This is a genomic window from Dactylosporangium sp. NPDC049525 (genome assembly GCF_040676755.1).
In the GTDB taxonomy this organism is placed as follows: domain Bacteria; phylum Actinomycetota; class Actinomycetes; order Mycobacteriales; family Micromonosporaceae; genus Dactylosporangium.
In genome coordinates this window covers 1-56878 of sequence record NZ_JBFAPO010000059.1, presented here as the reverse complement: position 1 = coordinate 56878, position 56878 = coordinate 1, and the positions used below count along the sequence as shown (strand labels likewise).

General features: G+C 72.7%; 52 protein-coding genes and 1 pseudogene (1 of these 53 cut by a window edge). 22 read left to right on the top strand and 31 right to left on the bottom strand.

Annotated features, from left to right (window positions below; translation table 11 throughout):
- From dnaE to AB0K00_RS47050, 8 genes and pseudogenes are all read right to left on the bottom strand, one after another.
- A protein-coding gene (gene dnaE / locus AB0K00_RS47085) for a DNA polymerase III subunit alpha (RefSeq protein WP_363536081.1) crosses the window boundary here: on the bottom strand, positions 1-212 show its start. The gene continues 3319 nt to the left of window position 1, outside the view; only the first 212 of its 3531 coding nucleotides appear in the window; its start codon is at positions 210-212; its stop codon lies beyond the left edge, outside the window.
- A gap of 241 nt (positions 213-453) precedes the next feature.
- Positions 454-2451: a hypothetical protein gene (locus tag AB0K00_RS47080; RefSeq protein ID WP_363536078.1), complete on the bottom strand. Its 1998-nt coding sequence runs from the start codon at positions 2449-2451 to the stop codon at positions 454-456.
- Positions 2448-3626 (bottom strand): VWA domain-containing protein, encoded by a 1179-nt coding sequence (locus tag AB0K00_RS47075; RefSeq protein WP_363536075.1) that lies wholly within the window; start codon positions 3624-3626, stop codon positions 2448-2450. The genes AB0K00_RS47080 and AB0K00_RS47075 overlap by 4 nt, the downstream gene beginning before the upstream one ends.
- Positions 3623-4069 carry a DUF5682 family protein gene (locus AB0K00_RS47070; RefSeq protein ID WP_363536135.1) on the bottom strand — a complete coding sequence of 149 codons (447 nt, stop codon included), beginning with the start codon at positions 4067-4069 and terminating at the stop codon, positions 3623-3625. The genes AB0K00_RS47075 and AB0K00_RS47070 overlap by 4 nt, the downstream gene beginning before the upstream one ends.
- Before the next feature lie 429 nt (positions 4070-4498).
- Positions 4499-6370 (bottom strand): annotated as a pseudogene (locus AB0K00_RS47065) (DUF5682 family protein); the annotation flags it as partial.
- A 10-nt stretch (positions 6371-6380) separates the two neighbouring features.
- Positions 6381-7508 carry an AAA family ATPase gene (locus AB0K00_RS47060; RefSeq protein ID WP_363536132.1) on the bottom strand — a complete coding sequence of 376 codons (1128 nt, stop codon included), beginning with the start codon at positions 7506-7508 and terminating at the stop codon, positions 6381-6383.
- 95 nt (positions 7509-7603) lie between these two features.
- Positions 7604-8293 carry a hypothetical protein gene (locus tag AB0K00_RS47055; RefSeq protein ID WP_363536072.1) on the bottom strand — a complete coding sequence of 230 codons (690 nt, stop codon included), beginning with the start codon at positions 8291-8293 and terminating at the stop codon, positions 7604-7606.
- Positions 8290-11616: a DUF4132 domain-containing protein gene (locus tag AB0K00_RS47050; RefSeq protein WP_363536070.1), complete on the bottom strand. Its 3327-nt coding sequence runs from the start codon at positions 11614-11616 to the stop codon at positions 8290-8292. The genes AB0K00_RS47055 and AB0K00_RS47050 overlap by 4 nt, the downstream gene beginning before the upstream one ends.
- A gap of 170 nt (positions 11617-11786) precedes the next feature.
- Between AB0K00_RS47050 and AB0K00_RS47045 the strand changes: the two genes are divergently transcribed.
- Entirely contained in the window at positions 11787-12152 is a 366-nt protein-coding gene (locus tag AB0K00_RS47045) for an MmcQ/YjbR family DNA-binding protein (protein ID WP_363536067.1), read from the top strand.
- 71 nt (positions 12153-12223) lie between these two features.
- Here the strand turns inward: AB0K00_RS47045 and AB0K00_RS47040 are convergent, their stop codons facing one another.
- Positions 12224-12346: a hypothetical protein gene (locus tag AB0K00_RS47040; RefSeq protein ID WP_363536065.1), complete on the bottom strand. Its 123-nt coding sequence runs from the start codon at positions 12344-12346 to the stop codon at positions 12224-12226.
- A gap of 106 nt (positions 12347-12452) precedes the next feature.
- On the opposite strand from AB0K00_RS47040, the gene AB0K00_RS47035 reads away from it, so the two are divergent.
- From AB0K00_RS47035 to AB0K00_RS47010, 6 genes are all read left to right on the top strand, one after another.
- Complete coding sequence (locus AB0K00_RS47035) at positions 12453-14207, top strand: BTAD domain-containing putative transcriptional regulator (protein ID WP_363536062.1); 1755 nt, start codon at positions 12453-12455, stop codon at positions 14205-14207.
- Between the two features lie 198 nt (positions 14208-14405).
- On the top strand, positions 14406-15152 hold the full coding sequence (locus AB0K00_RS47030; protein WP_363536059.1) for an NUDIX domain-containing protein: 747 nt from the start codon (positions 14406-14408) through the stop codon (positions 15150-15152).
- The gene (locus tag AB0K00_RS47025; RefSeq protein ID WP_363536056.1) at positions 15149-16096 is read left to right on the top strand and encodes a serine/threonine protein kinase; all 948 of its coding nucleotides are present in this window, start codon (positions 15149-15151) and stop codon (positions 16094-16096) included. Before AB0K00_RS47030 ends, AB0K00_RS47025 begins: the two co-directional genes overlap by 4 nt.
- Before the next feature lie 14 nt (positions 16097-16110).
- Positions 16111-17073, top strand: coding sequence for a hypothetical protein (locus AB0K00_RS47020; RefSeq protein ID WP_363536053.1), 963 nt, complete (start codon positions 16111-16113; stop codon positions 17071-17073).
- Between the two features lie 2 nt (positions 17074-17075).
- Positions 17076-18293 carry an adenylosuccinate synthetase gene (locus AB0K00_RS47015; protein WP_363536050.1) on the top strand — a complete coding sequence of 406 codons (1218 nt, stop codon included), beginning with the start codon at positions 17076-17078 and terminating at the stop codon, positions 18291-18293.
- Between the two features lie 87 nt (positions 18294-18380).
- Positions 18381-18779: a hypothetical protein gene (locus AB0K00_RS47010; protein ID WP_363536047.1), complete on the top strand. Its 399-nt coding sequence runs from the start codon at positions 18381-18383 to the stop codon at positions 18777-18779.
- Positions 18780-19332: 553 nt separating this feature from the next.
- Here the strand turns inward: AB0K00_RS47010 and AB0K00_RS47005 are convergent.
- Entirely contained in the window at positions 19333-21093 is a 1761-nt protein-coding gene (locus AB0K00_RS47005) for a DEAD/DEAH box helicase (RefSeq protein WP_363536043.1), read from the bottom strand.
- Positions 21094-21235: 142 nt separating this feature from the next.
- On the opposite strand from AB0K00_RS47005, the gene AB0K00_RS47000 reads away from it, so the two are divergent.
- Positions 21236-21655, top strand: coding sequence for a hypothetical protein (locus AB0K00_RS47000; protein WP_363536040.1), 420 nt, complete (start codon positions 21236-21238; stop codon positions 21653-21655).
- On the opposite strand, the gene AB0K00_RS46995 is transcribed toward AB0K00_RS47000, so the two are convergent.
- From AB0K00_RS46995 to AB0K00_RS46985, 3 genes are read right to left on the bottom strand one after another with little or no spacing between them, the layout of a single operon-like run.
- The gene (locus AB0K00_RS46995) at positions 21608-22165 is read right to left on the bottom strand and encodes an RNA 2'-phosphotransferase (protein WP_363536037.1); all 558 of its coding nucleotides are present in this window, start codon (positions 22163-22165) and stop codon (positions 21608-21610) included. The genes AB0K00_RS47000 and AB0K00_RS46995 overlap by 48 nt on opposite strands.
- Positions 22166-22173: 8 nt before the next feature.
- Entirely contained in the window at positions 22174-23556 is a 1383-nt protein-coding gene (locus AB0K00_RS46990) for a bifunctional 3-(3-hydroxy-phenyl)propionate/3-hydroxycinnamic acid hydroxylase (RefSeq protein ID WP_363536034.1), read from the bottom strand.
- A gap of 14 nt (positions 23557-23570) precedes the next feature.
- Positions 23571-24971, bottom strand: a complete 1401-nt coding sequence (locus tag AB0K00_RS46985; protein WP_363536031.1) for a cellulase family glycosylhydrolase — start codon at positions 24969-24971, stop codon at positions 23571-23573.
- A 163-nt stretch (positions 24972-25134) separates the two neighbouring features.
- On the opposite strand from AB0K00_RS46985, the gene AB0K00_RS46980 reads away from it, so the two are divergent.
- Entirely contained in the window at positions 25135-25629 is a 495-nt protein-coding gene (locus tag AB0K00_RS46980; protein ID WP_363536029.1) for a DUF892 family protein, read from the top strand.
- A 56-nt stretch (positions 25630-25685) separates the two neighbouring features.
- Here the strand turns inward: AB0K00_RS46980 and AB0K00_RS46975 are convergent, their stop codons facing one another.
- Complete coding sequence (locus tag AB0K00_RS46975) at positions 25686-26420, bottom strand: serine protease (RefSeq protein ID WP_363536026.1); 735 nt, start codon at positions 26418-26420, stop codon at positions 25686-25688.
- An 82-nt stretch (positions 26421-26502) separates the two neighbouring features.
- On the bottom strand, positions 26503-27276 hold the full coding sequence (locus AB0K00_RS46970) for a putative protein N(5)-glutamine methyltransferase (RefSeq protein WP_363536023.1): 774 nt from the start codon (positions 27274-27276) through the stop codon (positions 26503-26505).
- 30 nt (positions 27277-27306) lie between these two features.
- Between AB0K00_RS46970 and AB0K00_RS46965 the strand changes: the two genes are divergently transcribed.
- The 3 genes from AB0K00_RS46965 to AB0K00_RS46955 are packed head-to-tail and all read left to right on the top strand — an operon-like array spanning position 27307 to position 29641.
- Complete coding sequence (locus AB0K00_RS46965; RefSeq protein WP_363536020.1) at positions 27307-28275, top strand: zinc-binding dehydrogenase; 969 nt, start codon at positions 27307-27309, stop codon at positions 28273-28275.
- Positions 28272-28997, top strand: coding sequence for a methyltransferase (locus tag AB0K00_RS46960; RefSeq protein WP_363536017.1), 726 nt, complete (start codon positions 28272-28274; stop codon positions 28995-28997). Before AB0K00_RS46965 ends, AB0K00_RS46960 begins: the two co-directional genes overlap by 4 nt.
- Before the next feature lie 2 nt (positions 28998-28999).
- The gene (locus AB0K00_RS46955; protein ID WP_363536014.1) at positions 29000-29641 is read left to right on the top strand and encodes a hypothetical protein; all 642 of its coding nucleotides are present in this window, start codon (positions 29000-29002) and stop codon (positions 29639-29641) included.
- A gap of 52 nt (positions 29642-29693) precedes the next feature.
- Here the strand turns inward: AB0K00_RS46955 and AB0K00_RS46950 are convergent, their stop codons facing one another.
- Positions 29694-30308: a pyridoxamine 5'-phosphate oxidase family protein gene (locus AB0K00_RS46950; RefSeq protein WP_363536012.1), complete on the bottom strand. Its 615-nt coding sequence runs from the start codon at positions 30306-30308 to the stop codon at positions 29694-29696.
- Between the two features lie 79 nt (positions 30309-30387).
- Here AB0K00_RS46950 and AB0K00_RS46945 point away from each other — a divergent pair, with 79 nt between their 5' ends.
- Together AB0K00_RS46945 and AB0K00_RS46940 are read left to right on the top strand one after the other, a co-directional pair.
- Entirely contained in the window at positions 30388-31734 is a 1347-nt protein-coding gene (locus AB0K00_RS46945) for an aspartate aminotransferase family protein (RefSeq protein WP_363536009.1), read from the top strand.
- Between the two features lie 22 nt (positions 31735-31756).
- Complete coding sequence (locus tag AB0K00_RS46940) at positions 31757-33001, top strand: MFS transporter (protein WP_363536007.1); 1245 nt, start codon at positions 31757-31759, stop codon at positions 32999-33001.
- On the opposite strand, the gene AB0K00_RS46935 is transcribed toward AB0K00_RS46940, so the two are convergent.
- From AB0K00_RS46935 to AB0K00_RS46920, 4 genes are all read right to left on the bottom strand, one after another.
- On the bottom strand, positions 32946-33671 hold the full coding sequence (locus AB0K00_RS46935; protein WP_363536004.1) for a hypothetical protein: 726 nt from the start codon (positions 33669-33671) through the stop codon (positions 32946-32948). The two genes, AB0K00_RS46940 and AB0K00_RS46935, sit on opposite strands and share 56 nt — an antisense overlap.
- On the bottom strand, positions 33626-34459 hold the full coding sequence (locus tag AB0K00_RS46930) for a hypothetical protein (RefSeq protein WP_363536001.1): 834 nt from the start codon (positions 34457-34459) through the stop codon (positions 33626-33628). Before AB0K00_RS46930 ends, AB0K00_RS46935 begins: the two co-directional genes overlap by 46 nt.
- Positions 34460-34532: 73 nt before the next feature.
- A complete protein-coding gene (locus tag AB0K00_RS46925) occupies positions 34533-35108 on the bottom strand; it encodes a DUF4240 domain-containing protein (RefSeq protein WP_363535998.1) in 576 nt (191 codons plus the stop codon).
- Positions 35109-35118: 10 nt separating this feature from the next.
- A complete protein-coding gene (locus tag AB0K00_RS46920) occupies positions 35119-37002 on the bottom strand; it encodes a M48 family metallopeptidase (RefSeq protein WP_363535995.1) in 1884 nt (627 codons plus the stop codon).
- Positions 37003-37101: 99 nt separating this feature from the next.
- Here AB0K00_RS46920 and AB0K00_RS46915 point away from each other — a divergent pair, with 99 nt between their 5' ends.
- From AB0K00_RS46915 to AB0K00_RS46905, 3 genes are read left to right on the top strand one after another with little or no spacing between them, the layout of a single operon-like run.
- On the top strand, positions 37102-38085 hold the full coding sequence (locus AB0K00_RS46915; RefSeq protein WP_363535992.1) for a hypothetical protein: 984 nt from the start codon (positions 37102-37104) through the stop codon (positions 38083-38085).
- 46 nt (positions 38086-38131) lie between these two features.
- Complete coding sequence (locus AB0K00_RS46910) at positions 38132-39421, top strand: sensor domain-containing protein (RefSeq protein ID WP_363535989.1); 1290 nt, start codon at positions 38132-38134, stop codon at positions 39419-39421.
- Positions 39373-40008, top strand: coding sequence for a response regulator transcription factor (locus tag AB0K00_RS46905; RefSeq protein ID WP_363535986.1), 636 nt, complete (start codon positions 39373-39375; stop codon positions 40006-40008). Before AB0K00_RS46910 ends, AB0K00_RS46905 begins: the two co-directional genes overlap by 49 nt.
- On the opposite strand, the gene AB0K00_RS46900 is transcribed toward AB0K00_RS46905, so the two are convergent.
- A complete protein-coding gene (locus AB0K00_RS46900; protein WP_363535984.1) occupies positions 39998-40417 on the bottom strand; it encodes a hypothetical protein in 420 nt (139 codons plus the stop codon). The genes AB0K00_RS46905 and AB0K00_RS46900 overlap by 11 nt on opposite strands.
- A gap of 75 nt (positions 40418-40492) precedes the next feature.
- Here AB0K00_RS46900 and AB0K00_RS46895 point away from each other — a divergent pair, with 75 nt between their 5' ends.
- Both AB0K00_RS46895 and AB0K00_RS46890 read left to right on the top strand, forming a co-directional pair.
- The gene (locus tag AB0K00_RS46895) at positions 40493-40981 is read left to right on the top strand and encodes a SigE family RNA polymerase sigma factor (RefSeq protein ID WP_363535982.1); all 489 of its coding nucleotides are present in this window, start codon (positions 40493-40495) and stop codon (positions 40979-40981) included.
- Positions 40978-42243 carry a hypothetical protein gene (locus AB0K00_RS46890; RefSeq protein WP_363535979.1) on the top strand — a complete coding sequence of 422 codons (1266 nt, stop codon included), beginning with the start codon at positions 40978-40980 and terminating at the stop codon, positions 42241-42243. Before AB0K00_RS46895 ends, AB0K00_RS46890 begins: the two co-directional genes overlap by 4 nt.
- A gap of 32 nt (positions 42244-42275) precedes the next feature.
- Here the strand turns inward: AB0K00_RS46890 and AB0K00_RS46885 are convergent, their stop codons facing one another.
- From AB0K00_RS46885 to AB0K00_RS46850, 8 genes are all read right to left on the bottom strand, one after another.
- Positions 42276-43409 (bottom strand): ABC transporter substrate-binding protein, encoded by a 1134-nt coding sequence (locus tag AB0K00_RS46885; RefSeq protein WP_363535976.1) that lies wholly within the window; start codon positions 43407-43409, stop codon positions 42276-42278.
- Between the two features lie 17 nt (positions 43410-43426).
- A complete protein-coding gene (locus AB0K00_RS46880; RefSeq protein ID WP_363535973.1) occupies positions 43427-44185 on the bottom strand; it encodes an ABC transporter permease in 759 nt (252 codons plus the stop codon).
- A gap of 76 nt (positions 44186-44261) precedes the next feature.
- Positions 44262-45020, bottom strand: a complete 759-nt coding sequence (locus tag AB0K00_RS46875) for an ABC transporter ATP-binding protein (protein ID WP_363535970.1) — start codon at positions 45018-45020, stop codon at positions 44262-44264.
- The gene (locus tag AB0K00_RS46870; protein ID WP_363535967.1) at positions 45017-45877 is read right to left on the bottom strand and encodes an ABC transporter permease subunit; all 861 of its coding nucleotides are present in this window, start codon (positions 45875-45877) and stop codon (positions 45017-45019) included. The genes AB0K00_RS46875 and AB0K00_RS46870 overlap by 4 nt, the downstream gene beginning before the upstream one ends.
- Entirely contained in the window at positions 45874-46884 is a 1011-nt protein-coding gene (locus AB0K00_RS46865) for a TIGR03842 family LLM class F420-dependent oxidoreductase (protein WP_363535965.1), read from the bottom strand. Before AB0K00_RS46865 ends, AB0K00_RS46870 begins: the two co-directional genes overlap by 4 nt.
- Positions 46885-46888: 4 nt before the next feature.
- Complete coding sequence (locus AB0K00_RS46860) at positions 46889-48370, bottom strand: CoA-acylating methylmalonate-semialdehyde dehydrogenase (RefSeq protein ID WP_363535962.1); 1482 nt, start codon at positions 48368-48370, stop codon at positions 46889-46891.
- 17 nt (positions 48371-48387) lie between these two features.
- Entirely contained in the window at positions 48388-49791 is a 1404-nt protein-coding gene (hydA, locus tag AB0K00_RS46855) for a dihydropyrimidinase (protein ID WP_363535959.1), read from the bottom strand.
- Positions 49788-50627, bottom strand: coding sequence for a nitrilase-related carbon-nitrogen hydrolase (locus tag AB0K00_RS46850; RefSeq protein ID WP_363535956.1), 840 nt, complete (start codon positions 50625-50627; stop codon positions 49788-49790). The genes hydA and AB0K00_RS46850 overlap by 4 nt, the downstream gene beginning before the upstream one ends.
- A gap of 154 nt (positions 50628-50781) precedes the next feature.
- On the opposite strand from AB0K00_RS46850, the gene AB0K00_RS46845 reads away from it, so the two are divergent.
- A complete protein-coding gene (locus AB0K00_RS46845) occupies positions 50782-52170 on the top strand; it encodes an aminotransferase class I/II-fold pyridoxal phosphate-dependent enzyme (protein ID WP_363535953.1) in 1389 nt (462 codons plus the stop codon).
- Positions 52171-52305: 135 nt separating this feature from the next.
- On the opposite strand, the gene AB0K00_RS46840 is transcribed toward AB0K00_RS46845, so the two are convergent.
- A complete protein-coding gene (locus tag AB0K00_RS46840; protein WP_363535950.1) occupies positions 52306-53445 on the bottom strand; it encodes an acetate kinase in 1140 nt (379 codons plus the stop codon).
- Positions 53446-53463: 18 nt separating this feature from the next.
- Between AB0K00_RS46840 and pta the strand changes: the two genes are divergently transcribed.
- Positions 53464-55536, top strand: a complete 2073-nt coding sequence (gene pta / locus AB0K00_RS46835; RefSeq protein ID WP_363535947.1) for a phosphate acetyltransferase — start codon at positions 53464-53466, stop codon at positions 55534-55536.
- A complete protein-coding gene (locus tag AB0K00_RS46830) occupies positions 55533-55883 on the top strand; it encodes a VOC family protein (protein ID WP_363535944.1) in 351 nt (116 codons plus the stop codon). Before pta ends, AB0K00_RS46830 begins: the two co-directional genes overlap by 4 nt.
- 7 nt (positions 55884-55890) lie before the next feature.
- On the opposite strand, the gene AB0K00_RS46825 is transcribed toward AB0K00_RS46830, so the two are convergent.
- Positions 55891-56640, bottom strand: coding sequence for a M23 family metallopeptidase (locus AB0K00_RS46825; protein ID WP_363535941.1), 750 nt, complete (start codon positions 56638-56640; stop codon positions 55891-55893).
- Between the last annotated feature and the right edge of the window lie 238 nt (positions 56641-56878).

Below are 56878 nucleotides of genomic sequence, written 5' to 3'. Positions count from 1 at the left end.
ACATACGCCTCGACCCCGAGGATCGGCGTGACGCCGGCGGCCTTCGCCTGCTTGTAGAAGTCATACGCGCCATGCATGTTGCCGTGGTCGGTGATCGCGACGGCGGGCATGCCGAGACGGTTCGCCTCCTTGAACATGTCCTTGAGCCGCGCCGCTCCGTCGAGCATGGAGTACTCGGTGTGCACATGGAGATGCACGAACGAGTCAGCCATGCTGCGCCCCCTATTTTTCTGTCCCCTACGGTTCCGGCGAGCAGCCTAGCCACGGATCAAGATCGACACGCCGTCGAGCGGATGTGATCCCTCTTCCGTCGGTCACAGACCCGGGCAAAACGACGCCCGTCCCGGTGCTACCTGTCGCCCTGTCCCGACAAGTTTCCGCTGCTCATCGACGGTGCGTGACGGCCCCTTCACTGCGCCGCGGCGCGCTGTTCGCCGCGGCGCCGCTCGCCGTTCACTGCAGTTCGAGGGTCACCATCAACCGTAGGTGAGCGTCGACCCACAGCCCGGCGGTCGCGGCGTCCGGGTCCGGTCCGAGCCCGGAACGCAGCGCGCCGAGACCGGCCGCGGCGCGGTGCAGCCCGGCGCGGGTCAGGGTCTCCCCCGCGTCGCGCAGCCGGTCGCCGAACGTCGGCGGCAGCATCCGCAGCCCGCGGTGCGGCACCTCGGCCAGCAGCGCCACCGCCGCGTCGACCGCGAGCCGGAGCGGGTCGGCATCGACGATCACGCCGCCGTCGACCCGGAACCCACCCGCCGGCGCCAGGTCCGGCACCACGACCTCGTCGGCGCCGGTCGCGAGCCCGAGCGGTTCGATGAGGATCTCGCCACGCGTTCGGCCGACGGTACCGGCCACCGCCCGCACCGGCCCCGACAGCGCTGCCGCGATCGCGTCCAGGGCGCCGGGCGCCGCCGCCGAGTGGGTCGCGGTGACGGTCGCGACCCCACCGGCCGGGTCTGCGACGACCGCGTCGAGGCGTTGCGCGCCCGGCGTGTACCGCACCGACCGGACCTCCGCGACCTGCACTACCCGCACCAGTTCGGCCTCGACCCTGGGCCGCACGACCCGCGGCGGCAGCCGGTCGAGCTCGGCGGCGAGGGCCCGCAGGTCCCGCACGACGAGCGCGTCCGGCAGCGATGTCCACATCCCCTGCGACGGCGTGACGGTCGTCTTCGCGATCCGGCTGGTCGCGAGCCGGACGGTGCGGCTGGCGCTGCGGATCGCGGACTCGGTCACGACGTTGCCGGCCGCGAGCTGCGCGACCGTCGCCCCGCCGACGCGCCGCGTCTTCAGCGTTTCGGCGGCGTCGCTGAACGTCCGCCGCAGGACCAGGACCGTAGCGCTGTCCGCGTGCGCGAAGTAGATCTCGACCTGCCGGTCGGTGTCGCCGACGGCGCGGACCCGGCAGCCGAGCCCGTCGAGGCGGGCCCGCCGCATCGGCGTCTCGGCCGCCTCCTGCGTGCCGAGGACCCTGGCCCGCAGGCTCGCCCCCTGGTTGGCGACCGCCCGGTGCCTGGCGTGCAGCTCCGCGATGACTCCGGCGAGCTGCTCGTGGCTGTAGGAGGCGGCCCGCTGCTCGTACGCGCTGAGCTGCTCCGCCAGGTCGCCGACGGCGAGCAGCGGCCACCGCAGCCCGGCCCGGTCCAGCCGCTGCCGCACCTCCGCGACCGCGCCGGCGAGCCCGGGACCGACGTGCGTCGCGCCGGTCAGCAGGACCTCGTCGGCGAGCCGCAGCGCCGCTTCCAGCGACCCGTCGCCGCCCGCCCCGCCGGCCGTTTCCGGCCCTCCGACGTCGACCTGCACGTCCGGGTCGTCCGGAGCCTTCGCGTCGGCGACGCGGAACGCCCACACGGCGAGGGCGAGGACGTCGTCACGGGCCCCGGCGACGGCGTCGGTGTGCACGAACCCGAGATCGTCCGGAACCAGGAACCGCACCGTCGCCGACCCGAGCTCCACCCGCGGCGCCGGGTCACTCGCGGCCGGGCGGTGGACGCGAGCGACGTACCCGGCCCGGTGCGCCCGCCGCGCGGCCGCCAGCTGCCGGGCCCCGATCCGCGCCTCGAGCTGCTCGTCGGTGAAGTTCCCCGGCGACCACAGCACCACGGTCGCGCCGTCCTCGGCCTCGTCCCCGCCCGCCGGGGCGCTGCCGCTCTGGTACGCGACGACGAGCCCCACCACGTGCCGGCAGACGCCGGTGGCGCCGCAGGTGCAGGTCCCGCCCTCGAGACCGCCCGGCGGCAGCGCCGTGCGCGGCCCGTCCTGGTACACGCCGCGCACCGTCCCGTCCGGATCCGTCGTGACGGTCGGCGGCGCCGCCTCCACCTCACGCGTCGCCCGTTTCACCAGGCCACGGTTGGACAGCGCGGCGAGCCCGTCCGGGGTCAGCGCCAGAAGGTCCGCTCTCACCGGCCCGCCCGTCCCGCCGCCCACGGGCCTGCCCGCTCCGCCGCTCATCGGCCGACCTGCTCGGCTACGAACGCTGCCAGTTGCCCTGGGGTCATCGCGCCGACCGCCGCGCCGGCGTCGGCGAGGCGGCGGCCCATGTCCCGGTCGAACGCCGGGTCCGCGTCCTCGTCCAGCGCCGCCAGGCACAGCACCTTCGTGCCCTGCTCGGCGATGTCCCGCACCAACCGGACCAGCCGATGCTCGCTGCCACCCTCGTACAGGTCGCTGATCAGCACCAGAATCGTGCGCCGCGGCTGCTCGATCAGCCCCGCACCGTAGGCGACCGCCTTGGCGATGTCGGTGCCGCCGCCGAGCTGGACCTTCATCAGCAGCTCGACCGGGTCGTCGACGTCCGCGGTCAAATCCACCACCGCCGTGTCGAACGCGACCAGGTGCGTCTTCACACCGGGCAGCCCCCACAGGCACGCCGCGGTGACAGCTGAATGGATGACGCTGCCCGTCATCGACCCCGACTGGTCGACCAGCAGGATCACCTGCCACTGGTCCAGATGCCGTCTGGTACGCGAGACGAAGTACGCCGTCTCCACGTACACCTTGCGCTCCTCCGGCCGGTACCGGCCCAGGTTCGCCCGCAGGGTGCGCCGGATGTCGAAGTTCCTGGCAACCTTGAACCGGCTCGCCGTGCGCGACCGCGCGCCCGAGAACGCGTGCCGCACCTCCGTCGCCAGCTTCTCCACCAACTGCCGCACCACCGCTTCGACGATCCTGCGGGCCAGCAGCAGCACGTCGGGGTTCATCAGGTGCTTGGTGCGTAGCACCGCCTTGAGCAGCGTCGGGTTCGGCTCGATCCGCGCGAGGACCGCCGGATCGGTGACGACATCATGGATCTCGTACCGTTCAACGGCGTCCCGCTGCAGCCGCTCGATCGTCTCCTTCGGGAACAGCGTCGTGATGTCGTCGAGCCAGTCGACGGTCGTCACCACCGACGGCCCGTCACCACCGTGCCGCGGCTGCCGGACGCCGCGGCGTTCGAGGTCCTCGTCCCGCCCGTACAGCCAGTCGAGCGCCGCGTCCCGCCCTGCGCCGGCCTCGCTGAGCTGCCCGCCGGCCAGGACCGACTGCCCGGGCTCACCCAGCACCAGCCGCCACCGCTCCAGCGCCGCCCGCTGCTCCTCAGGCGTCCCAGCCAGCGCCCCGGCGGCGTCGTCCTCAGGTGCGGTCATGCCAGCAGCCCTTCACGGATGAGCACGGCATCGACACGCGCCTCCAGCGCAGCCGCCGCGGCGGCGAGCACCGGGTCACCACTCGGAACGCGCAGCAGCGACCGCCCCGTCCCACCAAGCCCCCGGCGGGCAAGCAGATGCCCGGCGACGGTCTCCCGCTCCCGCGGCGGGAAGTACGTGAACGCCTGCCGCAACGCCGGCAACGCAATCAGGAACTCAGCCTCACCCATGCCACTGACGAGATCGTCGAGCACGTCGAGCACCCGAGGCGCATGCAGCACCTCCTCCCGCGCAACAGCGAACAACCCAGCCAACCAGTCACCGACCGTCCCAGGCGCGCCCGCACCCCGCACCGCCCGGACCGGGTCCTCCACACCGCCCTCACCCACCACGCCTCCGCCACCCGCAGCGCCTCCACCACTTGCCACATCCCCGGCCCTCATCACATGCCCGGCCCCACCACCCGCAGTGCCTCCACCACTTGCCGCATCCCCAGCACTCACCACATCCCCGGCCTCACCACCCGCCGCGCCTCCACCATTCGCCGCGGCCCCAGCACTTGCCACGCCCCCGGGCCCGCCACTTGCCGCTGCCCCGCCAGTTGCAGCGCCTCCACTCACCGTGCCCGCGCCACTTGCCGTGCCCGCCCCACTTGCCGTGCCCGCCCCACCTGCCGTAGGCCCGCTACTTGCCGCACCGCCAGCACCCGCCGCGCCCCCGGCACCCGTCACATCCCCGCCACCTGCGGCGTCCCCGGTACCCGCCCGGTCCGTCCCGTCCGCGGCAACCACGGTGTCCGCCGATTTACCAGCGCCCGTCTGGTCCGTCCCGGCTGCGGCGCTCGTCGTGACTGTCGCCGTGCCGGTGCTGGCGGACCAGCCGAAGCCGAACGCGGCGCCGCGCAGGTCGGGCGGTGCGTCGCGGTCCATGGCGATGCGGTGCATCACCTCGAGCGCGACCTGCGGGTCCAGCCCGAGCCGCCGCCCGGCGTGCACCATCGTGTCCCGCACGGCGACGATCGCGTCGATGCGGGCCGGCTCCGCCGGGGCGGTGCTGCCGCGGACCCCTTCGGCGAGCCACAGCACCCGCTGGTGCGCGGCGCCGATCACGGTCCCGAGGGGCGCGCTGCCGGCGGTGCCGAGCAGGCGGTCGTGCCGCCACAGCGTCAGCACGACCGCGAGCAGCCGGCCGAGGGCGCCGAGGTCCGCGGCGGTGCCGACGGCGGCGTCGAGGTCGTGCAGGACCTGGTCCGACAGCTGGACGGTGCCGCACAACGCGGCGTCGAACAGCGCGCCGGCGAGCCCTGCGACGTCCGCGTCGCGGATCCGTTCGGCGAGCGCGGCGGCGGCCGCTTCTTCGAGGGTCGCGCCGTACGCACCTGCCTCGATCAACGCGACCAGCCGATGCTCGTGGGTGGTGACGTCCCACTGCTCGTCCAGCACAGGGTCGACCCCGGTCCGCGGCCCGCGCTGCCGGGTGAACCCCGGAATCCCGAGCACCCGCAGCCGGTGCAGCAGCCGGCTGCGGCGCAGCCCGTCGTCCGTGGTCAGGGCGAGCGTGACGGTGCGGGTCCCGGTGAGCTCTTCCCGTTCGAGGTCGGCGTCGGCGGCGTGGACGAGCGGCGGCAGCGGGGTCGACGGGTGCAGCCGGCCGACCCTCGACCCGCTGAGCGCGGCGACCATCTCCACGACGACCGGGTGGGTGCCGGCCCGCAGCCGCCCCCGGGTCGCCCACGGCAGCGGCTCGTCGAGTGCGTCGTGGACGAGCGCCCCGGCGAGCCCGTCCAGGATGTCGGTCCGGCCCGGGTGCCGGTGTCCGCGCACCAGCGCCAGCCCCGCGGCGGACGCGGCGGCGGCGATGAGGTCCGACGTCGACGCCTGCTGCTTCCGGTCGCGGAGCCGGCCGACGACGGCGGTCATGAGCTGGTCGGCGGCGTGCTTCGGACCGCCCTCCCACAGCTGCTGGTAGTACTCCGGCGACGGCATTCCCGACTGGTACCCGTCGAAGGCGTCCAGCCGCCGGAACGAGTACGGCACCAGGTAACTGCCGCCCACCGCGCCCTCGGGCAGCGCGGGCAGGTCGGGCCAGGCCACTTCCTTGGCGGGGCCGCTCGTGAGGCGGATCAGGGCCGGGCGGTGGAAGCCGCCGGTGACCACGACGACGGGCCGCTCCCCCGCGTCAGCTGCCGCCGCACGGATCCAGCGGGCCATGTACGCCTCCCGGCTGACGTCGCCCTCGCTCACCGGGGTTTCGCCGCGCAGCAGGTCGAAGTAGGCGGCGAGGCGTTCGGCGAGGCCGTCCTGGGATGGGATCTCGAACAGGTGGTCCCACAGGGCGTCGACGTTGTCGACGGCGAAGGCGGTGCAGAGCCGGTCGACGACGTCGGCGTAGCGCTGCTCGGCGTCGGCGTACCGGTTCTCCCGCTCGGCGAGGGCCGGGTCCCACGACGGCAGGTCGATGAAGCGCACCCTGGCGCCGGCGCGGTGGCCCTCCTGCAGGGCGACCCACTCCGGCGAGTACGCGCAGAACGGTGCCCACGAGCCCGACTGCCGCTCGTCGTCGCGGTAGCTGCTGAACACCGCGACCGGCAGGTCGTGCCCGAGGAGCAGCTCGCCGACGCGGTCGTTCATGTCGGCGGGGCCTTCGACGAGCACGTGCGCCGGCCGCAGCGCCGCGATCGTGTCGGCGACGAGCCTGGCGCAGGCGGGACTGTGGTGCCGCACGCCGATGAACGTCGTGGTCATCGCAGTGGTCCTAGCCGGGCAGCTGGTGGCGGGCGGCGTGCAAGGCCTTCCACTGTGCGCCGCGCCGCCAGGTCAGCTGCTGCTCCAGGTACCGGCGCAGCTTTGCAAGGTCTTCGCTGTTGTCCTTGGCGGCGGTTCCGGCGAGGCAGGACACCAGGTCCTCGGCGGTGCCGGCCTCGCGCCGCAGGAACCAGCCGCGCAACCCGACGGCGTGCGCGACCGACACCGCCTCGGCGGTGCTCATCACCGCGGACAGCCGCTCCATCGTGTCGCCACGCGCCGACTGCCCGGTCCGCAGCTCCCGGAACGTGGTGACGAGCACCTCCAGGACGTCACGGCGGGGCGCGGCGCTCACCCCGGAGCGGCGCAGCAGCGCGCCGGCCTCCGCCTCGACGAGCGCGAGCTCGGTGTCGAAGTCGGCGATCGGGAAGACGGTCTCGAAGTTGAACCGGCGTTTCAGCGCGGCGCTCATCTCGTTGACACCGCGGTCGCGGGTGTTCGCGGTCGCAATGACGTTGAACCCGTCGCGGGCGAACACCATCGCGTCGGGCCCGGTCAGCTCGGGGATCGTGAGGACCCGGTCGGACAGCGGCGAGAGCATGCAGTCCTGGACCTCGAGGGGGCAGCGGGTGATCTCCTCGAACCGCACGACCTTGCCCTCGGCCATTCCCCGCAGCAGCGGCGCGCGAACGAGCGAGCGCTGGTTGGGCCCTTCGGCGACGAGGAGTGCGTAGTTCCACGAGTACTTGATCTGGTCCTCGGTCGTCGCCGCGCCCCCTTGCACGGTCAGCGTCGAGTCGCCGCTGACGGCCGCGGCGAGCAGCTCCGACAGCAGCGACTTGGCGGTGCCGGGCTCACCGACCAGCATCAGCCCGCGGCTGGTGGCGAGCGACACGAGGGCCCGGTCGATGAGCGACGGGTCGCCGACGAACTTGCGGCTGACGCCCGCCGATGGGTCACCGACGATGAACCGCCGCGCGGCGGTGAGGCTCAGCGCCCAGCCGGGTGGCCGCTCACCGGTGTCGGTGTCGCGGAGCCTGGCCAACTCGTCGGCATACCGGACCTCGGCCGGCGGCCGCTGCACGGTGGCACCGTCCAGGGACGGCCGCACGGCGGCACCGTCCGGCGACGGCTGCACGACGGGACCGTCCAGGGACGGCTGCACGGTGGTGCCGTCGCGCAGCGGCTCGCCCGCCGGGTCCGCACTCGCGGCGCTCGCGGCATTCGCAGGACTCACTGCATGACCTCCCGCAGGTCTCTGATGATCTCGGACACGGTAACCGGGTCGAGCTCGCCGAACGTGTGCGGCCTGTCCCGGGTCCACCTGGTCTCGCCGGCACCGACGATCCACACTTCGAGGAACGCCTGCTCCGACAGCATCGTCACGTCGCCGACGGCATGCGCGGAGCTGACCGCACCGGACCAGTGCTCGGACGACCCGACCGCGGTCACGGTGACAGCGGCCGCGCCGAGCGGGATCACGCCAGCGCCGGGCCGGTTCGCGCCGGCGTCGCGGCACGCCAGACCGGCGTCGCTGAGGCCGGCCCGGGTCGACGGATGGTTCGCGCCGGCGTCGAGGCAGGCCAGACCGGCATCGCAGAGGCCGGCCCGGGTTGACGGATGGGTCGCGCCGGCGTCGAGGCAGGCCAGACCGGCATCGCGGAGGTCGGCCCGGATCGGCGGGCGGGTCAGCGCGCCCCGCAGATCGACGGCGCCGGACAGGCTCGCCACGGCCGTCTCCTTCCCGCCCGCCACCGGCCGGTGCGCGACCGACAGCCCGCCGCGCCGGGGCGCGACCGACAGCCCGCCGCGCCGGGGCGCGACCGACGGCCCGCCGCGCCGCGCCGCGACCGGCAGCCCGCCGCGGCGCGGCAGGATGCTGTGCCGCCGCGGCTCCGGGGTGGTGCAGGTGTCCTCGGTCATGCGGTCGCTTCCTCCAGGTCGCGGACGAGCTCGAAGGCGCCGATCGGGTCGAGGCCAGAGAGCGGCACCCGCTGCCGGCCCCGCCCGCCGGTGTGCCCGGTCTCGACCCGCACGGCGGTGACCGTCTGGACCGGGTCGACGGACACGTCGCCGTAGTGCAGGCCGGGGTCGAGCTCGACGACGGCAATCCGGCCGCCGGGGAGGTCCCGCTCGATCCCGCCCCAGTCGCCGTGGAGGCCGTCGGTGCGTCGCCACGCACCTCGGGTCAGCCCGGCGAACCGCCCGCTGGGCGCCTTCGCCCCGACGAACCTGGCCAGCGTGTCGCGGTCGCGCTCCTGCGCGGTGAGCCCGTGGGTGCCCCGTCCGAGCTGTGGAAACGGCTGGAGGATCGCGTAGTCGGCGAACAGCTCCGCCCACCGGCCGAGCGTGTCGCCGAGGTGCACCGGGTGCGCGACGCCGATCAGCGCGTCGTCAGCCACCGGCACCGGCGTGTCGTCAACGCCGGCGAGGGTCATGTCCTCCGCCAGCCGCATCGTGCGGAGCGGCGCGCCGGTGGTGTCGAAGGTCGCCCAGACGAGCCGCCGCGCGACGTGCCGGACGAGGGGGTGCCCGGCGATCAGCCGGTGGAAGTCGGCGCCGCTCCAGCGCCGCCCCAGGACCATTGCCCGCTCGAACCGGGGGATCTGCTCGGCCGCGACGATCCGCACGTCCTTCTTCAGCAGGGTGAAGCGTTTCGCGGCGGCGGGTGCCAGGGCCGGGTCGTCGCGGCCGCCCGGCTTCGGCAGGTCCTTGCGCCGGGCGCCGGTCTCGTCGGCGACGAACGGTTTGAGCCGCTCGTCGAAGCCGACCGTGAACCGGCGCGGCCCGAAGTCCAGCACCAGCGTGCCGGCGGTGTCGAGGCCGAGGTCGGGCACGAGCCGGTCGGCGAGCCGCTCCGGGGACAGCTCCAGGGACTCGGCGACCTCGGCGAGCCGCTGCTCGGCGCGGGCGCGCACCGACGGGGTGCGGACCTTCGTGGTGAGGCGGTGCAGGTGGGTGAGCGCCCCCTCGGTGCCGATCCTCGCGAGCACGTCGACGGCCGCGGTGGCCCTGGCGAGGGCGCCCTCGGCCGGCCAGGAGCGGATGTGCCCGGCGAGCCGCCGAGCGGTCTCGTCGTCGCCGAGGACCGCCTGTGCCTCGAGGACCCAGCCGGCGCGGGGTGGGGCGCCGGCCTCGATCCAGCGTTCCAGCAGCGACACCGCGAACCCGGCGAGCGACGCCGCCGTGCACGCCTCGCGGACGACGGCCAGGCCGGCATACGGCTCGGCCGGCTGGGACATGGCGAGCATCGTCAGCACGTGCCGGGCGGCGTCGACCGGCAGCGTCCCGGCGCCGCCGCGCAGTTCGACCGGGGCCAGCGCGGCGGGGTCGGCCCAGTCCGGCAGCGTCGGCGGCCGGGCCGGGAGCGTGTCGAGCGGGTCGGCGTCGAGCAGGTCCGTCACCGCGGCGGCGGCCTCGGCGCCACAGGCGCGGGCGGCGGCCTCGACCGCGTCGCGGCGGCCCAGCCCGGCGACGGCGCGCAGCGCCTGCCCGGCGACGCGGCGGGCGGATCCCGCCGGCCCGACCGCGGCAGGCACCAGGGCACGGGAGGCGGCGTCGGGGTGCCGGCGCAGCCAGGCGAGCGCGTGGTCGCGCGATCCGCGGGCGCCGAGGCGTTTGGCGGCGACGGCGGCGACCTCGGGCCCGGTGAACGGCAGCAGCAGCGGCATCCCGGCCGGACCGCGCTCGGCGAGCGACAGCATCAACGGCAGGACGAGGACCCCGAACCTGGCGATGAGCGCGGGCGACCAGCGCTCCTCGTCCCAGGTCCGGTTGGGACGCCAGCGGGCGGCGACCGGCCCGGCGAGGTCGATCGGGGCGTGCATGAAGAATCCGAAGGTGTCGAACCAGGAGCAGGCGCCCGCGTCGATGTCCCGGGCGAGCGCGGGCCAGTCGGAGCGCAGCCGCCCCCATTGACCGGCGCCACCCGCCCGGTCGAGCCACTCGGCCTGCTCCCCGGGCTCCCAGGTCACGGCGGGCTCGTCGGTGCAGCGCAGCCCTGGGACGACGGCGGGCTTGCGGGCGGACTGCCGCGCGGTGGTCCACGGTGGCGTGACGAGCAGCGGCGGCAGCGCCTCCGGCGGAGCGACGGTGCGGGCGTCGAGCGCGTCGAGCGCGGCGGCGACCCGGGTGGCGGCGGCTCCGCTCAACGCCGGCAGCACCTCGGCGGCGGCTCCGCTCAACGCCGGCAGGACCTCGGCGGCGACGTCGCGGTGCGCGGCGACGTGGGTGCGCAGCCGCTCGGCGACGCTGCGCCGGGAGGCGGACTCCGCCAGCAGCCGCACCGCCCGCCGCGGGAACCGTCCGCTCGCCTCGGTCAGCGCGGCCGGGACGTGGCGGTCGTCCAGGCGGTCCACCAGGGCCTGGAACGCCTCGTCGGTCGGCATCGCGGCGATGATCGACAGCAGGGACCGCCGGGCGTCGGCGGACGGCGCGAACCGGTCCAGCCACCGCACGAACAGCGGCGCGGCGGCGACGCCGAGCCCGTCGGCGATCGTGTGCAGCAGCCCGGCGTCGGTGAGCAAGCCCCACGGCGGGTGCGCGCCCACGAGCGTCTCGGCGTCCGCGACGGTGGTCACGGACGCGAGCATCAACAGGATGCGCCAGTCGTCGCCGCCGAGGTGGCCGCGCACCTCCTCGTCGACCCAGGCGGCCTCGGTCGGCGCGAGGAACGCCGCCACGACCCGGTGCGTCGCCGATCGCTCCCGCCACTGCCGGAGCAGCTCGACGAGCGGCCGATACTCCTCCTCGGGCGCCGCGGCGAGCGCGGCCCGCACCCTGGTCAGGACGGCGTCGGCCCCGTCAGACCCGCGCACGCGGCGCACCACGGGCTCTCCGGCCAACGACGACGGCCCCCAGTCGGCACCGTAGCCCAGGCCCTGCAGCTCCATGGCAGCCTCGACCGCGAACCGCAGCCCGTGCCGGGCGATCCATCCGTCGGCGAACACCGCGGCCGCAGCGCGGCTGGACGCGTCGGGCGGCCCGGTGTAGGCGGCGACGACGGCGGCCGCCCCGAGCGGGGTGCCGTCGCCGTCGAGGTGCGCCAGGCCAGCGTCGCGGACGTCGGCGGGGGTCCGGGAATCGGTGAGCGAGGTGCGCACGCTGGGGCGCCTGGCGATCAGGGTGGCGATGTCGGCGGGCCACGTCTCGGCCGGGCTGAACCCGGCGGGTGCCCCGCCGCGCCGCGGCCTGATGGCGCGCAGCCAGGAGGACGGCATGACGAACGTGTCCTCGACCGTGCCCATCCGCCGCCTCCCCGTGATCCAGATCGGATGGGCGCCACCATAACGACGCCCACCGACAATTTCGGTGGGACGGTCGCACGCTGCAAGAACGCATTTGATCATGAAAATGAGCAAATGGGGAAAATCGGATCCTCGGAAAAGTGTCGGACCCTCCTGTTACACCTACAGACATGGGATTGCGAACCAGCCGCGGGGTGAGCGTCGACGAGGCGCTCCGGATGGTCCTCACGCTGCCCGAGGTGGAGCAGCGCGTGCACGGCAACCATCTCGGCTTCCGGGTGCGCGACCGCGGGTTCGCCTATCTGTGCGAGGACGACTGGACCATGCTGGTCAAGACGTCCCGCGAGGAGCAGGCGGCCCTCGTCGAGGACGACCCGCGGGCCTACAAGAAGGCACACGCCTCCGGCCGGGTCGGCTGGGTGCAGGTGCGCCTGCGCAAGGCGCACGAGGACGAGCTCTGCGACCTCATCACCGAGGCATGGCGGATGACCGCACCACGGCCGATCGTGGCACGCCTGGATCTCGCCCTGCGCTGACGAAGGACGCGCTGACGAACGCTGCGCTGACGAAGGACGCGCCGACGAAGGATGCGCCGACGAAGGATGCGCTATCGCAGCGCGGACACCACCATGGTCACCAGACCCGCACTGAGCGCGGCAACGAAGCAGGCCGCGAGCACGATGCGCGAGGAGAGACGGGCCGCCGGGACGACACTGGCCAAGATCTTCATGCGGCGCAGGAAACCACGCCGGCCTGAAGCCGGCCTGTGGTCCGTCTGAAGGGAACCGCTCAACCCGCGCGGGACCCTGCCGATTGCGGCGGCTGTGGACGTGCGCGTGCTCGGACAGATCGAGATCATCGACGGTGACGGCCGGCGGATGACCGGCGACGACCTACCCCGGCGGGCCCGGCAGGTACTGGGGGTGCTCGCCGCCCGGCATGACCGGGTCCAGTCCAAGGACGCCCTGGCCGACGCGGTCTGGGGCGCGGACCTGCCCGGCAACGCCACGGCGGCGCTGGAGCACTACGTGTCGGTGCTGCGGCGGGCCTTGCAGCCGGGTGTGCCCACGGCCAGGTCGTTCATCGTGACCAGAGCCGGTGGGTACGTGTTCGCCACCGACCGGGCCCGTCTCGACCTCGCCGACCTGCGGGCCGCGGCGAAGGTCGCGGAGCGCCGCCCGGGGCAGCTCGACGTGCGGGAGCGGATCGTGGAGCTCGCGCCGGAGCTGCCGTTCACGGAGGACGAGTACGCCGACTGGGCCGCACCCGCCCGAGCCGAGGTCAAGGCGGTCCTCGTCGCGGCGCTGCTCGACCTCGCCGAGCCGGCCGCCGCCGCGGATCCGGCCCGGGCGTTGCGCCTGGCACGCGAGGCGACGGAGCTGGAGCCGTTCACCGAGCGCGGGTACCGCCTGGCGATGGTGGCCGGGGCGGCCCTCGGGCGGGCCGACGAGGTGGTCCGCTGGTTCGACCTGTGCCGGCGCGCCCTCGCCGACGACCTGGGCATCACCCCGTCCGCCGACACGACGTCGCTGCGCGACCGGCTCCTGGCCGAACTGCACACGCCCGGCACCCGGGCGAACACGAGCCCCACGACCCACGAGAGCACCGGCGACGAGGGCGACGGCGGACGCGCGGACGGTGACCGCCGCACGGCGGACCGCCGTAAAGCCGACCGCCGCAGGAACACCACCCGGTCCACGGACACGGCAGCGGACGACCCGCCGTTCGTCGGCCGCGCGGCCGAACTGGCGGCGCTCGCCGGCGGCCCCGGCGTCATCCACGTCGTCGGTCCCGCCGGCGCCGGGAAGTCGGCGCTGCTGGGCCGGCTGCGCGAGGAGGCGCCGGGCCGCGTCGGGCTGGGACGGGGGCCGGGGCCGGGCGGCGCGTTGCGGCTGGGGTGGCTGCGCACGGTGTTGCACCAGCTGGACCGGGCCGCGGACCGTACCCTCGACGCGGCGATGGGCGAGCGGCGCACGCTGCACCCCGGCGAGCTCGATGCGATCGCCGCCGACCTGCGCGGCTGTGTCATCGCCGTCGACGACGCGGAGCATCTCGACGCGGACTCCGTCAGTGAGCTGCGCTGGCTGCGGGAGCGCGGCCCGCGGGTCGTGGTCTCCTACCGCTACCCGTCGGCGATCGCCGACCGGCCGCTGCACGCGCTCGACGCGGACCTGGTGTTGCGGCTCGACCCGCTCGACGAGCGCGACCTGCCGGTCGACGCCCTCACCGCCAGCGGCGGCATCCCGGCGCTCGTGCGGCCCGGCGCCGGCACCGGCGATCCGGCGCTCGGCGAGGCGGTCGCGATGCACCTGGCCCGGCAGCGGACCCGGTGGATGGCGCCGGCGGCGTGGGAGGTCCTGCGGCTTACGGCGGCGCTCGGCCCGCTGCGGGTCGAGCAGCTCGCCGCGATCGGCGGCCTCGACCTCGACGAGGTCCTCGCGGCGGTCGACGGGCTGGTCCACGCCCATCTGCTCGTGGAGGGCCCCGACGGCAAAGTGCGGCACCGCAGCGAGCTGGTCCGCTCGGCGGTTGCCGCACAGATGTCCGCCGCGCACGGCCACCACCTACGCAGCCGCCTCGCCAGCGCCTGACAGAGGACCGGGCCCGCCTGACAGAGGGCCGGGCCCGCCTGACAGAGGGCCGGGCCCGCCTGACAGAGGGCCGGGCCCGCCTGACAGAGGGCCGGGCCCGCCTGACGGAGGACCGACAGAAAACGTCGTTGCGCCGCGGACACCCCGGACGTATGTTGTTCTCAGATCGAGAAATACTCTATCTGAGAAGGACTCCAGGTGGACGACGCCGACTTCCTCGCCAGCTACGACCCGCGTGCCTACCCGCCGGTGGCGGTGACCGTGGACATCGTGGCGTTCACGATCCGCAACGGCGCACTCAACGTGCTGCTGGTGCGCCGCGCCTGCCCGCCGAGCGAGGGCATGTGGGCCCTGCCCGGCGGCTTCGTCGGCCAGTGGGAGGACCTGCCGACCGCGGCCGCGCGGGAGCTCGCCGAGGAGACCGGCGTCGCCACCGCACACCGGCGGCTGCACCTGGAGCAGCTCGGCACCTACGGCGCGCCCGACCGGGACCCCCGCATGCGGGTGTTCTCGGTGGCCTACGTGGCGTTCGCGCCGGACCTGCCCGACCCCGTCTCCGGCACCGACGCCCGCGAGGCCGCCTGGGTGCCGATGGACGAGCGCCCCGCCGACCTCGCCTTCGACCACAGCACGATCGTCGCCGACGGCCTCGAACGGGCCAGGTCGAAGCTCGAGTACACGCCGCTGGCGACCCGGTTCGTCGGCGAGGAGTTCACGATCGCCGAGCTGCGCGCCGTCTACGAGACGGTGTGGGGCGAGCCGCTGCACGCCGGCAACTTCCACCGCAAGGTGCTGTCGGTCCCCGGGTTCGTCGAGAGCACCAACACGACCACCGAGCGCGGCGGCGCGCGGGGCGGTCCCCGGGCCAAGCTCTACCGCGCCGGCGACGCCCGGCTGCTGCACCCAGCCCTGCTCATGCCCAGTAGGGAGGAGACGGTCCGATGACCACCACTGCCGAGGCGATCGCGCTGATCGAGTCCGCGGGTACGGACCTGTTCGACGGCGACGACCCGGCCGGCACCTACCGGCGGCTGGCCCGCCTCACCCACCCCGACACCGCCGGCCCGCAGGGCGCCGCGGCGTTCGCCCGGCTCACCGACCTGTGGCGCAACCGCGGCACGATCCGCAGCGCCAAGGGCGTCTACTCCACCGCGACCCTCGCCTTCGAGGGCGACCTCGCCAACCTGTACACCGTGCCGGAGGGGCACCTGAAGCTCGTCCGGGACCCGGCGTGCAACGACCTCATGGCCCGGGAGGCGACGGCGTTGCGGCAGGTCGCCGAGCGCGGCGACCCGCGATACCTGCCCTACGTGCCGCGCCTGGTGGACTCGTTCCGCCACAAGGACGGCACCACCACGCGGCGCGGCAACGTGCTCGCGACGACGGCGAAGGGGCTGCACAGCCTCGCCGAGGTCGCCGAGCGCCGCCCGACGGGGCTCGACCCGCGCGACGCGGCGTGGATGTGGCGGCGGCTGCTCGTCGCCCTCGGCCTCGCGCACCGCGCCGGGGTCGTGCACGGCGCGGTCCTGCCCGAGCACGTCCTCATCGAACCCGGCGACCACGGCGTGGTGCTCGTCGACTGGTGCTACAGCACCACCGAGCCCGGCGATCGGATCCCCGCGATCGTGCCGCACCGCCGCGACCACTACCCGGCCGAGGTCCTCGCTCGCGAGGCCCCCGGCCCCTACACCGACCTGGCCATGGCCGCCCGGCTCATGGCCGACCTGATGGGCGAGCGCACACCGCAGGCCCTGCGGCGCTTCGCCGACGGCTGCCTGCTCGCGTCGCCGCGGCAGCGGCCCGACGACGCCTGGAAGCTGCTGGGCGAGCTCGACGACCTGCTGCACCGCCTGTACGGCCCCCGCAAGTTCCGACCGTTCACCCTGTAGAAAGGGGCAATCCCGTGGGAAGTGGAATCTGGTCGACCGACGTCTACGACGCCGCCGACCGCTACCGTCGTGCCACCGGCGCCAGCGCGTTCGCCTACAGCGACTCCGGCGCCCGCACCGTCCACAGTGCACTCGACCCGAAGGACGTCGGCAAGCGGGAGAGCCGCGACTCCGACGAGCACCCCGACTCGGTCGCCATCGCCGTCATGTTCGACGTCACCGGCTCGATGGGTTCCGTGCCGAGAGTCCTGCAGCAGAAGCTGCCACAGTTGCTGGGATTGCTGCTGCGCAAGGGGTACGTCAAAGACCCGCAGATCCTCTTCGGTGCGATCGGCGACGCGACGTGCGACCGGGTGCCGCTGCAGGTCGGGCAGTTCGAGTCCGACAACCGCCTCGACGACGACCTCGGCCGCTTCGTGCTCGAAGGTGGCGGCGGCGGGCAGATGACCGAGTCCTACGAGCTCGCCATGTACTTCATGGCCCGCCACACCAGCATCGACTGCTACGAGAAGCGCGGCAAGCGCGGCTACCTGTTCATCATCGGCGACGAGCAGGCCTACGGGCGGGTCAAGCCCGGCGAGGTCCGCGACGTCATCGGCGACAAGCTCGGCGAGCCGATCGCGCTGCGGGCGATCGTCGACGAGGTGCGCCGCATGTACGACACCTACTACATCCTGCCGGCCGGCTCCTCGTACGCGGGGAACACCACCATCCTCGACTTCTGGAAGGACCTGCTCGGGCAGAACGTCATCGCCCTGGACGACCTCGACGCGGTCTGCGAGACGATCGCGCTGACCGTCGGCCTCGGCGAGGACACCATCGACCTGGACGAGGGCCTCGAGGACCTGCGCGAGGTCGGCTCGGCGGCGACCGCGACCGTGGGCAAGGCGCTGGCCCGCATCGGCGGCGACCGGGCCCCGCTCGCCTCCGGCTCGGCGCCTGCGATGACCGGCACCACCGCCGTGGAACGGTTGTAGCCATGGGGCACGTCATCGTCGTGGACCTGGGATACGGGGACTGCGGCAAGGGGACCGTCGTCGACCACCTCTGCGCCACGCGTGACGTGCACACCGTGGTCCGCTTCAACGGCGGCGCCCAGGCCGCGCACACCGTCGTGCTCGGCGACGGCCGCAAGCACACGTTCGCACAGTTCGGGTCGGGCACGTTCCGGCCCGGCGTGCGGACCCACCTGTCCCGGTTCATGGTCGTCGACCCCCTCGCCCTGGCCGCCGAGGCCGACCACCTGGTGGGTCTCGGCGTCCACGACGTCTGGCAGCGGCTCACCGTCGACCGTGCCGCGCTGCTGTCCACCCCGTACCACCGGGAGGCCAACCGGGCACGCGAGCTGGCCCGCGGCGCCGACCGGCACGGCTCCTGCGGGATGGGCGTCGGCGAGGCCATGGCGTACGCACTGTCGCATGTGGACGACGCGCCCCGGGTCGGCGACTGTCTCTCCCCGGCCGTGCTGCGGGCGAAGCTGCGCCGACTGCGGGCGGTGCTCAATGTGGACGGACCGCCGGTGGACGCCTGTGTGGAGGCCTACACCGCGTTCGCCGCCACCGTGTCCATCGTGGACGGTCTGCGGATCGAGGGCCCGTGCGTGTTCGAGGGCGCGCAGGGGGTGCTGCTCGACGAGTGGCACGGCTTCCACCCGTACACCACCTGGAGCACGACCACGTTCGCCAACGCCGAGGCGCTCCTGGGCGGCGAACCCGCCTACCGCCTCGGCGTGCTGCGGACCTTCACCACCCGCCACGGCGCCGGGCCGCTGGTCACCGAGGACCCCTCGCTGCCGATCACCGATCCCAACAACCCCACGAACCCGTGGCAGGGCGGGTTCCGGGTCGGCCACTTCGACGCCGTCGCGCACCGCTACGCCCTCGACGTCTGCGGCGGCGTCGACGGCCTGGCCCTCACCCACCTCGACACCGCTGCCGCCAACCCGCAGCTGCAGCTGTGCGTCGACTACGACGGCACCGTCCCCACTCGCGGCGTCACCGGCGACCTCGACCGGCAGGAGCGGCTGACCCGCGCCCTGCTGGACAGCCGGCCGCGCCTCGCCCCGGTCCGCGACTGGACCACCGCGGTCTCCGAGGCGCTGGCGACGCCGGTGGTGTTGGAGTCGCGGGGTCCGCGCTCGGAGGACAAGACATCCACCGATTCGGCCGCGATGACCACCGGTCAGCTGACATGCTGAAGCCCGCACCTCAGTCGCACCACAGTTGAACCTCAGACCGCCGTGTGACGCTGCAACCGCACAAGGCGGCAACGAGGGGGACACGGCATGGGATTCGATCGCGGCGCGCTCAACGCGGTCCTGCTCGCCACCACGGCGGGCCTCGCGATCGGCGGCGCGATCGGGGTCGTCTCCCCCACGTTCGCGGAGGCCGGCCCGTCGGCGCCGCGCTCCCGCCCGCCGGCGACCGTGGTCACGGACGTGGACGTGCTCGACAGCGACCACATGGCCATCACGGTCCGCTTCAGCAACACGGGTCGCGCGCTCCGGCACGTCGCCGCCGCGGATGTCAGCGTGTCGGCGGGGTCTGTGGTCCTTCTCCCGCGTACGTCCAACGCCGTCGACGTGCGTCCTGGCGCGACGGTGGTCACCACGTTCGAGTTCGACGCGCCGCCGCTCGGGGCCGCGTTGGCTCTTCGGCTCCCTGGCGAGAGCCTGTCGCTCTGATTCGCTGGTTGCCTTGCGGTTGAGGTTCGCGTGGGGGTAATCCGCTTGGACTGATTCCTGGTGCAGGTCCGCGTAGGTCGGTGGTTCCGCACAGCCTCCGGCCGCGCGATGGGGTAGCGCGGTCACCGTCCGTGCCGTAGTCGCGGTGATGCCAAGCCAGGTCCGAACTCACATGATCCAGCACCGTCGAGCGCATCATTCGGTGCTACAACACCGCCGTTGGTCAAAAGACAAAAACCATCGATCATCGGTCGAACAACCCGAAAGATCTGCGGGGCCCTGACCCCTCGGATCGTTCGGGTTGTTCGTTTTTCGAAACTGGCGACGGTGTGGCACCACCGAATGACGACCTCGACGGCGCTGGACCATGCGAGTGCGGACCTGGCTTGGCATCACCTCGACACGGCACACACCGCAACCACGCCACCCATACGTGCGGCCGGAGGCTGCGCGGAACCACCGACCTACGAGGACCTACACCAGGAACCACTCCAAGCGGCGTACCCCCACGCGAACCTCAACAGAAAGACGACCACACGATCTTGGGGGACGATCAGGGCTGGAAACGCTCACGCCGAACAACCGGCCGGCGGCCCTTCAACGTCGTGCGCCGCAAGGTGTCGATGACCTCGTCAACAGCACCCTCCGGCACCTCCACCAGCGAGAACCGGTCCGTGATCTCGATCGCACCGATGTCGCGCCCACTCAGGCTCGACTCGCCCGTGATCGCGCCGACCAGGTCCTGCGGTCGGATCCCAGCGGCCCGGCCGGCACCGACGAAGAGCCTGGTCATGCCACCCGCCGGGACGCGCCGGCCACCAGCCTCGCGGCCACGGCCGCGGCCCTCGGCGTCACGGACGGCGACGCGGCGGCCCGGGCCGGAGCGGTCGCCGGAGCGGTCGCCGGCGCCGGGACGCTCCCGGTCCCCGAAGGCACCCTCGCGGGGGGCGCGGAGGGTGATCTCGGGGATCTCCTCCTGATCGCCGTCGCCGATGCTGGTCGCGTCGTGGGCGATCTTGACCGCGGCGATGGCGATCTCCATCAGGTCGAACTCGTCGCTGAGGGTCTCCACGACGACGCGGAACTGCGACAGGGCGGCGTCGTCGGCGACGAGGCTCTCGTGCAGGGCGGCGCGGGTCAGCTCGAGGCGGCGGGCGCGCAGGTCCGCGACGGTCGGGACCTTCTCGATGAGGATGCGCTGCTTGGTGACGCGCTCGATGGTCTTGAGCATGCGGTGCTCGCGGGGCTCGGCGAGGGTGATCGCCACGCCCTCGCGGCCGGCCCGGCCGACACGGCCGATGCGGTGCACGTAGGACTCGGGGGCCGACGGCACGTCGTAGTTGACGACGTGGGTGAGGTGCTCGACGTCCAGGCCGCGGGCAGCGACGTCGGTGGCGACGAGCAGGTCGGCGGTGCCGTTGCGCAGCCGGGCCATGACCCGGTCGCGCTGCTCCTGGCCCATACCGCCGTGCAGCGCCTCGGCCCGGTAGCCGCGGCCGTTGAGGGTCTCGGTGAGCTGGTCGACCTCGTCACGGGTGCGGCAGAAGACGAGGGCGGCGCCAGGGGCCTCGACGTCCAGGACGCGGCCGAGGGCGGCCGGCTTGTGCGCGCGGGTGACGACATAGGCGACCTGGCGCACCAGCGGCGACTCGCCGGCGGCGGTGGGCTCGCGGCCGATCTGGATGCGGACCGGGTCGTTGAGGTGGCTGCGGGCCAGGCCGTCGATGCGGGGCGGCATCGTGGCGGAGAACAGCACCGTCTGGCGGTCCTCCGGGGTCTCCTGCAGGATCGCCTCGATGTCCTCGGCGAAGCCCATGTCGAGCATCTCGTCGGCCTCGTCGAGGACGACGACACGCAGGTCGTGCAGGTGCAGCGTGCCACGGCTGATGTGATCGAGGGCGCGGCCCGGGGTGGCGACGACGACGTCGACGCCCTGTTCGAGGGCGCGCAGCTGGCGGCCGATCGGCTGGCCGCCGTAGATCGGCAGGACGCGGGTGCCGAGGTCCTTGCCATACCGGTGGATCGCCTCGGACACCTGCACGGCCAGCTCACGGGTCGGCACGAGGATGAGCGCGGAGGGGTTGTCGCCGCCGGGTGAGGGGATGGTCTGCAGCAGCGGCAGCGAGAACGCGGCGGTCTTGCCGGTGCCGGTGGCGGCCTGGCCGAGCAGGTCACGGCCGGCGAGCATCGGCGGGATCGCCTCGCGCTGGATCGGGGTCGGCTCCTCGTAGCCGAGGGTGGTCAGTGCCTTGAGCAGCTCGTCCCGCAAGCCCAGTTCGGCGAAGCCGGTATCTTCATTGGTGCCTGCGGTCACGGTGGTGCTCCTCAATCGTGGCATTCGTGGCGTCTCTATCATCCCAGGCCCGGGCTCCAGCCGCCGGTGCGGTGCACCCCGCTGTGATCTGCGACCAGCCCCGGGCGCGGGTGCGGCGCCGGCCGACTGGTACAACGAGCGGGTGGCCGACGACGACTGGCAGTCCCAGAGAGCCCGTGCGGTGGCGCACCACGCCGCAGAGCTCGACCGGCGGCGCGCCGCGGAGACCGAGCTGGCGATGGCCCTCATCAAGCAGTTCGTCACGGACGCCCGGGTGGCTGGGCTGCCGACCGAGCCGTTGCGCGCCCGCTCCTACAGCGGACGTTCCTACCGTACGCCGTTGCGCGGCTGGCACCTCAACAGTGACCGCACCATCGCTGTGGGTGACGACGGCCGGTATTACTCGCTGCTGGTGCCGCCGAGCGCGACGGGCTGGCTGACCGGGGTGACGCCGCAGCCGCAGGCACCGCGGCTGATCGTCGGCGAGGGCGCCCGCGACGGCGAGTCCATCCCCTTACAGCAGCTCCTCGCGAAGCGGCTGGATGAACACGGGCGGCACTGAGTCGGTGAGCCAGACGCCGTTGCCGGAGACGTAGAACACGTGCCCGGCGCGGGCCATCTCCCCCGCCCGGACGGTGAGGATCGCGACGGCGCCGCCGCGGCGGGTGCCGACCCGGCGGGCGGTGTCCGCGTCGGATGAGAGGTGCACGTGGTGGCGGCCGCCGCGGTTGAGCCCGGTCGCCCGGATCGACTCCAGGGCCGCGCTGCCGGTGCCGTGGAAGAGCACCTCCGGCGGCTCCTGCGGGACCAGGCCCAGCTCGACCGGGACCGAATGACCCTGGTTGGCGCGGATCCGCTCGACCCCGTCGGGGCCGGTCTCCACGGCGTAGCGCTGCTTGTCGTTGCCGGCGACGACCTCGTCGAGGTCGGCGCGGGAGATGCCCATGGCGCTCAGGAACACCTCGACGGGGACCCAGCCGGCCGGATCGAGGGTCAGGCCGACCCGCGCGGGGTCATGGCGCAGCGCCTTCGACATCCGCTTACTGATCTTGACGAGCTGCTGGTGGTCCATCGCAGCTCTCATTCTGCGACAGGCGTCCAGTCATTTAGCCCGGCCACGACGCGGTCGGGGCGCAGCAGGACCGCGCGCCGGCGGCCCATCCAGCGACGCAGCACGCCGCTCGGGTCGAACTCGGGCGTCACGACGATCACCCGCGCGCCGCCGTGCTTCATGAGCACGCCCGAGCGGCACAGCAGCGCCCAGCCGTCACCCAGGGCCTCGTCGAGCGGCACCGTGCGGCCCTGCCACACGACGGCCGGCTGCGGCGCGAGGGTGCCGCCGCGCCTGCCCCGGCCGACGCCTTTCAGCGGTGGGCTGGTGGAGCGCAGCGCAAGGCCCTTCAGCCCGGGCAGCCGCCACACCGCGCCCAGCACCACCCGCCGCACCGCCGCCGCCCGGTCCTGACCGCCTGTCATCGCCCAGCCCGCCACGACGGCCAGCCGGATCTGGGCCTTCGCGTGTGGTTTTCGTTCGCGTTGGTACGACTCCAGCAGGGCCGGGCTGCCCGTTGCCAGCTTCCACGCCAGGTTGTGGGCGTCACGCAGCCCGGCGCCGAGTCCCTGGCCGATGAACGGCGGGGTCTGGTGCGCCGCGTCGCCGAGCAGGAACACCCGGCCGCGGTGCCACGTGGAGGCGATCCTGGCCCGGAACGTGTACTGCGCGGCCCGCACCACCGTCACCGGGGTCCCGGCGAGCCACGGGGTCAGCAGCGCCGGGACGTCGAGATCGGACTCGCCGTCGTGCAGCCGGAACTCCCACCGGTACCGACGCGGACCCAGCTGCATGAAGGTCGCCGCGCGACGCGGGTCGCAGACCTGGTGCACGCCGCCCCAGGCGTCGAGGTCCCGGCCGGTGACGCCGTCGACGACGAGCCACCGCTCCTCGAACCCGAGGTCCTCCAGGGTCGCGCCGATGAGCGTGCGGACGGTGCTGTTGGCGCCGTCGCAGCCGAGGACCGCCGACGCCGCGATCGTCGTGCCGTCATCCAGCGTGACCGAGGTGGAGGTGACCCCGGTGACGGTGACGCCGCCGCGGAACTCGATCAGCGGCAGCTCGGCGACCCTGGCCCGCAGCAGCCGCTCCAGGTCGGGCTGGTCGAACATGTTGGCCTGCGGCCAGCCGTGCGGCCCGGGGGCGGGGTCGCGGCGGAACTCGGCCATGACGCGGTGCCGGCCGTCGAGCAGCCGCAGGCCGAGGCCGGGGCGGCTCACCGCGGCGAACCCGGCCGCGATCCCGAGCTCCTGCAGGATCCGCATGACCTCGTCGTCGACGTGGACGGCGCGGGGCAGCGGGTACGGCGTCGGGTGGCGGTCCAGCAGCAGGCACGGCACGCCGCGCTGGGCGAGCAGGATCGCGGCGGCGGCGCCGACCGGCCCCGCCCCCACGATCACCACTGGATCCACGCGGCGACACTACGTCATGCGCAGCGGGTCCCGTTGAGCGTGAACACGGCCGGCGCGGTGTTCGTGCCGCTCCAGTTGGACAGGAACCCGAACGTCACGGTGCCACCGGCGGGGATGCTCGCCGTGTAACTCACGTTGGTCATGGTGACCGCCGCGCCGGACTGGGCGTAGGTGGCGCCCCACGACTGGGTGAGGACCTGGCCGTTGGCGTAGGACCAGGCGAGCTTCCAGCCGTTGACCGGGGTGGTGCCGGTGTTGCTCACCTTCACGTCGCCCTGGAAGCCGCCCGGCCACTGCCCGACGACGCTGTAGACGACCTTGCAGGCGCCGGCGGGCTGTGAGTTCGACGGCGACGGCGAGGTGGACGTGGACCGCGACGGCGAGGGCGACACCGACGAGCGGGACGGCGACGGGGAGGTCACGCCCCCGTACACGGTCGCCTCGCGAGCGGTGGCCTTGATGCCGTTGGCGCCGTTGAAGATGCGCTCGCCCCAACTGGTGAGCTGCGCGGGGTTGAAGCCGGTCACCATGTCGAGGTATTCGACGCCGCCGCCGTTGCCGCTCCACGACCAGCCGAGGTAGCCGAGCTTCAGCGACTGCGCGGTCGCCATGATGGTGTCCTCGTCGGGGTTGCCGTCGGAGTGGTTGAAGCCGAACTCGCCGACCACGATCGGCAGTTTCGCGGTGACGAACCGGTTGAGGTAGTCGTTGATCTCCGCGGCGGTGTCGAAGACGCCGTACATGTGGATGGAGAACACGGTGTTCTTCAGCGGGTCGGCGGCGAAGACGGTCGCCGCGTTGTCGCGCATGGTGAAGGACCAGTCCTGGCCCCAGTTGGGCGCGTCGACCATGATGGTGTGCTCGAAACCGTTGCTGCGCAGCCGTTTGACCGCGTTGGCGGTGTCGGTGGTCCAGTTGGCGACGGTGGCGGCGTTGTTGCCGTAGGGCTCGTTGCCGATGTTCACGATGACGTACTTCTCCTGGCCGACGAGCGCGCTCTTGATGCTCAGCCAGTAGTCGACGGCCTTGTCGAGGGAGACCGCCGCGCTCTGCTCGCCGTAGCCGGTGGTGTCGTGCGCCTCCAGGACGCAGATGAGCCGGTTGGCCTTGCACAGCGACACGACGTTGGCGACGTCGGCGGTGTCGTTCTTTGCCCATTGGTCGCCGGTGGCGAGCACGACCCGGACGGTGTTGGCGCCCAGCGCCTTGATGTTGGCGAACGAGCTGGTCTGCGTCTGGTACCAGGTGTGTGCGTGGCTGACGCCGCGCATGACGAACTCGGTGCCGTTGGCGTCGTAGAGCCGGCCGTTGCTGACGGTGAAGCCGGTCGCCGCCTGCGCCGGCTGCACGGCGACGAGCACCGACACCACGACTGCCAGCGCGGCGGCGGCCGCGAGGGTGATCCGCGTCCTCATGAAGTGCCTCCCTAAAGTCGGGGGCACCGTATGAAGCGGTTCAGTTGGCCGTCAACGATGTCATCAATCAGCCGCAGGTAGGCGGCGTGGGCGGTGTGAAAGTTCCAGCGCCGGGTAGCTGCCGCCCCGTACCGCACGGATCGCACCCAGGCAGGAGAAGTAGATGGCCATCGACAACCCGTCCGACCTGTTCCTCTACGAGCTGTCCGGCATGTACGACGCCGAACGCAAGAGCAACCACCTCGTGGGCGAGATGCTCAACCAGGCCGAGCAGAGCCCCCTCGCACAGATCCTGCGCGCCCAGCAGCAACAGGGGCAGCAGAAGATCCAGAACATCGAGACGTGCTTCGCGATGATGGAGATGGAGCCGGCCGAGGTGCCGTGCATGACGCTCGACGGGATGCGCGCGGAGTTTCAGGCGTTCTCCGGACAGCGGCCCTCCACCGAGGCGATGGAGATCTACGCCGTCGACGCGGAGACGAAGCTGGCCCACTTCGGCATCGCCGGTTACCGCGGGCTGATCGACAAGGCCCTGCTCATGGGCGAGATGCAGTGCGCGCAGATCCTGCAGACCAACCTGGTGCAGAAGCAGGAGAACGCGGGCACGTTCGAGCGGATCAGCCACGAGCTCGGGCAGCGCGTGGCGATGAGCGTCTGAGCCGTCCCGGAGGGGACCCCGACATCGGGCCCCCTCCGGTCCTCGCACCCGGCCGGTCAGCCGCCGAGGCTGGCCGCGGCCGAGGCGATCGCCGAGGCGAAGGTGCTCACCTGGCTGTACACGCCCGGGTAGTTCGGGCGGGCGCAGCCGTTGCCCCAGCTGACGATGCCGACCTGGATCCAGGCGTTGGACGCGTCGCGGCGGAACATCGGGCCGCCCGAGTCACCCTGGCAGGTGTCGGTGCCACCGGCCGCGTAGCCGGCGCAGATCTCGTCGTTCGGGATCAGGTCCGGGTAGGAGTTGTCGCAGGTGGAGTCCGCCACGTACGGCACGGTCGCCTTGAGCAGGTAGCGCTGCTGTGCGCCGCCCTCCCGCGCCGCGCCCCATCCCGCGACGGTGAAGGTGCCGGTGTTGTACGTGGTGGTCGTCGCGATCGGCAGGGTGGCCAGGCCGCTGACGGGCGAGGCGAGCCGGATCAGCGCCCAGTCCTTGCCGTTGCCGTTGTACCCGGGTGCCCGGTACACGTAGTTGGACCGGACCTGGATCCGGCTGGACGACTGGAGGTCGACCACGCCGAGCGTCGCGGTGATGCTGGTGTTCGTGCCGGTGCCGTTGACGCAGTGCGCCGCGGTGAGGACCAGCCGCGGGCTGTACAGCGCACCGCCGCAGCCCATCGACAGGCGCACCATGAACGGGAACTCGCCCTGCGCCGCGCGGGTGCCGCCGACGACGTCCTGCTGGGCGTGCGCCACGCCCGGCAGGACACCGAGCACGGCAATGACAGCGGTCATGACCGCCAGGAGCCTTCGTACCATCCGGGAGCCTCCCCAACGAGTTGGATGATGGGGAGGATGCTATCCATCGATTCGATGTCTATGGATATATCGTCCGGCTCATACTGCCGACGACGATGCTGGTCTCGGTCTCCGGGTCGGTGACGGTCCGTGGCTCCAGCCCGGCGTCGCGCAGGACGCCGTGCGCGGCCTCCAGCTGCGCGTCGCCGGCCTCGGTCAGCAACTGCCCGCCGGGCGCCAGCCAGCCCGGCGCCTGCGCCGCGACCCGCCGCAGCACGCGCAGGCCGTCGTCACCGCCGTCGAGGGCGGCCCGCCGCTCGTGCACCCGGAACTCCTCGGGCAGGAACGCGATCTGATCCGTCGGCACGTACGGCACATTGGCCAGGAGCACGTCGACCCGCCCGCGCAGGTCCCGCGGCAACGCGTCGAAAAGGTCCCCCTCGTACACCTCGGCGCCCCGCAGATTGCGGCGCGCGCAGGCGACCGCGGCAGGGTCGACGTCGGCCGCGACCAGGCGGACGCCGGTGCGGCCACGGGTGGCGGTCGCGCCCAGCGCCCCGGTGCCGCAGCACAGGTCGAGCACCGTCTGCCCACTGTGGATCATCGCGCGGGCGGTGACGGCGAGGAGCTCGGTGCGGTGCCGCGGGATGAACACCCCGTCGGCGATGACGAACCGCTCCCCCGCGAACATCGCCCACCCGACGAGATACTCCAGGGGATGCCCGGCGACGCGGCGCTCGACGAGCCGGTCCAGCACCGCGGCGTCACCGGCGGCCGCCTCGGTCAGCAGCGCCGCCTCGTCCTCGGCGAACACGCACCCGGCGGCGCGCAACCGCTCGGTCACAGTGGGCACGCCGCACTGTAGCCGTTGCTACGCTGACGTGTGCGCGCAGTCATGCTGTCCGGCCCCGGCCCGATCGAGAACCTTCAGCTCGTCGAGGTGCCCACGCCGCAGCCGCCGCCCGGCTGGGTCCGGATCCGGGTCGAGGCGTTCGGGCTCAACCGCTCCGAGCTGCACACCCGCCTCGGATACGCCGAGGGTGTCGTCTTCCCGCGCGTCCCGGGCATCGAGGCGGTCGGCGTCCTCGACGACGTCAACGGCACCGACCTGACCCCCGGGCAGCAGGTCGCCACGATGATGGGCGGCATGGGCCGCACGTTCGACGGCGGCTACGCGCAATACACGGTCGTGCCCGCCGCCCAGGTCATCCCGTTCGGGTCCGAACTGCCCTGGTCGGCGATCGGCGCCGTGCCCGAGACGCTGCAGACCGCGTACGGTTCGCTGACCACCGGCCTGGACCTGCGGGCCGGTCAGACGCTGCTGATCCGCGGCGGCACCTCGTCGGTCGGCCTGGCCGCGGCGGCGCTCGCCCGCGACCTCGGCGCGACGGTCCTGTCGACCACCCGTTCGCCGGACCGGCGGGCCGCGCTGTCGGCCGTCGGCGTCACCCACCCGCTCGTCGACGACGGCACGGTCGCCGCACAGGTCCGGGCGCTGTTCCCGGACGGTGTCGACGCGGCCCTCGAGCTCGTCGGCACCCCCACCCTGCCGGACACCCTGGCCGCCACCCGCGTGCACGGCACCGTGTGCTTCACCGGCATGCTGTCCAACGAGTGGCTGGTCCGCGACTTCTACCCGATCGGCTACCTGCCCACCGGGGTGCGGCTGACCGCGTATGGCGGCGAGGCCAGCGACCTGCCCGCCGCGGTCCTGCAGCGGTACCTGGACCGGATCGCCTCCGGCGAGGTCACGCTCGGCCCGGTCCACACGTATCCGATGGACGACATCCGGCTCGCCCACACCGACCTGGAGCTCGGCACAAAGGTCGGCAAGCTCGTCGTCCTGCCGTGAGCACCTACGAGGAGCTCATCGCCGAGGCCACGGCCGCGCCGGTCGAGGGCTGGGACTTCGGGTGGCTGCGCGGCCGGACACACGGCGGCGAGCTGTCCTGGTCCTACCCGGAGCTCGCCCGCGACCTGGTCGGCCACGCGTCGTCGCTGCTGGACGTCGACACCGGCGGCGGGGAGCTCCTGGCGAGCCTGGCGCCGCTGCCGCCGCACGCGGTCGCGAGCGAGGCGTGGCCGCCGAACGTCCGCATCGCCACGGACCGGCTCACCCCGCTCGGCGTGACCGTCCGGCAGTCCACCACGGCGCTGCCGGCCGCCGGGTTCGACCTCGTCCTGAACCGGCACGGCGCCTGCGACGCCGGCGAGCTGGCCCGGCTCCTGCGCCCCGGCGGCCTGCTCCTCACCCAGCAGGTCGGCAGCGACGACTGCACCTCGCTGAACACCGCGCTCGGCGCGCCACCGGCGTACCCTCCGGGCAGCTGGGACGCGGCGAGCGCCGGCGCCGCCCTGACCGCGGCCGGGTTCACGCTGCTGGACGTCCGCGAGGAACACCCGGCGGTCACGTTCGCCGACGTCGGTGCGCTGGTGTTCCAGCTGCGCATGGTGACCTGGCAGGTCCCTGACTTCACCGTCGAACGCTACGACGACGCCCTGCGCCGGCTGCACGCGGCCGGCCGCCCGATCGGCACGCACGCCCATCGTTTCCTGATCCACGCGAGGCGGTAGCCATGGAATATCCGGACCTTTCGCCGTACATGTATCGGCAGTTCCCGCTCGACATGCGCACGGTCGGCTGGCTGGGCCGCGAGCGCGGGCTGCAGGACTCGAACGTGCCGGTGACGGACGCCGACCTGCACCGGCTCCGCGCTGCCTCGCTGGGCCCCACCAACCTGACGCGTGGCTGGCACGACTGCGAGTGGTGCGGGAGCAGCCCGGTGTCGGAGGGGAACGGCGAATACCACTACTACGCTCACGACGGCGAGGTGTACGCCGCCCCGGCGATGATCTTCCACTACGTCGAGGTGCACGGGTACCGCCCGCCCGCGGTGTTCCTGGAGTCGCTGCGGGTGACGGGAACACTGGCCTGGGACTGGCGCGCGGAACGCCTCGCCGCGATGTTCGCCGATGACCCGCAGGACATGGACTCGTGCCGCACCGGCATCGTCGACCTCGCGCACTGGAAGGACCCGAAGGCGCTCGAGGCGTTGCTGGTCGCGGCCCGCAACCCGCGGCTCGTCCTCGTCGCGGGCGAGCAGCTCGGCGGCTCCCTCGCCCGGTTCGTGTCCTGCGACTTCGCGCCGGACCTGACCGCCGAGACCTTCCCGGGCCCGGTCCGGCAGGGCATGGACAAGGCGCTGCGGCGGCGGTGAGGCACAACCCGGTGCGGCGGCACGCGCCTCCGGGTTGTGCCCCGGCGGCGCGTCAGGCGTAGAGGCCGCGGCTGTAGCGGTCCTCGGCGTAGTACGCCTCGAGCTCCTCCACCGTCTCCGTGGTGTTCTGGACGCTCTTGATGAGTTTCGCGTGCGACGGCAGCGCCTCGGGAGTCCAGGTCGCCGGCTTCCACAGCTGCGACCGCATGAACGCCTTCTGGCAGTGGAAGAAGATCGTGTCGATGTCGACGACCAGGGCCAGGATCGGCTCGTGCCCCTCCACGACCATCTCGGAGAACCACGGGGCGGCGCTGAGCAGCCGGGCACGGCCGTTGATGCGCAGCGTCTCGCGGCGGCCGGGGATCAGGAAGATCAGGCCGACGTGCGGGTTGGCGAGGATGTTGTGGAAGCCGTCGGCGCGGCGGTTGCCGGGACGCTCGGGGATCGCGATCGTGCGGTCGTCGATCACGTGCGCGAAGCCGGGCGGGTCGCCCTTGGGCGAGACGTCGCAGTTGCCGTCCGCGTCAGAGGTGGCGACGAGGACGAACGGCGACAGCGCCAGCCAGTCCCGGTCGGTGTCAGTGAGGGTGTTGCGTTCCTTGGTCACGGCCCGGGGCATCGGCGACCCGAGCAGGTCCTCCAGTTCGGCGATCGAGGTGATCTGCATGATCTCAAGGATAAGGCGAGTAACAAGCTGTAACAGTGAAGATATTGTACGGGCGGACGTGTGCCATTAGCGTCGGCTCATGACGGGACACACCTCCGAAGCCGACGCCTACCGTGACGACCGCGCGCACGTCTTCCACTCCTGGTCGGCGCAGCGTTCGCTGGACCCGGTCGTCGTCACCGGCGGCCTCGGCAGCACGTTCTGGGACGCCGAGGGCACCAGATACCTCGACTTCTCCTCGCAGCTGGTCAACCTCAACCTCGGGCACCAGCATCCCAAGGTCGTCGCCGCGATCCAGGAGCAGGCGGCGGCGCTGTGCACGATCGCGCCGAGCTTCGCCAACCCGACCCGCAGCGAGGCCGCCCGCCTCATCGCGGAGGTGGCGCCCGGCGACCTGTCGCACGTGTTCTTCACCAACGGCGGCACCGAGGCCAACGAGCACGCCGTGAAGATGGCCCGGCTGACGACCGGCCGGCACAAGATCCTGGCCGCGTACCGGTCGTACCATGGCGCCACCACCGGATCCATCACGCTGACCGGCGACCCGCGCCGCTGGGCGAACGAGCCCGCGATGCCGGGGGTCGTGCGGTTCTTCGGGCCGTATCCCTACCGCTCGTCGTTCCACGCCGACAGCCCCGAGCAGGAGACCCAGCGGGCGTTGCAGCACCTCGAGGAGGTGTTCACGTTCGAGGGGCCGCACACCGTCGCCGCCGTCATCGTCGAGTCGGTCGTCGGGACCAACGGGATCCTGGTGCCGCCGCCCGGCTACCTCGCGGGGGTCCGCGAGCTGTGCGACCGGCACGGGGCGCTGCTCATCTGCGACGAGGTGATGAGCGGGTTCGGCCGGTGCGGCGAGTGGTTCGCCGTCGACCGGTGGAATGTGGTCCCGGACCTCATCACGTTCGCGAAGGGCGTCAACTCCGGCTACGTGCCGCTCGGCGGGGTCATCCTCGGCGAGAAGGTCTACGAGACCTTCGCCGACCGCCCGTTCCCCGGTGGGCTCACGTATTCCGGGCACCCCCTGGCGTGCGCCGCCGCGATCGCCACGATCGAGGTGATGCGCGACGAGCGGATCCCCGAGCGGGTCCGGGACCTCGGCGAGCGGGTCGTCGGGCCGCGCCTGGAGAAGCTCCGCGACCGGCACCCGTCCGTCGGTGAGGTCCGCGGCCTCGGCCTGTTCTGGGCGATCGAGCTGGTCCGCGACCGGGAGACCCGCGAGATGCTGGTGCCCTACAACGCGTCCGGCGCCGCCGCGAAGCCGATGGCCGACGTCGTCGCCGCGTGCAAGGCCCGCGGGGTCTGGCCGTTCACCCACTTCAACCGGGTGCACGTGGTGCCGCCGCTGGTCGTCACCGAGGAGGAGCTGCTGCGCGGCATCGACGCGATCGACGACGCCCTCGACGCCGCCGACGCCTACGTGGCCTGACCCGGATGGCACAGTGGCGAGGGTGTTGACGGCATCCCTGGTCCGGCGGACCTATTACCTGCTCACCGCCGGCAACACCCTCGCCGGGTCGCTCATCTGGGGCATCAACACCATCTTCCTGCTCGACGCCGGCCTGTCGAACCTGGCCGCGTTCGCCGCGAACGCCTGCTTCACCGCCGGCATGGTGCTGTTCGAGGTGCCGACGGGCATCGTCGCGGACCTGTGGGGCCGGCGGGTGTCGTTCCTGCTCGGCACCGTGACCCTGGCCGTCACCACCGGCCTGTACGTGTGGCTCTGGCAGCTGCACGCGCCGTTCTGGCCGTGGGCGGCCGTGTCGCTGCTGCTGGGCCTGGGCTTCACGTTCTTCTCCGGCGCCGTCGAGGCGTGGCTCGTCGACGCCCTCGCCGCCACCGGCGACGACGGGCCCCTCGAGGCGGTGTTCGCGCGGGGGCAGGTCATCGGCGGGGTCGCCATGCTCACCGGCTCCGTCGCCGGCGGTTACCTGGCCCAGCTGACCAACCTCGGGGTGCCGTTCCTCGTCCGCGCCGGCGTGTACGCGCTGATGTTCGTCCTCGCCGCGGTCCTCATGCGCGACCTCGGGTTCACCCCCGACCGGAGCCTGCCGCCGCTGGCCAGGATGCGCCGCATCGCCGCCGACTCGGTGCAGTACGGCTGGCGGGTCCGCCAGGTCCGGCTGCTGATGCTCGCCGCGCCGTTCACCGGCGGTGTCGGCGTCTACGTGTTCTACGCGCTGCAGCCGCACCTGCTCAACCTGTACCACGACGAACGCGCCTACGGGATCGCCGGGATCGCCGCCGCCGCGGTCGCCGGCGCCCAGATCGCCGGCGGGCTCGTGGCCGAGCGGATCGCCCGGCTGTTCCCGCACCGCCTCACCGCCTACCTGGCCCTGGAGACGACCGGCGTGCTCGCGCTGGTCGGGCTCGGCCTCGCCGGGCAGTTCTGGACGGCGCTCGTCCTCATCGTGCTGTGGGCACTGCTCGGCTCGGCCGGGATGCCGCTGCGGCAGGCGTACGTCAACGGCCTCATCCCGTCGCAGCAGCGTGCGACGATCCTGTCGTTCGACTCGCTGATGGCCTCCACCGGCGGCGTCGTCACCCAGCCGGCGCTCGGCCGGGCCGCCGACGTGTGGGGCTACCCGGCCTCGTTCCTCGTCTCCGCCGCCGTGTCGGCGTGCGCCCTGCCGTTCCTCGTCAAGGCCCGAACGGGTACGCCCGAAGCGTTGTCTGTTCGAGGTCCTCGGCCCTGACCCGCAGCGCCACCCAGCCGCGCGCCGCCGGGTGCGCGACCGCGATGTGCGTGCCGGTCACGACCGCCGGGAACCACGCGCGGCCGTCGTCGTAGGACACGTCCACGCACGGCCGCACCGCTGCGGTCGCCTGGGTCGTCATCCGGTACGGGAACCGGAACACCCTCCCCGCGGGCGCCGTGCCGTCCGGCCGTAGTTCGGGGTCGAACGACACCGCCCGCAGCGGCACCCGCCGCCAGTCCGCGCCGGGCACGTGCTCGGACCGGAACGTCCACGCGACGTCGACCACGGTGCCGAACGCGGCCGGCTCGGCGTGCAGCTCCAGACGGTACAGGCCGGGCTCCGGCGGCACCGCGAACACGCCGTCCGCAGTGCCGGTCTCGCCGAGCAGGACGCCGTCGCGGTACACGGCGGTCCGCGCCCTCCGGTAGGTGGACAGCCCGGGATGCCCGGCGCCGTCGCCGTGCAGCCGGGGCGCGACGACGAGCGTGTCACCGTTGCGCGACACCCACTGCTCCGGCAGCTCCTGCGCCTCCAGGCTCGGACCCGCGACCCCCTCGTTCCAGGCGGCGGTGGTGTGCAGCAGCGCCCGGAACGCGGTCGCCGGCCCGGACAGCGCGATCGTCAGGTCCTCTCCGGCCCGCTCCTCGAACGCCGTGCGCCATGACACCCCACCGGCGTCGACGTGTAGTGCTCGACGCGGGTCGCGGGCAGCGGCCCGAGCGGCAGCCCCGCGGCGAACACCCCGCCGCCGCCCGGCATCCGCGGCGTGCTGTAGGTGCTGCCCTGCCCGCCGGGAACCCTTGCCCCGTAACGGTTGCCGACGGTGGCGAGCTGCCCGGCGGTGAGGGTGCGGGACAGGCCGGCGGGGAGCCGCCCGTACACCATCCACCCGAGGAGATATGCGGCGCCGGGAGCGGCGAGGGTGACCGCGACCATGACCCGGAACCCGTCAGCGGACCGTTCGGGGCCGAGCGGGCCGAAGTACGCGCCGCGCAGGTCGCCCCGGACGGCGAAGCCGTTCTCGTACGGGTCGCCGCCGCGGACCGGCATGCGGTACCGGACCTCGAGCAGCTCGGGGCGGGCATCGGCGGACGGCACCGCGACCGCGACAGGCCGGCCGGCTCGCGCGTCGGCGGTCACCGTGACCGGGCCGTCGACGCGCAGCTCGGGCCGGACCAGCCAGGTCCGCTCCCCGGCGCCCTGCACCTCGACGGCCACGAGGTACGTGCCGCGCTCGACGGGGACGGTGACGGTCCCGTCGACGGGCAGGCCGACCGGATCGGCGGGCCGGTCGGTCCGGATCACCTCGACGAACCCCGCCGCGGGTGCGCCGGACCGGCCCACGGCGTGGACGGTGAGCGCGGCGCCGGGTGCCGCCAAGGCCCGGGCCGGCGCGATTGTGCCGCCGGCCGCGGCGGCGGTCGCCGCGAGGAGCGTTCTTCTGCGAAGGGTCACGCTCCTACACGCCGCGGGACCCGCCCCGGTTCCCGCGCGACGGGCGACGGGCGACGGGCGACGCACGACGTGGCTACGGGAACAGTTCGACGAGCCAGGGGTAGAGCTTCCCGAGCCGCTGGGCGTCGCCGAACTTCGGTGGCGGTGCCGCGTCGGGGATGCCGCGGGGGCGCCGGTCGAAGGCGGCCGGCCACTCCACGCGGGCCGCGTACCGCGGGGCGAGCTTGGCCAGCACCCGGTCGAACGCCAGCTCCCCCACGCCGATCAGCTCCTCCGCCTCCGGAAAGTCGGCGTTGGACCACATCCCCGGCAAGCCTGCCAGCCTGACGATCTTCGGGTGCTCGGCCAGCAGGTCGGGATCGTCGAGCACCTCGTCGAACGTCTGTCTGCCCTGCGCGACGATCCACGGACGGAAGCCGTAGAAGCTGTCCTCCGACACCGGCATCCGCAGGATGATCTCGGCGGCCTCCCACAGCTCCCAGCTGAGCAGCCGGTCGCACTGCCGCACCAGCAGCGTGTGGAAGTCGGCGATCTGTGGCACCGGGAGCCGGGCGAGCCTCGGGACCAGCACCGACGTGATCCGGCCGGCACCGGCCCGGTCGCGGTCGTCGACCTGGTCGATCAGGTGCCAGAACCCGTCCTCGTCCATGCTGCGCTCCTCAGGTGGTGGCGGCGTGGATGGCCTTGGTGAAGACGTTCCGGGCGCCGGCGTGCTCCTCGCTCTGGGCGCCGTTGCGCAGTTCCATCACCGTGCCGTCGTGCAGGGTGATCTCCCAGCGGAAGCGGACCTTGGTGGTGCGCACGGCGGTGGCGATCTCCTCGTACGGGATGAACCGGCTGCCGGGGGTGGCGGCGAGCTGCTGCGGGTCGCCGCCGGCCAGCCAGCGGCGCATCCGGTAACGGGCCATGCCCGTCTTGTACCGCGGCATCCCCGGCATCAGCAGCAGCCCGTGGCTCAGGATGAGCAGGTCGGCGCGCCGGCCGTCGACGATGACGGTGGTGATCCCGGCGAGGATGCCGGCGTGTTCGGTGCCGACCCGGCGGCGGACGTGCTTGGCGGCAGTGACGTCGATGCCGCGGGCCCGCAGGCGCTCCCGGGCAGCCGGCAGCGTCAGCGGGTCGCAGGCGAGCGCGGCGACGTCGGCGAGGTCCAGCGGGGCGTCGTCGGTGCCGAGCAGCCGCGCCGGGGCGGTCCAGGAGTGCTGCCAGCGGGCCGCGCCGGAACGCACGGCGGCGAGGGCGAGCAGGGTGGTGAGGGGTTCGGCGAAGCCCTTGCGGGCCTCGCGGCGGGTGGCGCCGGGCAGGACCGGGGCGGCGAGGTCGTCGATGCGGCCGGCGCCGATCAGGTCGAGGACCGCGCCGACGTCCTCGACCGGCTGGCCGGCGGCGCGGGTGAAGACCCGCAGCATGGTGTCGGACTCCTCCTGCAGGGCGGCGGCCGCGGTGGCGGTGAGGAACTCGTCCCACGGCAGCTGGACCGCGCCGTCCGGGCGCAGCGTCAGCGCCTGCAGGGCCCGGCCGGCGGCGCCGAGGTCGGCGACGATACCGGCCGCCGGGCCGTTGTCGATGGCGGCGGTCGTCTCGGGGGCGGCCATGATCGCGGCGACCCGGACGCCGAGCGGCGGGTGCGTGTCCCAGCGGCTCGGCACCCGCACGTCGGAGGAGGAGGACGAGGACGAGGAGGAGGAGATGCGGGCGCGCAGCGCCGAGACCTCCTCCGCGCGGGCGCGCAGCATCGCGGCGAAACCGCCGAACAGGTCGTCGGGCACGTAGCCGGCCTCCACGCCGGGCAGCACGAACCGGCGCATGTAGAAGTCGAACGCGGTGTCGAGGACCTCGACCTCCCGCAGCGCACCGGCCGCGGCGGAGCGGCCTGCGACCCGCACCGCCGCGAGGTCCGCCTCCAGCTCCTGGCGGCGGCTGACCGCGTGCTCGACCAGGATGAACAGCCAGCCGTAGGCGCGGAAGACCCACCCGGCCAGGTTGGACCGGTTGATGTGGCCGATCGTGCGTTCCAGGGCGAGCCGCCCCCGGTAGGAGATCCCGGCGAACCTGGTGTGGCTGCCCGAGTAGTGCCCGAGCTCATGGGCCAGGACCGATCGCAGCTGCGCGACGGTGAACGTCTGCAGCAGCGGCAGCCCCACGTACAGGTTGCGCCGGCCGCCGATCAGGCCCATCAGCCGGGTCCGCTCGCTGACGGCGGCGTTGACCTCGGCGACCAGGCGGATCTCGTCGGGTGCACGGGTGCCGACGGCCGCGGACAGCTCGTGGACCGCCTGCCACAGCAGCGGCGCGCGGGACGGGGTGAGCGGGACGCCGGGCGGGCCGGCACGGTCCGCCCGCAGGGCCTTCCACGTGCCGCGACCGACCGCCCACACGGTGCCGAGGAACACCGCGCCGCCGATTTTCGCGCCGACGGCGCCGGTGGTGACCGATGTCACCCAGACGGCGAGGACGACCCCGGCGACGAACTGGACGAGGGCCAGCACGTAGAACCCGGCCAGCATGACGATCGACACGAAGGCGCGCACGGCGACAACCATCGATGTTTCCTTCCCCGTAGCACCGCGGTGATAGCGGCCGCGGCGAACGGGACCCTATAGTTCGGGGCCGCTGACCACAACGGGGGAGGAAACGTTTCGATGTGGCCATTCCGGCGAAGAGCGGCGGACAGGATCGAGCGGCTCGAGGTCGACCCCGCGCAGGGCGACCCTGAGGCGACCCGGCTGATCGCGGCGGCGAAACGCGGCGACTGGCAGGCCGCGGCGGAGTTCCTGCGCAACGTCGAGCACCCCGACGACCGGTACTTCTACTGCCGCACCCTCGGCGACCACGCCGGCGACGGCGCCTGGATCGACGAGTGGATCGACGCGGAGACCGGTAAGGCGAAGGCGACGGCGCTGACCGTCAAGGGCCAGTTCGCGATCGACTGGGCGTGGCAGGCCCGCGGCAACGGCCGGGCCAAGACGGTCAGCGAGGAGGCGTTCAAGCTCTTCTTCCAGCGGTTGAAGGTCGCCGAGGACTGCCTCGACGACGCGACCGACCTCGACGCCGACGACCCGACGCCGTGGGCGGGGCTGGTCACCCTCGGCCGGGCCCGGCAGCTGGGCCTGGACGAGACCCGGCGCCGCTTCGACGAGGTGGTCCGCCGGTTCCCGTGGCACCGCGACGCGCACTCGCACATGCTGCAGCAGCTGTGCCACAAGTGGAGCGGCTCGCACGAGCTCATGCACGAGTTCGCGGAGTCCTCGGCCGCCGCCGCGCCGCCCGGCTCGCCGCTGGGGGTGCTGGTCGCCGACGCGCACATCGAGCACTGGCTGGACCTGCCCGAGGGCGAGGACGGCGACTACATGGGCAGCCCCGAGGTCGGCGAGCGGCTGCGGCTGGCCGCGGACCGGTCGGTGCGGCACCCCCGTTACGAGCGCCGCCCCGGCTGGGCCACCGGCGACAACGCGTTCGCGATGGCGTTCACGCTCAACGGTGACCGGCCGGCCGCCGCGGAGCGTTTCGACGTGCTCGGCGACCGGGTGACCCGCTGGCCGTGGTCCTACCTGGCCACCCCGGACGTCGCCTTCACCAGGGCCCGGTCGACCGCACGGGGGTACGCGCAGGTGGGCCGGGGGTAGGGCTAAGCCCACTGCCATCCGCCGGTCCGGTCCGGAGAATGGGGGCATGAGGGTGAAGGCGTTCACGCGGGCCGGGGTCGTCGCCATCGGCCGGGTGGCCCTGCTCGGGCTGCTGTCGCCGCCGGTCAAGCTCGTCCTGCTCGTGCTGTCCGTGGTGTCCCTCGCCCTGACCGTGGTCGGTGTCGGGCTGGTCCTGGCGCCGCTCGTGGCGATGCTCGTGCGGGCATATGCCGACCTGCACCGGCGGGCCGCCCGCGACTGGTCGTGGATCGACATCCCCCGGCCGTACCGGCCGCTGCCGGCGGGCGCGTTCGTCGGCAGCCCGCGCCGCTGGCTGTGGCTCGTCCGGGACCCGGCAACCTGGCGGGACCTGCTGTGGCTGCTGACCGGCGCGCCCGTCGGGCTGCTGCTGGGCATCGCCGGTCCGGTGCTGCTGGTGTACGGGCTGGAAGGTCTCCTCGGCGTCGCGCTCATCATCGCCGCCGCGACGGGCCACTACGGCTATGGCGTCACGTGGCCGATCGAGGACGCCCTCGACGTGCTCAGCGTCCCGCCGCAGGGTGCCCTGGTCACCGCCGGTGCGCTGTACGCCGGGCCGTGGCTGCTGTGGGCGCTCGCCCAGTTCGACCGGTTGCTGCTCGGCCCGACCCGCGGCGCGGCGCTCGCCCAGCGGGTCGACCGGCTGACCGAGACCCGCACCCAGGTCGTCGACGCGCAGGCCGCCGAGCTGCGCCGGATCGAGCGGGACCTGCACGACGGCGCGCAGGCCCGCATCGTGTCGCTCGGCATGAGCCTCGGCATGGCCGAGGACCTCGTCACCCGCGACCCCGCTGCCGCGCAGGCGCTCATCGCCGAGGCCCGCCAGGCCAGCGGCCTCGCCCTCGCCGAGCTGCGGCACCTGGTGCGCGGCATCCACCCGCCGGTCCTCGCCGAACGCGGCCTCGACGGCGGGGTGCGCGCCCTGGCCCTGACCTTGTCGATCCCGGTGACCGTGGACGTCGACCTGGCCGGCCGGCCCGACGCGCCGGTCGAGTCCGCGGCGTACTTCGCCGTCGCGGAGGCCCTCACCAACGTGGTCAAGCACGCGCACGCGTCGGCGGCCTGGGTATCGTTGAGCCACCTCGGGGGCGCGCTCTACATCACCGTCGGCGACGACGGCGCCGGCGGTGCTTCGCTGAGCGGTGGCTCCGGGCTGGCCGGCGTCGCCCGCCGCCTCGGGGCGTTCGACGGCAGCCTGCACGTCGACAGCCCCGCCGGCGGTCCCACCGTGCTGACCATGGAGCTGCCGTGCGTGTTGTCATCGCCGAGGACCTCGCCCTCCTCCGCGACGGGTTGATCCGCCTCCTCAGCGCCTACGGTTTCACCGTCGTGGCCGCCGTCGACACCGGTGAGGCGTTGCGCGCCGCGCTCCTCGAACACCGCCCCGACGTGGCCGTCGTCGACGTGCGGCTGCCGCCGACGTTCACCGACGAGGGGCTGCGCGCCGCGATCGCCGCCCGGGCCGAGGCGCCCGGGCTGCCGGTGCTGGTGCTCTCCCAGCACGTCGAGCAGCTGTACGCCCGGGAGCTGCTCTCGGACCGTCGCGGCGGCGTCGGGTACCTGCTGAAGGACCGCGTCGCCACGGTCGGCGAGTTCGTCGAGGCGGTCCGCCGGGTCGCGGGCGGCGGCACCGCCATGGACCCCGAGGTCGTCTCGCAGCTCCTCGCCCGCAGCGCGCCGACCGCGGCGCTCACCCCGCGGGAGCGCGAGGTCCTCGGGCTGATGGCGGAGGGCCGCTCCAACGCCGCGATCGCCGGCCGGATGTTCGTCACCGACAAGGCCGTCGGCAAGCACATCAACAACATCTTCGCCAAGCTGGGCCTGCCCCAGTCCGAGGACGACAACCGGCGCGTCCTGGCGGTCCTGGCCTACCTCAACGCGTGACGGCGGGGACCGTGCCGGTCCGCATCGCCGGGATCTCGTCCTGCCAGTGCCGCCGCGACCTCGGTGGCGGCATCTCCACGTCGGCGATCGCGGCCGGCGCGGAGAACTCCTCCCGCAGCCGGCCCATCAGGTCGCCGGCCTGCGCGCGGACCAGCGGCGAGCCGTCCGGGTCGTCGATGCTGAGCCCGAGCACGGTCGCTCCGTCGTCGGTGAGGGTGATCATCGCGAAGTGGTGCTCCCGGCCCCGCAGATACAGGGTGTGCCCCTCGGCGCCGGCGCCGGTGTCCAGCAGCGCGGTCAGCTCCTCGTCGGCGGCGTCGGCGGCCGCGACATACCGGTCGGCGAACGCCCGCAGCACCTCCGGCGGCCGCAGCGGGACCCACACGTAGACATCCCAGCATGACGGCACGGGACCAGACTACGTGCGGGTTCCCTCCAACGCCGGGGTGGCATGCGTCAGTACCGGTGAGGGAAGGGATCAGGGTTGACGTTCGACGACTTCGTCCGGGCCGAGATCGACGCGCTGACCAGGACCGCGTATCTGCTGACCGGTGACCGCCAGGACGCCGAGGATCTCGTGCAGACGGTCCTGGCCCGCCTGGCGGTGCGCTGGCAGCGGCTCGACAACCCGGCCGCGTACGCCCGGCGCGCCCTCTACACCCAGTCCGTCAGCTGGTGGCGGCGCCGCCGGTCCCGGGCGGTGGAGACGCTGACCGGGGAGGTGCCGGAGCGGGCCGCGCCGCCGGCCGCCGAGCCGGAGCTGGCGCTGATGATGCGCCACGCCCTGGCCCGGCTGACCCCGAAGCAGCGGGCGGTGCTGGTCCTGCGGTTCTACGAGGACTGCACCGAGGCGCAGACCGCGGCCCGGCTCGGCGTGCGGGTCGGGACGGTCAAGAGCCAGACCCGGCACGCCCTGGAGCGGCTGCGGGTCCTGGCGCCCGAACTGACCACGGTCCTGGAGGTGACCACATGACCCAGATCCGGGACGGATTGCGGGCGCTCGCCGAGCAGGCGCCCCGCGGCACGCTGCCCGACGGCTTCTACGAGCGGGTGCGGGCCCGGCACCGCGGCCGGCGGGCGGCGGCGGTCGCGGCCGTCGCCGTGCTGCTGGTCGTGGCCGGGATCGGCTGGGGCGTGCGGCTGGGTGGCGACCCGCCGGTGCCCGGTCAGGCGCACGCCGGAGCGGCCATCGCGACCGCGTTGCCCGTGCCTCCCTGGTACACCGGCGGCAGCGGCGACCTCGGGGTCACCGCGGCGATCTACGGCGGCCCCGCGACGACCGGAGAGTGGCAGGAGGGCCGGTTCGCGGGGCTGAGCGCCGACGGGCGACGCTGCCGGTATTTCACCGATCCGGTGTACGGCGTGCCGGGGTCCGAGGTGCTGCTGTCGCCGGACGGGACGCGGATCGCCCGCGACGGCACCGTCACGTCGCTCGTCACCGGCGCCCAGCAGCGGGTGCCGGGCGAGGTGCGGGCCTTCTCCCCGGACGGCACCCTCGTCGTCCACCAGGACGGCCCCACCGTCGGGCTGTTCGACCTGGCCCGCCGCGCGGACATCGCCCGCATCGACGTCGGTGACCGGTGGGTGGTGCCGGGCCTCGGCGCGGCGGTCGCGCCCGGCAACGACAAGGTGGCGCTGATGCTGGGTCCCGCGGTCGTGGTGTACGACGTGCGCACCGGCACGCTCCTCGACACGCTGCCGGCGGACGCCGGGGTGCTGACCGGGCCCGGCGCTTGGCTGCCGGACGGATCCGCGTTCGCGACCGCCTACCACACCGTCGGCGACAACGGGTGGCAGCTCGTGCTCAACGGCGGGACGCTCACCGACCAGCTCGCCAGGATGGTGCCGGAGGCCCGCTGGGTGCGGCTGCTGGGCTGGCGCGCCGACCACACCGCGGTCGCGATCATCGGTGACCTGGTCCCGGGTGCGGCACCGATCGAGGCGCAGTGGGCGCAGCCGGGGCCGTACGCGGCGCCCGACGCGCTCGCCTCGCGCGTCGTCGAGGTGTCGCCGACCTGGACCCGGACCGTGCTGCGGACCCCCGCCGGCATCCACGACCTGGACGTCGCGGCCGACCTCGCCGTCGCCGGGGCGTTCGGGCCGCCGGGCGACCCCGGGTACGGCGCCCGCTCCAACCCGGTCGTCTACCTGAGCAGCATGTTCGTGTTCGTCGGCGGGGCGATGCTGGCCGCCGTGCTCACGCACCGGCGCCGGACGGCCCGGAGGATCCAGTGATCCCCGGGCCGCCGGTGCTGACAGGTGAGTGGTTACGCGCCGCCGGCCGTCAGGGTGACCGTCTGCGGGGCGAACGCGGTGCCGAGCACGTCGACGCCGGCGGCCTTCGCCGCGTCGACGGCCTGCTGCATGTACTCGTTGGTGTAGGACAGGCCCTCGGGCTTCTTCTTCAGCACCGTGTCGCCGACCTGGTTCTTCGTCGTCATCGAGATGTCGACGGTCTGGTTCCAGGCGGCCTCGTCGACGATGCCGATGCCCTTCGCGGCCGGCCACACCAGCTTGTTGACCTCGTTCATCTGCCACAGCTGGTGGCTCTTGCCGAGCTTGGAGCCCTTCGCGACGACCATGTCGCGGCACTCCTCGGGCTTGTCACGGCAGTACGCCCAGCCCTTGATCGTGGCGGTCAGGAACTTCACCGTCTGCTCCTGGTAAGCCTTGTCCTTGAGCTTGTCGGTGTTGGCCCACACGGCGTCCTGCAGCATCGAGGAGCCGACGGTCTTCCAGTCGATGATCGAAAAATCCGAAGGCTGGTACAGCGCGCCGGTGGCCGGGTTCGTGGCCTCGAGCAGCTGCGCGTACTCGTTGTAGGACATGGCCTGCGCGACGTCGATCTCCTTCTTCAGCAGCGCCTGCATGTCGAACTGCTGCTGCACGAGGGTGACGTCCTTGCCGGGGTCGAGACCGGCCTTCGTCATGCCGGCGAAGAGCTCGAACTCGTTGCCGAAGCCCCAGTTGCCGACCTTCTTGCCCTTGAAGTCCGCCGGGGACTTGATGTTGCTGCTGGCAAACGCGACCTGGTAGGTGCCGGACCGGGCGAAGATCTGCCCGACGTCGGTGATGCCGGCGCCCTGCTCCCGCGAGGCGAGGGCCTTGGGCACCCAGGCGACGGCGTAGTCGGCCTTGCCGGTGGCCAGGACGGTCTGCGGCACGATGTCCACGCCGCCCTCGATCAGCTGGACGTCGAGGCCCTGCTCCTTGTAGAAGCCCTTGTCGACGGCGGCGATGTAGCCGGCGAACTGGGCCTGGAAGAACCACTGCAGCTGCAGCTTCACGGTGGTGACGCCGCCACTGGTGGTGGTGGCGGGTTTGTCGGAGTCGGCGGTGCCGCAGCCGGTCAGCAGGAGGCTGGCGACGGCGGTGCCGATGATGAGGGACCTGGTTCTCATGGGGGTTCCTCCGGCTTTTATGAACGGGCCTTCCAGGGCATTGCGAGACGCTCCAGCAGGAGCGTGGTCAGGTAGAAGACGAGCCCGAGGGCGCAGGCGCCGACCACGAACGCCCACGCTCGGGGATACGCGGTGAACGCGGCGGCGGAGGTGATCCGCGCCCCCAGGCCGTCCTGCAGGCCGCCGAAGTACTCGGCGACGACGGCGGCGATGACCGCAAGGGACGACGCCTGCCGCAGGCCGGTGAAGACGTACGGCAGCGCGCCGGGCAGGCGCACCAGCCGGGCGAAGGTCCACCCGCTCGCCGCGTAGCTGTCCATCAGCTCGCGGTGGGTCGGGTCGACCTCCCGCAGGCCGCGCAGCGTGTTGATGAAGACCGGGAAGAACGCGATGATCCCGGCCACCACCCGCCGCGGCAGGCTGCTCGTCGAGTCGAACATGTTGTTGAGGATCGGGGCGAGGGCGATGATCGGCAGCGCGTTGACGACCGCGGCGTAGGGCACCGCGACGTCGCTGAGCAGCTTCGACCGGCTGGACACCAGCGCGGCGAGGATGGCCACGACGGTGCCGCCGATGAGCCCGACGAGGGCGTTGGCGCCGCTGGCGAGGGCCGCGTCGACGACGTTGTCGCGCTGCTCGACCAGCTGCGCCCAGATCGCCGACGGCGCGGGCAGGATGAACGGCGCGATCCGCCCGGCCTTGACGACGAGTTCCCACAGTGCGATCGCGGCGACGCCGACCAGCACCGGAGGCAGGATCGACCGGACGTACCTCATGCCGCCACCTCCGCTGCGCTCCGGCGCCGGCTGGGGCTGTCACATGGTGAGCGGCCCGAGCCGCTTCGCTGGCCGCTCACGCCCGTAGCGCCTTCCGGACCTCGGTCACGTGCTCGAAGTAGGCCGGGGACTGCCTGGCCGCCTCGTCGCGGCCCGGCAGGTCGATGTCGATCGTCGCGGTGATCCGGCCGGGCCGGGCGGACATGACGACGACCTTGTCGGACAGGAACACCGCCTCGGAGATCGAATGCGTGACGAACACCGTGCTCGTGCCCGTCTTGGCGCAGATCTGCAGCAGCTCGCCCTGCAGCCGCTCCCTCGTCATCTCGTCGAGGGCACCGAACGGCTCGTCCATCAGCAGCAGCGGCGGGTGTACGGCCAGCGCCCGCGCGATCGCGACCCGCTGCTGCATGCCCCCGGACAGTTGCGCCGGATAGTGCCCGGCGAAATCGGACAGGCCGACCAGCTTGAGCATCTCCTCGGCCTTCTCCTTGCGGGCCGCGCGCCCCATCTTGCGCAATTCCAGGGGCAGCTCGACGTTGCGGCGCACGGTGCGCCACTCGAAGAGCCCCGCCTGCTGGAAGGCGATGCCGTACTCCTGGTCGCGGCGGGCCTGTGCGGCCGGTTTCCCGGCGACGGTGACGGTGCCGGCGGTAGGGTTGATGAGGTCGGCGATGAGCCGCAGCAGGGTGCTCTTGCCGCACCCGGACGGCCCGATCAGGGACACGAACTGTCCACTGTCGACGGTGAGGTCCACGTCGGACAGTGCGGCCACCTCATCGGGGCGGCCCGCGTTGAACACCTTGCTGACGCCGGCGATCGACACCGCGGTCATATGACGTTCACCTCGACCCTACGCCTGTGCCGCATGAGAGGGAGCTCGAGCAGGCTGACGACGGCGGCGACGACGAGACCGAGGACGGCGGCGCCGAGCATGGCGGTGTAGACCTTCGCGGGGTCAGAGGTGGCCTCCCGGGAGTACTCGATGACGAGCCGGCCGATCCCGCCGCGGGTGCCGGTGGAGATCTCGCCGACGACCGCGCCGACGACGGCGGCGGCACCGGCGAGGCGCAGCGCCGGGAACAGGAACGGCAGCGCCGCGGGCAGCCGCAGCTTCGCGTAGGTGCGCCACCAGCCGGCCGCGTAGCTGCGCATCAGCTCCACGCCGCTGGCCGTCGGTGACTGCAACCCGCGCAGCAGCCCGACGGCGACGGGGAAGAACGCGAGGTACGCGGCGATGACGGACACGGTCATCCAGTCCTGCCACGGGTAGGGACCGAACGACAGCGCGCCGCTCCACCCGGCGACGAGCGGGGCGAGCGCGACCAGCGGCACCGTCTGCGACAGCACCACATAGGGCAGCAGGCCCCGTTCGACGACCCGGAACCGCTGCATGAGCGTCGCCAGGACGAAGCCGATGGCCGTACCCACGACGAACCCGACGGCAGTCACACCGAGCGTGAACAGGCACGCGTCGAACACCACCTGCCACACCGGCCGCCCACCGGTGAGCTCCGGCTTGCCGAGCCGCTGCGCCACGGTCAGCAGGTGCGGCATCGACAGGTCGTCGGCGCGCGGCAGGATCTTCACCCCGAGGACCGCGGTGCCCTCGGGGTTACCGACCGCCTTGTACCCCTCCCACAACAGGGCGAAGACGATCAACCCCCCGAGGGCGCCGACGATTTTCTTCATCTTGTGACAGGTTTCGTGACGGCCGGGATGATGTGCTCGCCGTACGCCTGCAGCGTCGATTCCTTCGCGTCGTGCTGCAGGTACACCGCGAACTGGTCGACACCGAGCTCCTTGAGCTCCGCGATCCGCTTCAGGTGCTCCTCGACCGGGCCCAGGATGCAGAACCGGTCGACGATCTCGTCGGGCACGAAGTCGGTGTGCGTGTTGCCGGCCCGGCCGTGCTCGGCGTAGTCGTAGCCCTTGCGGCCCGCGATGTAGTCGGTCAGGGCCGTCGGGACCGCCCCTGAGCTGCCGTACCGTTCGACGATGTCGGCGATGTGGTTGCCGACCATCCCGCCGAACCAGCGCGTCTGCTCCCGCTGGTGTGTCAGGTCGTCGCCGACGTACGCCGGCGCCGCCACGCAGAACTTGATCGCCGCCGGGTCGCGGCCTGCCTTCTCCGCCGCGTCCCGCACCGCCTTGATCATCCACGCGGCGATGTCGGGGTCGGCGAGCTGCAAGATGTACCCGTCGCCGACCTCACCGGTCAGCGCCAGGGCCTTCGGCCCGTACGCGGCGACCCACACCTCGAGGCGGCTGTCGGGTGCCCACGCGAACTGCAGGTCCCGGTCGCGCAGGTGCACCTGCCGGCCGTTGCCGAGCTCCCGGATCACCTGCACGCACTCGCGCAGCTCCGCGAGGGTCGTCGGCCGGCTGCCGAGGACCCGCACCGCGGAGTCGCCGCGGCCGATGCCGCAGACGGTGCGGTTGCCGTACATCTCGTTGAGGGTGGCGAACAGCGACGCCGTCACGGTCCAGTCGCGGGTGCCGGGGTTGGTCACCATCGGCCCGACGATCACCCGTTCGGTGTCGGCGAGGATCTTGCTGTAGATGACGAACGGCTCCTGCCACAGCACGTGCGAGTCGAATGTCCACACGTGGCTGAAACCGGCCGCCTCGGCCTGCTTCGCGAGCTCGACGACGCCCATGGCGGGCGGGTCGCACTGCAGCACCACCCCTACGTCCATCTGGTCACCGCACCTTCGGGAATCCGAGGTCGACCTCCGAGGTGGCCGGGTCCGGCCAGCGGGAGGTGACGACCTTGCTGCGCGTGTAGAACTGGATCCCTTCGGGCCCGTACATGTGCAGGTCGCCGAAGAGCGAGGACTTCCAGCCGCCGAAGCTGTAGTAGGCGACCGGGACCGGCACGGGGACGTTGACGCCGACCATGCCGCAGACCACGTCGTACTGGAACTGCCGGGCGGCGCCACCGTCGCGGGTGAAGATCGCGGTGCCGTTGCCGTACTCGTTGTCGTTGACCAGCTTCAGGGCCTCGTCGTAGGTGTCTGTTCGGACGACGGACAGGACCGGGCCGAAGATCTCGTCCTTGTACAGCGCCTCGCCGGTGCTGACCTTGTCCACCAGTGACGCGCCGAGGAAGAATCCCGGGCCGCTGCTGACCGGCGCGTCGCGGCCGTCGACGACGACCTCCCCTTCGGTGTTCTGCAGGTATCCGGCGACCTTGTCGCGGTGTTCGCGGGTGATGAGCGGGCCCATCTCCGCAGACGGGTCGCTGGCCGGGCCGACCGCGATCCGGCCGATCCGCTCGCTGATCGCCGCCACCAGGGGGTCGGCGATGGCACCGACGGCGACGACGACGGAGATCGCCATGCACCGCTCCCCCGCCGAGCCGTACCCGGCGGAGACCGCGGCGTCGGCGGCCGCGTTGACGTCGGCGTCGGGCAGCACGACCATGTGGTTCTTCGCGCCGCCGAGCGCCTGGACCCGCTTGCCCGCTTTCGTGCCGGCCTCGTAGACGGCCTTCGCGATCGGGGTGGAGCCGACGAAGCTCAGCGCCTGCACGTCCGGGTGGCTCAGCAGCGTCTCCACGGCGACCCGGTCGCCCTGTACGACGTTGAACACGCCGTCGGGCAGCCCCGCCTGGCGCAGCAGGTCGGCGAGGAGCAGCGAGACGGACGGGTCCTTCTCGCTCGGCTTGAGCACGAACGTGTTGCCGCAGACGAGCGCGTTGGCGAACATCCACATCGGCACCATCGCCGGGAAGTTGAACGGCGTGATCCCGGCGACCACCCCCAGGGGCTGGCGGATCGAGTACACGTCGACACCGGTCGACGCCTGCTCGCTGTAGCCGCCCTTGAGCAGGTGCGGCGCGCCGGTCGCGAACTCGATGTTCTCCAGACCGCGGGCCAGCTCGCCGCCGGCGTCGGCTTCCGTTTTGCCGTGCTCCTTGCTGACCAGCGACGCGATCTCCTTGCGGTTCGCGTCGACGAGCTCCCGGAACCGGAACATCACCTCGGCGCGCCGGGACAACGACGCGGCCCGCCACGCGGGGAATGCCTTGAGGGCGCTGGCGACCGCCCGGTCGGTCTCCTCTTTCGTGGCGGCGACCACGTACGCCTGCTGCTCACCGGTCGCCGGGTCCCAGACCGGCAACTGCCTTCCACTGGTGCCTTCAATGGCAGCACCGTCGAGCCAATGCTTGATCTCACGCATGTCTTGTTGCCTCTGTTTCAGATCAGGTAGTCGGACAGTCCGCGGCGGACGTACTGCCCATGGCCCTTGGCACCGTGGTAGGCACCGTCGGAGACGATGACCCGCCCGCGGGACATGACGGTGTCGACCTTCCCGGCGATCTCGTAGCCTTCCCAGGCGGAGTGGTCCATGTTCATGTGGTGCGTCTCGACGCCGATGCGGGTGCGGGCCGCCGGGTCGTAGAGCACGATGTCGGCGTCGGACCCGGGCGCGATGATGCCCTTCTTCGGGAACAGGCCGAACATGCGCGCGGGCGTGGTCGCGATCGTCTCCACCCAGCGGGCGAGGCTGAGCTTGCCGTCGACGACACCCTGGTAGAGCAGGTCGACGCGGTGCTCGACGCTGCCGATGCCGTTGGGGATCTTCGAGAAGTCCCCGATGCCGAGCTCCTTCTGGTCCTTGAAGCAGAAGGGGCAGTGGTCGGTGGACACGACCGACAGGTCGTTGCTGCGCAGGCCCTTCCACAGGTCGGCGCGGTGCGTCTCGTGCTTGCTGCGCAGCGGCGTCGAGCAGACCCACTTGGCGCCCTCGAAGCCGGGCGCGCCGAGCTGGTCCTCGAGCGTCAGGTACAGGTACTGCGGGCAGGTCTCGGCGAACACGTTGCGGCCGAGGTCGCGGGCGGCGGCGACCTGCTCCAGGGCCTTGCTCGCCGACAGGTGCACGATGTACAGCGGGCAGTCGGCCGCGACGCCGGCGAGCCAGATGGCGCGGCTGGTGGCCTCCGCCTCCAGCGCCTCGGGACGGGTGAGGCCGTGGTGGATCGGGTCGGTCTCGCCCCGCTCCAGGGCCTGCTTGACGAGCACGTCGATCGCCGGCCCGTTCTCCGCGTGCATCATGATCATGGCACCGTTGTCGCGGGCCTTCTGCATCGCGCGCAGGATCTGGCCGTCGTCGCTGTAGAAGACCCCCGGGTACGCCATGAACAGCTTGAAGCTGGTGATCCCCTCGTCGGCCACGAGGGTGTCCATCGCCTTGAGCGACTCGTCGTCGACGCCGCCGAGGATCATGTGGAACGCGTAGTCGACGTGGCAGTTGCCGTCGGCCTTGCCGTGCCACGCGGCGAGCCCGTCCTGTACCACCTCACCGGTGCGCTGCACGGCGAAGTCGATGATGGTGGTCGTGCCGCCCCACGCCGCGGCGCGGGTGCCGGTGTCGAACGTGTCGCTGGCGAACGTGCCGCCGAACGGCAGCTCCATGTGGGTGTGCGCGTCGACGCCGCCGGGGATGACGAGCTTGCCGGTCGCGTCGATCGTTTCGAAGTCGCCCTCCTGCGGCCCCTGATCGGGCGCGAAGATCGCGGCGACCTGCTCCCCCACGACGAGCACGTCCGCGGGGATGGCGCCCGTGGGACCGACGACGGTCCCGCCCTTGATGAGGATCACGGCTTCACCAGGTCCCCGTACGCGTCGGGGCGCCGGTCCCGGTAGAACTGCCATCGGTCCCGCACCTCGGCGAGGAGGTCCAGGTCCAGATCGCGGACGATCAGCTCAGGGTTGTGCGCGTCGCCGACCTCACCCACGAACTTGCCCTCCGGGTCGACGAAGTAGGAGGTGCCGTAGAAGTCGTTGTCGCCGAGGTCCTCGATGCCGGTGCGGTTGATCGCGCCGATGAAGTACTCGTTGGCCACCGCGCTGGCCGGCTGCTCCAGCTGCCACAGGTAGGCCGACAGCCCGCGGCTGGTTGCGGACGGGTTGAACACGATCTGTGCGCCGTTGAGCCCCAGCGCCCGCCAGCCCTCCGGGAAGTGCCGGTCGTAGCAGATGTAGACGCCGACCTTGCCGACCGCCGTGTCGAAGACGGGGTAGCCGAGGTTGCCGGGCCGGAAGTAGAACTTCTCCCAGAAGCCCTTGACCTGCGGGATGTGGTTCTTGCGATACTTGCCGAGGTAGCTGCCGTCCGCGTCCACCACGGCGGCGGTGTTGTACAGGACGCCGGGCTGCTCCTGCTCGTACATCGGCAGCACCATCACCATGCCGAGCTCCGCGGCCAGGGCCTGGAAGCGCTCGGTGGTCGGGCCCGGGATGGACTCTGCGTACTCGTAGTAGGCCTTGTCCTGCACCTGGCAGAAGTAAGGTCCGTAGAACAGCTCCTGGAAGCAGATCACCTTCGCGCCTTGCGCCGCGGCCTGCCGCGCATAGTCCTCGTGCGCTTTGATCATCGACTCCTTGTCGCCCGTCCAGCCTGTCTGGACGATGGCGGCTCGGATGACATTCGCCATGGCTGCCCCTCTCTGGTCAGTCCACTGTGTCCTTCTGCGGCGTCCTGGCTTCTGCGGCGTTGACCTTGTGTCGGGTCGGATGCCGTAGGACACTAACGACACAAATCTAGGCGGACAATGGTCCAAGCGTTACAGAATGTTTCGGAGATGTAATTTGCTCGCGCTCATCGCCGGGGCGGTCGACGACCGCAGCGCCCGCGGAATCGCCGCCGCCGTCAGCCGCCTGGTGACAGCCGGGACGCTGCCGGCGGGCTCCCGCCTGCCGACGGTGCGCGACGTCGCGCGTGAGCTCGGGATCAGCCCCACCACCGTCTCCGAGGCGTGGCGCAGCCTGGCCCGCGCCGGCGCGATCCAGACCCGGGGCCGCTCCGGCACCTTCGTCGCCACCCCGTCCCTGCCCCGCCAGCGCCTGCGGTATGCGCAGCTCGGCGGCCGGGTCGGCGAGCTGGGCGCGGGCCTCGTGCGGGACTACTCCACCGGCGTGCCCGACTACGACCTGCTGCCGTCGCTGACCGACGCGCTGCGCCGCATCGGCAACGCCCGGCTCACCACCAGCTACCTCGACGGCGCGGTCCTGCCGTCGCTGGAGACGGTGCTGCGCTCACGCTGGCCGTTCCCGCCCGCGCAGCTGACCGTGGTCGACGGCGCCATGGACGCGCTCGACAGGATCACCGGCACCGTGGTCCGCTTCGGCGACCACGTCCTGGTCGAAAACCCCGCGTTCCCGCCGATGCTGGACCTGCTCGAGGCGGTCGGCGCCACGGTCATCGGCGTCGCCATCGACGAGCACGGCATGCGCCCCGAGGACCTTGCCACGGCACTCAGCAGCTACGAGCCCGTCGCGGTGTACCTGCAGCCCCGCGCCCACAACCCGACGGGCGCGAGCATGACCCAGGCCCGCGCGGACAAGCTCGCCCGCGTCCTGGCCAAGCACCCCGCCGTGACCGTCATCGAGGACGACCACGCCGGCGACATCGCGACCGCACCCCCGGTCAGCCTCGGCCGCCGGCTGCCCGACCGCACCGTGCACGTGCTGAGCTTCTCCAAGAGCCACGGCCCCGATCTGCGCCTGGCCGCGATCGGCGGCCCCGCCGACGTGGTCACCGCCGTCACCGACCGCCGGCTCCTCGGCCCCGGCTGGTCCAGCCGCCTGCTGCAGGCCGTCCTCGTCGAGCTGCTCACCGATCCGTCCACAGTGGACCAGATCGCGCACGCCCGCGACGAGTACGCCCGCCGCCGCACCGCCCTCCTCGACGCCCTCGACGCCCGCGGCGTGACGGCGACCGCCGCCGACGGGATCAACCTGTGGATGGCGGTCGCCAACCAGCAGGTGGCGATGCTGACCTTGGCGGCGCACGGCATCGCGGTCGCGCCCGGCGCCCCGTTCGAGGTCAGCCACCTCGACAGCGACCACGTCCGGGTCACCGCGGGGCTGGTCCGCGACGGGTTCGACGAGCTCGCCGACGTGCTCGCCGAAGCCGCGGGCGCTGCGGCCCGGGGCAGCGGCCCCCGCACCGCCAACCACCCCCGCGGCTGGCGCTAGCGCTTCACCTGCCCCCGCGGCCGGCGCTCCGCTGCCACTGCAACTGCAACTGCAACTGGCGCTGACGTTGCGCTACGGCGGGCGTCAGGTCGGACCCGGCTGCCTGACTGCTCTACAGACCGTAACCTGTCGCACCTAATTGATCTCCGACGGCGCTACGTTGCGTAGTCTGTCCTGCGTCGCGGCTTGGACCTGTTCGGCAATGGCGAGTTCCTCATCCGTGGGCACGACGCACACCGCGACCCGCGCCCCCTCCGGTGAGATCACCGGCGCGTGCGCGGCATTACGGTCCGGATCCACGGTGATCCCCCACTCCGAGAGACCGTCCAGAGCCGCCGCGCGGACCGGGGCGGCGTGCTCGCCCACCCCCGCCGTGAACACGATCGCGTCGAGGCGGCCAAGCACCGCGTGGTACGCGCCGACGTACTTCTTGAGCCGGTGGCAGTATACGTCGAACGCAAGCGCCGCATCGGGGTCGCCGGCCGCGCGCCGCTCCAGGACGGTGCGCATGTCGTTGGCGCCGGCGAGACCCTTCAGGCCGCCGTGGCGCTGCAGCTGTTCCTCGGCGGCGGCGAAGTCGAGGCCCGCGGCGCGGTGCAGGTAGCTCAGCACGGCCGGGTCGACGTCACCGGACCGGGTGCCCATCACCAGACCTTCGAGCGGGGTGAGGCCCATCGAGGTCTCGACGCTGCGGCCGCCGCGGACGGCGGTGGCGCTGGCGCCGTTGCCCAGGTGCAGCACGATCAGGTTGAGCGAATCGAGGGGACGGCCGAGCAGCTCGGCGGCACGGCGGGACACGATGTCGCAGGAGGTGCCGTGGAAGCCGTACCGGCGGATCCCGTGCCGCGAGGCCAGATCGCGGTCCAGGGCGTAGGTGCGGGCCGCGGCAGGCAGGGTCGCGTGGAACGCGGTGTCGAACACGGCCACGTGCGGCACGTCGGGCAGCGCCGCGCGGGCGGCCTCGATGCCGGCGATGCCGCCCGGGTTGTGCAGCGGCGCGAGCGGCGTCAGCTCCCGCAGGACGTCGAGCATCGCGTCGTCGGCGACGGCCGGTGCGGTGAACCTGGCGCCGCCGTGCACGATCCGGTGCCCGACGGCGGTGATGCCGGCGGCGTCCAGGCCGCCGAGGATCTGTGCCAGGGCCGCGCCGTGGTCGGGCACGCCACCGGGCTCGCCGATCCGCTCGACCGTGCCGCGGTCGCCGGCGGCGGGGTCGGCGAGGTCCACGACCCGGAACTTCACCGACGACGAGCCGCTGTTGAGCACGAGGATCATGACAGGCAGACTACTGCTGTGGCCCGCATCGTGTACCTGGTCGAACACGGACCCGGATCCGGCAAGTCCGCCGTCGCGCTCGGTCTCGCCGAGCTGCTGTCGCGGAAGGTGCCCAGGATCGGGGTGTTCCGCCCGTTCGTCGATGATGCGGCACCGGACCCGACGTTGTCGCTGCTGCGTTCGCGGTACCACATCCAGAACGAGCATTCCGAGCTCTTCGGGGTGACCTCGGCGGAAGCGGCGGCGATGCTGTCGGCGGGTGACGGGGAGGGCCTCGTCGGGCGGATCGTGGAGCGGTTCCGGCCGATCGCGCGCGACCACGACGCCGTGATCGTCATCGGCAGCGACCTCGACGACGAGCAGTCGCCGACGCTCGCGCTCAACGCCCGGCTCGCCAACGAGTTCGGCGCGGTCGTGGTCGCCGTCGTCAACGGCGCCGACCTGGACGCCGGGACCGTCGGGTCGGTGGCGCGGCAGGCGTATCACGGGCTCGTCGAGCTCGACGCGACCGTCGCCGCGGTCGTGGTCAACAAGTCCTCGGTCCCGCCGCCGGAGCTGCCGGTGCCCTGCTATTCGATCCCGAACGTGGCGACGGTGGCGGCGCCGACGGTCGCGGAGGTCGCGGCGGCGCTGGGCGCGAGCGTGCTGAGTGCCGGACCGGCCTCGCTCGAACGTGACGTGCTTGACTACGTCGTCGGCGCGGCGCAGGTGCCGGCGGTCCTGGCGCACCTGACGGACAACTGCCTGCTGATCACCCCGGGCGACCGGGCGGACCTGCTCGTGGCGGCGGCCGCGGCGCACGCCTCCGGCACGGTGCCCCTGGCAGGGATCGTGCTGACGCTGGGGATCGCCCCGGACCCCGCGGCGCTCAGCCTGTTCGAGCGGTTGAACACGGGTCTCGCGGTGTTGTCGGTACCGACGGCAAGTTACGACACGATCGCGGCGTCGACGCGGATGGAGCACCGGCTCGGGCCGGACAATCCGCGGAAGGTGGCGGCGGCGCTCGGGGCGTTCGAATCGCACGTGGACACGGCGGCCCTCGCCGCGGCGCTGGAGCTGACGGCGTCGACGCGGGTCACGCCGCTGATGTTCGAGTACGACCTGATCGACCGCGCCCGCACCACCCGGCGGCACCTGGTCCTGCCGGAGGGCACGGAGGAGCGGATCCTGCGGGCGGCGGACATCCTGCTGCGGCGGGGCGTGGCGGCGTTGACGCTGCTGGGCGATCCTGCCGTGATCGCGGCGAAGGCGCGGGACCTTGGTCTGGACATTTCGGATGCTTCGGTCATCGATCCGGCGACGTCCGATTTGCTGGAGCGCTTCGCACCGATTTACGCGGACTTACGGGCGCATAAGGGCGTAACGCTGGATCTGGCCCGGGACGTGGTACGCGACGTCAGCTACTTCGGCACGATGATGGTCCATCTCGGTCTCGCCGACGGCATGGTCTCCGGTGCCACGCACACCACCGCGGCCACGATCCGGCCCGCGTTCGAGATCATCAAGACGGTGCCGGGTCTGGGTGTCGCCTCCAGCGTCTTCTTCATGCTCCTGCCCGACCGTGTCCTGGTGTACGGCGACTGCGCCGTCAACCCGGACCCCGACGCGGAGCAGCTCGCCGACATCGCGTTGTCCTCGGCGGCGACGGCGGCCCAGTTCGGCATCGAGCCACGCGTGGCGATGCTGTCGTACTCCACCGGGACGTCCGGTGCCGGCGCCGACGTGACGAAGGTGGCCTCGGCGACCGCGCTCGTCCGCTCCCGCCGCCCGTCGCTGCCGGTGGAGGGCCCGATCCAGTACGACGCCGCCGTCGACCCTTTGGTGGCGGCCACGAAGCTGCCGGGCAGCACCGTCGCCGGTCAGGCCACCGTCTTCGTGTTCCCGGACCTGAACACGGGCAACAACACGTACAAGGCGGTGCAGCGCTCGGCGGGCGCGGTCGCGGTCGGCCCCGTCATGCAGGGCCTGCGCAAACCCGTCAACGACCTGTCCCGCGGCGCGACCGTGAAGGACATCGTCAACACCGTCGCCATCACCGCGATCCAGGCACAAGGTTTTTTGTCAGACCCGTCGGGCACGATGGAGGCATGACGGCGAAACTCACCTCGGTGGTTCTCGACTCCCCCGACCCGCAGGCCCTCGCCCGGTTCTATTCCGAGCTGCTCGACCTGCCGGTCACCCGCGTCGACGGCGACTGGGTCGACATCGGCGACGGCACCACCAAGCTCAGCTTCCAGCACGCCCCGGAGTTCCGGCCACCGCTGTGGCCCGACCCCAACTTCCCGCAGCAGATCCACCTCGACATCCAGGTCGACGACATCGACGCCGCGGAGTCGACGGTGCTGCGGCTGGGCGCGACCCTGCTGTCCACGAAGGAGGCCGGCTTCCGCGTCTACAGCGACCCGTCCGGCCACCCGTTCTGCCTCTGTTACGACTGAGCGGGGCTCACGGGTTGGTCAGCGGCTTGGTCGGGCAGCCGTGCTGCTGCTGCCACTTCTCGACGTCGGCGACCGGTGACTTCTCGGTGCCCGCCTTCCACGCGTCCAGATAGGACCACGGCCAGATCACGCCACGGCGGGTCCACCAGTCGCCGGTCTTCTGGCACAGCGGCCCGATCCCGAAGTGGACGTGACAGGCGCCGGCGTCCCCGGTGCGACCCACCTTCGCCACCGGCTGCCCCGCCTTGACCACGGTGCCCGCCTCGATGCCCTGGTCGATCGTGGAGAAGTGCGACATGTAGTAGCGGATCCCGTCCCCGCCGAGGATCGACACGGACAGCCCGCCGCGCGTCGCACCGTCGTTGACCTTTGCCGTCCACGTGTCGGTCCGCGTGACCTCGAGCACCGTGCCGTCCACGGGCGAGACCGCCGTCAGCCCGCACGCGGCGATGATGTCGCTGGCCGGGTAGTCGTGGTGGGTCCGCGCGTAGGAGGCCTTGCCCTGCACCGGGAACGCGTGCTTGACCTTCTGCCCGCCGGCCACGTCACCGCTGGCCGCCACGCTGGGGCCGGCCGCCGGGCTGGAGCCGGTCGACGGCGGGAGGCCCGACGCGCCTTCGGCGACCTGCTGCCCGGGCGACGAGGCCGCGCCGGTGGTGGTCGAAGTGCTGGTCGGGTCAGGGTCGCCGCCACAGCCGGCGACGCCGAGCGCCACCAGCACGACGACACCGGCAAGCCTGGTGCGCAGCGCAAACATCGCCCGCCACCCTACGCCCCCACGACAACCCTCCGCACCACACCATCCCCCGCCTGCCGCACCCGCACCGCGGCGGCACCCGCACCGGATGGGACGGGACACGCCTCGGCAGCACGCAGCGCAACACGACGCACGGCACGGCGCGCGGCACGGCGCGCGCCGCACGGCGCGCGGAGCGCGGCATGGAGCCCGGCACAGCGCGGCACGGAGCGCGGCACGGCGTGGCAGGTTGGCCGGG

Coding starts and splice junctions, on each gene's coding strand:
- AB0K00_RS46910 (WP_363535989.1), top strand. CDS start 38,132: ATGAGGGTGAAGGCGTTCACGCGGGCCGGGGTCGTCGCCATCGGCCGG.
- AB0K00_RS47075 (WP_363536075.1), bottom strand. CDS start 3,626: ATGACCGCACCTGAGGACGACGCCGCCGGGGCGCTGGCTGGGACGCCT.
- AB0K00_RS46860 (WP_363535962.1), bottom strand. CDS start 48,370: ATGCGTGAGATCAAGCATTGGCTCGACGGTGCTGCCATTGAAGGCACC.
- AB0K00_RS46925 (WP_363535998.1), bottom strand. CDS start 35,108: ATGGACGAGGACGGGTTCTGGCACCTGATCGACCAGGTCGACGACCGC.
- AB0K00_RS46920 (WP_363535995.1), bottom strand. CDS start 37,002: ATGGTTGTCGCCGTGCGCGCCTTCGTGTCGATCGTCATGCTGGCCGGG.
- AB0K00_RS46880 (WP_363535973.1), bottom strand. CDS start 44,185: ATGAGGTACGTCCGGTCGATCCTGCCTCCGGTGCTGGTCGGCGTCGCC.
- AB0K00_RS46865 (WP_363535965.1), bottom strand. CDS start 46,884: ATGGACGTAGGGGTGGTGCTGCAGTGCGACCCGCCCGCCATGGGCGTC.
- AB0K00_RS46875 (WP_363535970.1), bottom strand. CDS start 45,020: ATGACCGCGGTGTCGATCGCCGGCGTCAGCAAGGTGTTCAACGCGGGC.
- AB0K00_RS46840 (WP_363535950.1), bottom strand. CDS start 53,445: ATGATCCTCGTGCTCAACAGCGGCTCGTCGTCGGTGAAGTTCCGGGTC.
- AB0K00_RS47015 (WP_363536050.1), top strand. CDS start 17,076: ATGGGGCACGTCATCGTCGTGGACCTGGGATACGGGGACTGCGGCAAG.
- AB0K00_RS46850 (WP_363535956.1), bottom strand. CDS start 50,627: ATGGCGAATGTCATCCGAGCCGCCATCGTCCAGACAGGCTGGACGGGC.
- AB0K00_RS47070 (WP_363536135.1), bottom strand. CDS start 4,069: ATGAGGGCCGGGGATGTGGCAAGTGGTGGAGGCGCTGCGGGTGGCGGA.
- AB0K00_RS46955 (WP_363536014.1), top strand. CDS start 29,000: ATGGAATATCCGGACCTTTCGCCGTACATGTATCGGCAGTTCCCGCTC.
- AB0K00_RS47080 (WP_363536078.1), bottom strand. CDS start 2,451: ATGAGCGGCGGAGCGGGCAGGCCCGTGGGCGGCGGGACGGGCGGGCCG.
- AB0K00_RS47055 (WP_363536072.1), bottom strand. CDS start 8,293: ATGACCGAGGACACCTGCACCACCCCGGAGCCGCGGCGGCACAGCATC.
- AB0K00_RS47025 (WP_363536056.1), top strand. CDS start 15,149: ATGACCACCACTGCCGAGGCGATCGCGCTGATCGAGTCCGCGGGTACG.
- AB0K00_RS46890 (WP_363535979.1), top strand. CDS start 40,978: ATGACCCAGATCCGGGACGGATTGCGGGCGCTCGCCGAGCAGGCGCCC.
- AB0K00_RS46975 (WP_363536026.1), bottom strand. CDS start 26,420: ATGACCGCTGTCATTGCCGTGCTCGGTGTCCTGCCGGGCGTGGCGCAC.
- AB0K00_RS47045 (WP_363536067.1), top strand. CDS start 11,787: ATGGGATTGCGAACCAGCCGCGGGGTGAGCGTCGACGAGGCGCTCCGG.
- AB0K00_RS46980 (WP_363536029.1), top strand. CDS start 25,135: ATGGCCATCGACAACCCGTCCGACCTGTTCCTCTACGAGCTGTCCGGC.
- AB0K00_RS47050 (WP_363536070.1), bottom strand. CDS start 11,616: ATGGGCACGGTCGAGGACACGTTCGTCATGCCGTCCTCCTGGCTGCGC.
- AB0K00_RS46915 (WP_363535992.1), top strand. CDS start 37,102: ATGTGGCCATTCCGGCGAAGAGCGGCGGACAGGATCGAGCGGCTCGAG.
- AB0K00_RS46870 (WP_363535967.1), bottom strand. CDS start 45,877: ATGAAGAAAATCGTCGGCGCCCTCGGGGGGTTGATCGTCTTCGCCCTG.
- AB0K00_RS46885 (WP_363535976.1), bottom strand. CDS start 43,409: ATGAGAACCAGGTCCCTCATCATCGGCACCGCCGTCGCCAGCCTCCTG.
- AB0K00_RS46950 (WP_363536012.1), bottom strand. CDS start 30,308: ATGCAGATCACCTCGATCGCCGAACTGGAGGACCTGCTCGGGTCGCCG.
- AB0K00_RS47040 (WP_363536065.1), bottom strand. CDS start 12,346: ATGAAGATCTTGGCCAGTGTCGTCCCGGCGGCCCGTCTCTCCTCGCGC.
- AB0K00_RS46995 (WP_363536037.1), bottom strand. CDS start 22,165: ATGGACCACCAGCAGCTCGTCAAGATCAGTAAGCGGATGTCGAAGGCG.
- AB0K00_RS46945 (WP_363536009.1), top strand. CDS start 30,388: ATGACGGGACACACCTCCGAAGCCGACGCCTACCGTGACGACCGCGCG.
- AB0K00_RS47010 (WP_363536047.1), top strand. CDS start 18,381: ATGGGATTCGATCGCGGCGCGCTCAACGCGGTCCTGCTCGCCACCACG.
- AB0K00_RS46825 (WP_363535941.1), bottom strand. CDS start 56,640: ATGTTTGCGCTGCGCACCAGGCTTGCCGGTGTCGTCGTGCTGGTGGCG.
- AB0K00_RS46830 (WP_363535944.1), top strand. CDS start 55,533: ATGACGGCGAAACTCACCTCGGTGGTTCTCGACTCCCCCGACCCGCAG.
- AB0K00_RS46985 (WP_363536031.1), bottom strand. CDS start 24,971: ATGAGGACGCGGATCACCCTCGCGGCCGCCGCCGCGCTGGCAGTCGTG.